This window comes from Catenulispora pinisilvae, assembly GCF_015356865.1.
Classification (GTDB): Bacteria; Actinomycetota; Actinomycetes; order Streptomycetales; family Catenulisporaceae; genus Catenulispora; species Catenulispora pinisilvae.
Genome location: NZ_JAAFZA010000017.1, coordinates 1 through 57,076, shown reverse-complemented (window position 1 = coordinate 57,076; position 57,076 = coordinate 1). Strand labels below are relative to the sequence as shown.

At 71.4% G+C, this 57,076-nt stretch carries 47 protein-coding genes (1 of these 47 cut by a window edge); 17 read left to right on the top strand and 30 right to left on the bottom strand.

Annotated features, from left to right (window positions below; translation table 11 throughout):
• The 5 genes from IZR01_RS07320 to IZR01_RS07300 all read left to right on the top strand — a co-directional run.
• Positions 1-129, top strand: partial view of an IclR family transcriptional regulator gene (locus tag IZR01_RS07320; protein WP_194899043.1) — the 3' end only. Its footprint begins 645 nt before the window's first position; the window shows 129 of its 774 coding nt (coding positions 646-774); its start codon lies off the left edge, out of view; the stop codon is at positions 127-129.
• 233 nt (positions 130-362) lie between these two features.
• Positions 363-1,361, top strand: coding sequence for a dihydroxyacetone kinase subunit DhaK (gene dhaK / locus IZR01_RS07315; protein WP_194899044.1), 999 nt, complete (start codon positions 363-365; stop codon positions 1,359-1,361).
• Positions 1,362-1,412: 51 nt separating this feature from the next.
• Positions 1,413-2,036: a dihydroxyacetone kinase subunit DhaL gene (gene dhaL / locus IZR01_RS07310; RefSeq protein ID WP_194899045.1), complete on the top strand. Its 624-nt coding sequence runs from the start codon at positions 1,413-1,415 to the stop codon at positions 2,034-2,036.
• The gene (locus tag IZR01_RS07305; protein ID WP_194923361.1) at positions 2,033-3,808 is read left to right on the top strand and encodes a putative PEP-binding protein; all 1,776 of its coding nucleotides are present in this window, start codon (positions 2,033-2,035) and stop codon (positions 3,806-3,808) included. The genes dhaL and IZR01_RS07305 overlap by 4 nt, the downstream gene beginning before the upstream one ends.
• A 33-nt stretch (positions 3,809-3,841) precedes the next feature.
• Positions 3,842-4,795: an aldo/keto reductase gene (locus IZR01_RS07300; protein ID WP_194923360.1), complete on the top strand. Its 954-nt coding sequence runs from the start codon at positions 3,842-3,844 to the stop codon at positions 4,793-4,795.
• A gap of 59 nt (positions 4,796-4,854) precedes the next feature.
• On the opposite strand, the gene IZR01_RS07295 is transcribed toward IZR01_RS07300, so the two are convergent.
• The 10 genes from IZR01_RS07295 to IZR01_RS07250 all read right to left on the bottom strand — a co-directional run bounded on the left by IZR01_RS07295 (position 4,855) and on the right by IZR01_RS07250 (position 17,590).
• Positions 4,855-8,292: an AfsR/SARP family transcriptional regulator gene (locus IZR01_RS07295; RefSeq protein ID WP_194923359.1), complete on the bottom strand. Its 3,438-nt coding sequence runs from the start codon at positions 8,290-8,292 to the stop codon at positions 4,855-4,857.
• Positions 8,293-8,400: 108 nt separating this feature from the next.
• Positions 8,401-9,138: a tetratricopeptide repeat protein gene (locus IZR01_RS07290; protein WP_194923358.1), complete on the bottom strand. Its 738-nt coding sequence runs from the start codon at positions 9,136-9,138 to the stop codon at positions 8,401-8,403.
• Between the two features lie 144 nt (positions 9,139-9,282).
• Positions 9,283-10,236, bottom strand: a complete 954-nt coding sequence (locus tag IZR01_RS07285) for a hypothetical protein (protein WP_194923357.1) — start codon at positions 10,234-10,236, stop codon at positions 9,283-9,285.
• 348 nt (positions 10,237-10,584) lie between these two features.
• On the bottom strand, positions 10,585-11,472 hold the full coding sequence (locus tag IZR01_RS07280) for a tetratricopeptide repeat protein (protein WP_228559006.1): 888 nt from the start codon (positions 11,470-11,472) through the stop codon (positions 10,585-10,587).
• A 163-nt stretch (positions 11,473-11,635) separates the two neighbouring features.
• Complete coding sequence (locus tag IZR01_RS07275; protein WP_194894568.1) at positions 11,636-12,610, bottom strand: GH25 family lysozyme; 975 nt, start codon at positions 12,608-12,610, stop codon at positions 11,636-11,638.
• Positions 12,611-12,623: 13 nt separating this feature from the next.
• Complete coding sequence (locus tag IZR01_RS07270) at positions 12,624-13,379, bottom strand: lysozyme (protein ID WP_194894567.1); 756 nt, start codon at positions 13,377-13,379, stop codon at positions 12,624-12,626.
• Positions 13,380-13,557: 178 nt separating this feature from the next.
• Complete coding sequence (locus tag IZR01_RS07265) at positions 13,558-14,901, bottom strand: BadF/BadG/BcrA/BcrD ATPase family protein (RefSeq protein WP_194923356.1); 1,344 nt, start codon at positions 14,899-14,901, stop codon at positions 13,558-13,560.
• A gap of 520 nt (positions 14,902-15,421) precedes the next feature.
• Positions 15,422-16,690, bottom strand: a complete 1,269-nt coding sequence (locus IZR01_RS07260; RefSeq protein WP_194923355.1) for an RNA polymerase sigma factor — start codon at positions 16,688-16,690, stop codon at positions 15,422-15,424.
• Positions 16,687-17,049 (bottom strand): YciI family protein, encoded by a 363-nt coding sequence (locus IZR01_RS07255; RefSeq protein WP_194894564.1) that lies wholly within the window; start codon positions 17,047-17,049, stop codon positions 16,687-16,689. The genes IZR01_RS07260 and IZR01_RS07255 overlap by 4 nt, the downstream gene beginning before the upstream one ends.
• A 40-nt stretch (positions 17,050-17,089) precedes the next feature.
• Complete coding sequence (locus IZR01_RS07250) at positions 17,090-17,590, bottom strand: MarR family winged helix-turn-helix transcriptional regulator (protein WP_194894563.1); 501 nt, start codon at positions 17,588-17,590, stop codon at positions 17,090-17,092.
• Positions 17,591-17,685: 95 nt separating this feature from the next.
• Here IZR01_RS07250 and IZR01_RS07245 point away from each other — a divergent pair, with 95 nt between their 5' ends.
• Entirely contained in the window at positions 17,686-18,549 is an 864-nt protein-coding gene (locus IZR01_RS07245; protein WP_194894562.1) for an NAD(P)H-binding protein, read from the top strand.
• A 100-nt stretch (positions 18,550-18,649) separates the two neighbouring features.
• Here the strand turns inward: IZR01_RS07245 and IZR01_RS07240 are convergent, their stop codons facing one another.
• The 7 genes from IZR01_RS07240 to IZR01_RS07210 form a co-directional block, all read right to left on the bottom strand.
• Positions 18,650-19,741, bottom strand: coding sequence for an N-acetylglucosamine kinase (locus IZR01_RS07240; protein WP_194894561.1), 1,092 nt, complete (start codon positions 19,739-19,741; stop codon positions 18,650-18,652).
• A 245-nt stretch (positions 19,742-19,986) separates the two neighbouring features.
• A complete protein-coding gene (locus IZR01_RS07235; RefSeq protein ID WP_194894560.1) occupies positions 19,987-22,098 on the bottom strand; it encodes an N-acetylmuramoyl-L-alanine amidase in 2,112 nt (703 codons plus the stop codon).
• A gap of 18 nt (positions 22,099-22,116) precedes the next feature.
• On the bottom strand, positions 22,117-23,283 hold the full coding sequence (locus IZR01_RS07230) for an ABC transporter ATP-binding protein (protein WP_228559010.1): 1,167 nt from the start codon (positions 23,281-23,283) through the stop codon (positions 22,117-22,119).
• A 14-nt stretch (positions 23,284-23,297) separates the two neighbouring features.
• The gene (locus IZR01_RS07225) at positions 23,298-24,269 is read right to left on the bottom strand and encodes an ABC transporter ATP-binding protein (RefSeq protein WP_438939632.1); all 972 of its coding nucleotides are present in this window, start codon (positions 24,267-24,269) and stop codon (positions 23,298-23,300) included.
• 50 nt (positions 24,270-24,319) lie between these two features.
• Positions 24,320-25,126 (bottom strand): ABC transporter permease, encoded by an 807-nt coding sequence (locus IZR01_RS07220; RefSeq protein ID WP_228559009.1) that lies wholly within the window; start codon positions 25,124-25,126, stop codon positions 24,320-24,322.
• A gap of 29 nt (positions 25,127-25,155) precedes the next feature.
• Complete coding sequence (locus IZR01_RS07215; RefSeq protein WP_194894557.1) at positions 25,156-26,220, bottom strand: ABC transporter permease; 1,065 nt, start codon at positions 26,218-26,220, stop codon at positions 25,156-25,158.
• A 3-nt stretch (positions 26,221-26,223) separates the two neighbouring features.
• Entirely contained in the window at positions 26,224-28,116 is a 1,893-nt protein-coding gene (locus IZR01_RS07210; protein ID WP_194923353.1) for an ABC transporter substrate-binding protein, read from the bottom strand.
• 182 nt (positions 28,117-28,298) lie between these two features.
• Here IZR01_RS07210 and IZR01_RS07205 point away from each other — a divergent pair, with 182 nt between their 5' ends.
• Positions 28,299-29,174 (top strand): DeoR/GlpR family DNA-binding transcription regulator, encoded by an 876-nt coding sequence (locus tag IZR01_RS07205; protein WP_194923352.1) that lies wholly within the window; start codon positions 28,299-28,301, stop codon positions 29,172-29,174.
• A 115-nt stretch (positions 29,175-29,289) separates the two neighbouring features.
• Here IZR01_RS07205 and IZR01_RS07200 read toward each other — a convergent pair whose 3' ends face one another.
• Entirely contained in the window at positions 29,290-30,717 is a 1,428-nt protein-coding gene (locus IZR01_RS07200; protein WP_194923351.1) for a C39 family peptidase, read from the bottom strand.
• 202 nt (positions 30,718-30,919) lie between these two features.
• On the opposite strand from IZR01_RS07200, the gene IZR01_RS07195 reads away from it, so the two are divergent.
• Positions 30,920-32,731, top strand: coding sequence for an N-acetylmuramoyl-L-alanine amidase (locus tag IZR01_RS07195; RefSeq protein ID WP_228554640.1), 1,812 nt, complete (start codon positions 30,920-30,922; stop codon positions 32,729-32,731).
• 154 nt (positions 32,732-32,885) lie between these two features.
• Here IZR01_RS07195 and IZR01_RS07190 read toward each other — a convergent pair whose 3' ends face one another.
• Both IZR01_RS07190 and IZR01_RS07185 read right to left on the bottom strand, forming a co-directional pair.
• Positions 32,886-33,317, bottom strand: a complete 432-nt coding sequence (locus IZR01_RS07190) for a DUF2178 domain-containing protein (protein ID WP_194894553.1) — start codon at positions 33,315-33,317, stop codon at positions 32,886-32,888.
• Positions 33,301-33,498: a helix-turn-helix transcriptional regulator gene (locus IZR01_RS07185; protein WP_194894552.1), complete on the bottom strand. Its 198-nt coding sequence runs from the start codon at positions 33,496-33,498 to the stop codon at positions 33,301-33,303. The genes IZR01_RS07190 and IZR01_RS07185 overlap by 17 nt, the downstream gene beginning before the upstream one ends.
• A 130-nt stretch (positions 33,499-33,628) precedes the next feature.
• On the opposite strand from IZR01_RS07185, the gene IZR01_RS53015 reads away from it, so the two are divergent.
• The gene (locus tag IZR01_RS53015; RefSeq protein ID WP_194894551.1) at positions 33,629-34,630 is read left to right on the top strand and encodes a helix-turn-helix transcriptional regulator; all 1,002 of its coding nucleotides are present in this window, start codon (positions 33,629-33,631) and stop codon (positions 34,628-34,630) included.
• 249 nt (positions 34,631-34,879) lie between these two features.
• Positions 34,880-35,623, top strand: a complete 744-nt coding sequence (locus IZR01_RS07175) for a G1 family glutamic endopeptidase (RefSeq protein WP_194923350.1) — start codon at positions 34,880-34,882, stop codon at positions 35,621-35,623.
• A gap of 253 nt (positions 35,624-35,876) precedes the next feature.
• Here IZR01_RS07175 and IZR01_RS07170 read toward each other — a convergent pair whose 3' ends face one another.
• A complete protein-coding gene (locus IZR01_RS07170; RefSeq protein ID WP_228554642.1) occupies positions 35,877-36,458 on the bottom strand; it encodes a TetR/AcrR family transcriptional regulator in 582 nt (193 codons plus the stop codon).
• Positions 36,459-36,537: 79 nt separating this feature from the next.
• Here IZR01_RS07170 and IZR01_RS07165 point away from each other — a divergent pair, with 79 nt between their 5' ends.
• The 4 genes from IZR01_RS07165 to IZR01_RS07150 all read left to right on the top strand — a co-directional run bounded on the left by IZR01_RS07165 (position 36,538) and on the right by IZR01_RS07150 (position 43,698).
• Positions 36,538-37,668, top strand: a complete 1,131-nt coding sequence (locus tag IZR01_RS07165; protein ID WP_194894548.1) for an FAD-dependent oxidoreductase — start codon at positions 36,538-36,540, stop codon at positions 37,666-37,668.
• A 69-nt stretch (positions 37,669-37,737) separates the two neighbouring features.
• Positions 37,738-39,357, top strand: coding sequence for a hypothetical protein (locus IZR01_RS07160; protein ID WP_194923349.1), 1,620 nt, complete (start codon positions 37,738-37,740; stop codon positions 39,355-39,357).
• A gap of 75 nt (positions 39,358-39,432) precedes the next feature.
• Positions 39,433-42,942, top strand: coding sequence for a methionine synthase (metH, locus tag IZR01_RS07155; RefSeq protein ID WP_194923348.1), 3,510 nt, complete (start codon positions 39,433-39,435; stop codon positions 42,940-42,942).
• A gap of 87 nt (positions 42,943-43,029) precedes the next feature.
• Complete coding sequence (locus IZR01_RS07150; RefSeq protein ID WP_194923347.1) at positions 43,030-43,698, top strand: hypothetical protein; 669 nt, start codon at positions 43,030-43,032, stop codon at positions 43,696-43,698.
• 60 nt (positions 43,699-43,758) lie between these two features.
• On the opposite strand, the gene IZR01_RS07145 is transcribed toward IZR01_RS07150, so the two are convergent.
• Entirely contained in the window at positions 43,759-44,970 is a 1,212-nt protein-coding gene (locus IZR01_RS07145) for an MFS transporter (protein WP_194923346.1), read from the bottom strand.
• Between the two features lie 149 nt (positions 44,971-45,119).
• On the opposite strand from IZR01_RS07145, the gene IZR01_RS07140 reads away from it, so the two are divergent.
• Positions 45,120-45,968 (top strand): SAM-dependent methyltransferase, encoded by an 849-nt coding sequence (locus tag IZR01_RS07140; RefSeq protein WP_194923345.1) that lies wholly within the window; start codon positions 45,120-45,122, stop codon positions 45,966-45,968.
• A 65-nt stretch (positions 45,969-46,033) separates the two neighbouring features.
• Here IZR01_RS07140 and IZR01_RS07135 read toward each other — a convergent pair whose 3' ends face one another.
• From IZR01_RS07135 to IZR01_RS07115, 5 genes are all read right to left on the bottom strand, one after another.
• The gene (locus IZR01_RS07135; RefSeq protein WP_194897754.1) at positions 46,034-47,155 is read right to left on the bottom strand and encodes an acyl-CoA dehydrogenase family protein; all 1,122 of its coding nucleotides are present in this window, start codon (positions 47,153-47,155) and stop codon (positions 46,034-46,036) included.
• Positions 47,156-47,252: 97 nt separating this feature from the next.
• Entirely contained in the window at positions 47,253-47,729 is a 477-nt protein-coding gene (locus tag IZR01_RS07130) for a hotdog family protein (RefSeq protein ID WP_194897755.1), read from the bottom strand.
• The gene (locus IZR01_RS07125; RefSeq protein WP_194897756.1) at positions 47,726-48,277 is read right to left on the bottom strand and encodes an FAS1-like dehydratase domain-containing protein; all 552 of its coding nucleotides are present in this window, start codon (positions 48,275-48,277) and stop codon (positions 47,726-47,728) included. The genes IZR01_RS07130 and IZR01_RS07125 overlap by 4 nt, the downstream gene beginning before the upstream one ends.
• Positions 48,274-49,488 carry a CaiB/BaiF CoA transferase family protein gene (locus IZR01_RS07120; RefSeq protein WP_228559005.1) on the bottom strand — a complete coding sequence of 405 codons (1,215 nt, stop codon included), beginning with the start codon at positions 49,486-49,488 and terminating at the stop codon, positions 48,274-48,276. Before IZR01_RS07120 ends, IZR01_RS07125 begins: the two co-directional genes overlap by 4 nt.
• A complete protein-coding gene (locus IZR01_RS07115) occupies positions 49,488-50,690 on the bottom strand; it encodes an acyl-CoA dehydrogenase family protein (RefSeq protein ID WP_194897757.1) in 1,203 nt (400 codons plus the stop codon). Before IZR01_RS07115 ends, IZR01_RS07120 begins: the two co-directional genes overlap by 1 nt.
• 69 nt (positions 50,691-50,759) lie before the next feature.
• Between IZR01_RS07115 and IZR01_RS07110 the strand changes: the two genes are divergently transcribed.
• On the top strand, positions 50,760-53,960 hold the full coding sequence (locus IZR01_RS07110) for an AfsR/SARP family transcriptional regulator (RefSeq protein ID WP_194923344.1): 3,201 nt from the start codon (positions 50,760-50,762) through the stop codon (positions 53,958-53,960).
• An 83-nt stretch (positions 53,961-54,043) separates the two neighbouring features.
• Here IZR01_RS07110 and IZR01_RS07105 read toward each other — a convergent pair whose 3' ends face one another.
• Entirely contained in the window at positions 54,044-55,033 is a 990-nt protein-coding gene (locus tag IZR01_RS07105) for an aldo/keto reductase (protein ID WP_194923343.1), read from the bottom strand.
• Between the two features lie 59 nt (positions 55,034-55,092).
• Here IZR01_RS07105 and IZR01_RS07100 point away from each other — a divergent pair, with 59 nt between their 5' ends.
• Positions 55,093-55,485 (top strand): MerR family transcriptional regulator, encoded by a 393-nt coding sequence (locus IZR01_RS07100; protein WP_194897760.1) that lies wholly within the window; start codon positions 55,093-55,095, stop codon positions 55,483-55,485.
• Between the two features lie 47 nt (positions 55,486-55,532).
• Here IZR01_RS07100 and IZR01_RS07095 read toward each other — a convergent pair whose 3' ends face one another.
• Both IZR01_RS07095 and IZR01_RS07090 read right to left on the bottom strand, forming a co-directional pair.
• Positions 55,533-56,729 (bottom strand): acetyl-CoA acetyltransferase, encoded by a 1,197-nt coding sequence (locus IZR01_RS07095; protein ID WP_194897761.1) that lies wholly within the window; start codon positions 56,727-56,729, stop codon positions 55,533-55,535.
• Positions 56,729-57,076, bottom strand: a 348-nt coding sequence (locus IZR01_RS07090; protein ID WP_228559004.1) for a Zn-ribbon domain-containing OB-fold protein, incomplete at its 5' end; no start/stop codon positions are given. The genes IZR01_RS07095 and IZR01_RS07090, both read right to left, overlap by 1 nt.

Sequence of the window (57,076 nt, the reverse complement as noted above, 5' to 3'; positions counted from 1 at the left end):
GGCCCGGTCGAGCGGGTCCTGGACGAAGCCACACGTCAGGACCACATCGTGGCGGTGCGTGAGGTGGCGCGGCAGATCTCGCGCGAGCTCGGTGCCGGCCGGGGCAGTGCCCGGGTCGCGCGGCCCTGATCCCTTGACACCGGCGGGCACCGGGGTTAGCTTCCGAACATCGTTCAGTGATGACGAACAGAAGTCAGCTGGGTAAATTCTTTACGGTGGCCGCTTCTGTCCCCCGCGAGGAGGCAAGGCGGTGGTTCACGCCGAATGAGCTTGGGATGATCGCCGGGTCCGCCTGCCCGCCCGTCTCGCCCGCTCGCTCCGCCCGTCCCGTCCGTCGCAGTGTCCTCCGAAGGAGTCCCGGCATGAAGAAGCTGATCAACTCTCCCGATACCGTCCTGGACGACGCGCTGGCCGGCGTCGCGGCGGCCCATCCCACGCTGAAAGTGGACCTCGAGGCGCGGATCATCACCCGGGCCGGCGGCCCCTCGGTCGGCAAGGTCGCCCTGATCTCCGGTGGCGGCTCCGGACACGAACCGCTGCACGGCGGCTTCGTCGGCCCCGGCATGCTGCACGCGGCGTGCCCGGGTGAGGTCTTCACCTCCCCGGTCCCGGACCAGATGCTGGCCGCCGCCCAGGCCGCGGACGGCGGGGCCGGAGTGGTGTTCGTGGTCAAGAACTACACCGGCGACGTGCTCAACTTCGAGATGGCGGCGGAGTTGGCCGGCGAGGACGGCATCGAGGTGGCCACCGTCCTGGTCGACGACGACGTCGCGGTCAAGGACTCCACCTGGACCGCCGGCCGCCGCGGCACCGGCGCGACGGTGTTCGTCGAGAAGATCGCCGGGGCGCTCGCCGAACAGGGCGCCGATCTGGCCTCGGTCGCCGAGATCGGCCGCCGGGTGAACGCCGCCTCGCGCAGCTTCGCCGTCGCGCTGAGCCCCTGCACCACGCCCGCGGCCGGCAAGCCCGGCTTCGAACTGGCCGAGGACGAGATGGAGGTCGGCGTTGGCATCCACGGCGAGCCCGGCCGCAGCCGCGAGAAGCTCGAACCGGCCGCCGCGATCGTCGCCCGGTCGCTGGACGCCATCTTCGCCGACCAGCCGCTGGCCGCCGGTGAGGAGACCATCGTGATGGTCAACGGCCTCGGCGGCACCCCGCTGATCGAGCTGTACGTCGCCTACGCCGACGTCGCGAAGTACTTCGCCGAACGCGGCGTGCGCATCGTCCGCAACCTGGTCGGCAACTACATCACCAGCCTGGAGATGGCGGGCGCATCGTTCACCGTGTGCAAAGCCGACGAACAGATGCTTGCCTTGTGGGACGCGCCGGTGAACACCCCGGCCCTGCGCTGGGGCGCGTAGGCGCGTACGCACCTGCTACCTCGCCAGACCTCGGACAGAAGGAGTCGACCGGTGGACATCCACCAGACCAGGACGTGGGTACGGTCCATAGCCGCGGCCATGGACCAGCACAAAGACCACCTGACCCAGCTGGACTCGGCCATCGGCGACGCCGACCACGGGGTGAACATGCAGCGCGGCTTCACCGCCGTGGTCGCGGCCCTGGACGGCTATGAGCCGGCCGGCGTCGGCGACGTGCTGGTCAAGACCGGGACCACGCTGATCTCCAAGGTCGGCGGCGCCGCCGGTCCGCTGTACGGCACCTTCTTCCGGGCCACCGGCAAGCAGCTGACCGGGCCGGTCGCGGACGCCGAGCAGCTGGCCGCGGCCTTGGACGCCGGACTCGCCGGGGTGCAGAAGCTCGGGGCGGCGGTGCCCGGCGACAAGACCATGGTCGACGCCCTGACCCCGGCGCTGGAGGCGTTCGGCGCCGCGGCGCGCGCCGGGGAGGACGAGGCGACCGCGGCTGAGAAGGCCGCCGAGGCCGCCGAGACCGGGGCGAAGGACACGATTCCTTTGCAGGCGCGCAAGGGCCGGGCGTCCTATCTCGGCTCCCGCAGTACCGGGCACCAGGACCCCGGCGCGACCTCCACCGCGTTGATCTTCCGGACCCTGGCCGAGGTGCTGAAGCCGTGACTCGACTGACGTATGTCGGCCAGTCGGCGTCTGGGGGCACGGCGCTGGGGGTGCTGCGCCATACCGAGGTGGTGCCGGCGGCCTTGGGGCAGCGGGGTTCGGGTGCTGCCGACGGCGTCGGCAGCAGCACGGGTGATTCGGGCGACGTCAGCGGCCTCGGCGGTGCCGGCGGCGCCGGCGGGGACCCGGTCGCGGAGGTCACCGACGCGTTCGACGCGGTGGCCGAGCAGCTGGCCGCGCTGGCCCGCACGCTGCGCGACTCCGGGCAGACCGACCTGGCCGACATCGTCGAGGTCGACGGCTACATCGCGCAGGATCAGGAGTTGCGGGGCGCGGCGCTGCGTCAGGTGCGGGCCGGGGAGCCGGCTGCGCGCGCCGTCGTCCAAGCCGTGGACGAATACGGCACCATGCTCGCCACCCTGGACGACCCGATGCTGGCCGAACGCGCCGCCGACGTGCGCCAGGTCGGCCGCCGCGTCCTGGCGCAGCTGGCCGGGGCCGGTGTCGGTGCCGATGCCGCGTCGGCAGCGCCGGACGGCCCGGTGGTGCTGGTCGCGCACGAGATCGGCGCCGCGGACCTGCTGGAGTACGGCGACCTGGTCGTCGCGGCCGTCTCGCTGGTCGGCGGGCCCAGCTCGCACGCCTCGATCATCGCCCGCTCGCTGGGGATCCCGCTGGTGCTGGGCGTCAGCCCGGCGGTGCTGAACCATCCGGACGGCACCGAGGTCCTCATCGAGGCCGAGGGCCCGTCCGTCGTCGTGGATCCCGAGCCGGGGGAGCGGCAGGCGGCGGTCGCGGTGATGGCGGCGGCGCGCCGGCGTCGCGAGATCCTGGCCGCCGAGCGCGGCCTGCCGTCGCGGACCCTTGACGGCCGCGCCGTCGCGCTGCGGGCCAACGTCGCCACGGCGATCGAGACCAAGGCCGCGAACAACGCCAACGCGGACGGCGTGGGCCTGCTGCGTACCGAACTGCCCTTCCTGGACACGCACAAGTGGCCGACGGCGGATCAGCACACTGCGGTTCTGACCCCGATCCTCAGCAAGCTGGCCGGGAAGCCGGTGACGGTGCGGACGCTGGACTTCGCCGACGACAAGTTCCCGCCGCTGCTCGCCGACCAGGCGGTGGACGGGCACCTGGGCCGGGGCCTGCCGTACATGCTCGCCGCGCCACAGGCTTTCGCGAATCAGTTCCGTGCGATCCTCACCGCCGGAGCCGCGTGCGATCTGCGCATCATGATTCCCATGGTGGCCACGGTCGATGAGCTGGCCTCGTGCGCGCGGATCCTGGCCGAGGTCGCGACGGAGCTGGCAGTCGCGGCGCCGCCGATCGGCGCGATGATCGAGCTGCCGGCGGCCGTCCAGATCGCCTCCGAGCTGGCCGGCCAGGCGGGGTTCTTCTCCATCGGCAGCAACGATCTGACCAGTCAGATCCTGCGCCTGGACCGGCGCGACCCGGCCGTGTCCCCGGCGCTGGCCGCGCATCCGCGGGTGTTGCAGGCGATCGCGCGTACCGTGACGGCGGCGCACGAGCGTGGGCTGAAGGTATCAGTGTGCGGAGACGCCGCTGCCCATCCGCTCGTCGTCCCGCTGCTGATCGGTCTGGGGTGTGACGTGTTGTCGGTGGCTCCTGCCGCGTTGGATGAGGTCAGGGTACGTATTCGACGGTTGGACGCGCGGGTGTGCGCCGAGGTGGCCGCCGAGGCGATGGGGTTCGAGACGTTGGAGAGCGTGCAGCGCGTCGTGCGGCAGCGTTGCTGGCCTGAGATGCCTTGAAGCCCGAACCGCTTACACACACAGGAGAAATCTATGGTGGCCTTCGGGCTGGGCTTGGCGGCCGTGGGACGTCCTGGATACATCAACCTGGGACGTGCCGAGGACCTGCCCGCCGACCGCACCGTCGAGGCGATGCGATCACGTGCGCACGCGGTGTTGGACGCGGCCTACGCGGCCGGAATCCGCTACTTCGACGCCGCTCGCTCCTATGGCCGGGCCGAGGAGTTCCTGGCCGGCTGGCTGCGTTCGCATCCTGATATCGACGACGTCGCCGTCGGCAGCAAGTGGGGCTACACCTACACGGCCGACTGGCGCACCGACGCGCCGGTGCACGAGGTCAAGGACCACAGCGTCGCGGTGTTCACGCGGCAGATCGGCGAGACCCGGGCACTGCTCGGCGATCGGCTGAATCTGTATCAGATCCACTCGGTCACCCCGGACAGCCCGGCGCTGACCGATCAGGGGCTGCACCGCCGGCTGGCCGCGTTGGCCGCTCAGGGAGTGCGGATCGGGCTGTCGACGAGCGGGCCGCGGCAGGCCGAGGCGATCCGGGCGGCGTTGCGGGTCACGGTGGGTGGGAGTCGGCTCTTCGAAGCGGTTCAGGCCACGTACAACGTGTTGGAGACCTCCGCTGCGCCGGCGTTGGCCGAGGCGCATGAGGCCGGTTGGACGGTTGTCGTGAAGGAGGCGCTGGCAAACGGGCGGCTTACTGATGCGCATCTTGCCGAGCAGCCCCAGGACGATTCGGTGTTGGCCGCGGTCGCGGTGAAGGCGTCGGCGACGGTGGACGCTGTGGCGCTGGCCGCGGTCGCGGCTCAGCCTTGGGCCGACGTCGTGTTGTCAGGGGCGGCCACTGTGGCGCAGTTGGAGAGCAACGTGGCTGCCTCGCGTCTGCACTTGGCGGCTGATCAGCTGGAGCAGCTTTCCGTGCTGGCTTTGCCTGCTTCGGAGTATTGGGCGCAGCGATCGCGGATGGCTTGGGCCTAGCTCGTTTTCGGAGCGGGAGTTTGCGGGCCGGGTTGCGGTCGAGCTGTGGGCTGTTGGCTTCAAAGCTCTCTACGGTCTTCGTCCCCTGACCCGTCAACTAGCCTGGCCAGTTCCGCAGCCGCGGTGGCAGCGTTCGGCGAGGAGATGCGTGCGTAGATGGCGACGGCTTCGCGCAGGTCTGCGATCGCCTCCTCGCGCTGGTCGGCGCGGATGGCGAGGTGGGCTCGGCCTTCCAGTGCGCGGGCGGTGAGGGGTGGGCTGCCGACGTCGGTCGCCAGTTTCCAGGCCTGGTCGAAGTGTTCGCGGGCCTGGTCTGAGTGGGCGGTGTCCAGGGCGAGCCGGCCTTGGGTGGCGTGCACGTCGGCCTCGCCGTGGCGGTCGCCGACGCCGCGGAACTCGGCGTTGGCGCGCTCCAGGTACTCGGCCGCCTGCTGGGTGCGGCCGGCGGCGTGGTGGGCGCGGCCCAGGTCGTGGCAGGCGTTGGCGATGCCCAGGTGGTTGCCGATCTGCTCCAAGGCGGTGAGGGCCTCGGTCAGCAGGGCGATGGCGGCCGGGGTGTCGCCCAGTGCCAGCCGGATGCGGCCGGTGTCCCACAGGCCGAGGGCGATGCCCAGGGGGACGCGTACTTCGCGGAAGAAGGCGAGCGCGCTTTCGGCGAGTTCGAGGGCGGCCTGGTATTCGCCGAGGGCGTAGCGGATCCGGCAGAGTTGGACCGCCACGTTGGCCGCGTTCCCCCGTTGGCCCAGCGACTGGAAGATCTCCAGGGCTTCGTGGGCGGACGCCATCGCGGCCGGGTAGTCGCCGATTTCGCGGTGGGTGTGGCTGAGGATCGCCAGGGCGACGCCGCGGTTCTTGGTGTCGCCCAGGGCCTCGAACTCGGCCAGGGCCGACCGCATCAGTTCCGTGGCTCCGGCGAAGTCGCCCGTACCGTGGCGGGTGCGGCCCAGCGAGAGCAGCGTGTAGGCGCGGCCGCGGGCGTCGTCGAGGTCCCGGTAGTGGCCCAGCGCCGTTTCGAAGAGCTCCGCGGCGGCCTTGAAGTCGCTCTGGTTGAATTTGATGCAGCCGAGCTCGTGGATGGCGTTGGCCTCGCCGAGCCGGTCGCCGGCCGCTCGGCACTGCGCCAGGATCCGGGTGTGGATCTCGGCGGCCGAGGCCAGATCGGTCAGGACCCGGCGGATGGACCCGAGGTGGAACAGCGCCTCGCGCGCGGCGAGGGCATCGCCGGCCTCCTCAGCGGCTTGGACAGCCTTCTCGTGCAGCAGCCCGGCATCCCGCCAGTTGCCTTCGGACTCCAGCAACGGAGCGAGCCCGGCCACGAGCCCGATCACGCGCTCCGGTTGGTGGGCGGCCGAGGCCTGTTCGACGGCGGCGAGCAGGTTCGCGCGCTCGGTACTCAGCCAGGCTTGCGCGGCGTCGCGGTTCAGCGGCGCCTGGTACGGAGCCACAGCGGCGGGCGGTGGGCCGGACGGTCCGCCGCTGCCGCTGCCGCTGCCGCTGCTGTTGCTCTGTGTCGGCAGCCAGGTCCGGGTATAGCGCGCGAGCAGTAGACCGGCGGTACCCGAGGCCCGCAGGTAGTAGTCGAAGAGGCGGTCGGTCGCGGCCAGGCGTTGCTCACCCGGCTCCCGCTCGCTGACGGTCCGGGCGAAGACCCGCACGAGATCGTGCATCTGGTACCGGTTCGGCGAGTGCTCGATCAGCAGGCTGTGATCCACGAGCGATTCCAGGACCCGCTCGGCCTCGCGCACCTCGGCGCCCAGCAGCGCCGCGGCGGCCGGGGCGTCCACCTCGGTGCCGGGTATCAGGCCGAGCCGCCGGAACAGGCGCTGTTCGGGGTCCGGCAGCCAGCTGTAGGAGGATTCGAACAGCGAGGTCAGGTCGCGGTCGTCGTCGTGCAGCCGGTCCAGCCGGCCGGCCTCGTCCCGCAGCGCGGCCACCAGGTCCGCCACGGTCCGCCGCCGCGAGACCCGCAGCCGGGCGGCGACCATCCGGATCGCCAGCGGCAGCCGCCCGCACAGCGCGATCAGCTCGGCCACGGCCGGATCGGCCGCCGACACCCGCTCGGCGCCGACCAGCCGCTGCAACAGGACCAGCGCCTCGGCCTCGGGCAGCACGTCCACCGTCAGCAGGTGCGCGTCCTCCAGCCCGCTGAGCCGCTTGCGGCTGGTGACCAGGACCAGGCAGTCGGCCGAGCCCGGCAGCAGCGGCCGCACCTGGGCGGTGCCGGCGGCGTTGTCCAGGACGATCAGCGTCTTGGTACCGGCCAGCCGGGCCCGGTAGAACGCGGCCCGGGAGGCCGGATCGGCCGGTACGGCCTGGGCCGGCACCCCCAGAGAGGTCAGCAGGTGGTGCAAGGCGTCCATGGGGTTCAGCGGTTCCAGACCGGCGGTGTTGCCGCGCAGGTCGACGAACAGCTGCCCGTCCGGAAAGCGGGGGCTGAGCAGATGCGCGGCGTGCATGGCGAGCGTGGACTTCCCCACGCCTCCCATGCCGTCCAGGGCGGTGATCACCACGGTGCCGTCGCCGCTGTCGGCCGCGGCGAACAGGGCTCGCAGCTCTGTGTCCCGGCCGGTGAAGACCCTGGTGTCGGCGGGCAGCTGGAACCGGAAACCGTCTGGGACCGCTGCCGGCGGGACGCCGGATGCCGCTGCGGCGTTGGCGTTGACGTTGGTGGGGGAGGAGGCGGAGGGGGCGGCGACAGCCCCGGCGGGCGCCGACAGGGCCGGGGCGGGCACCGGCGGGGCAGTCGGCTCAAGATCGGGGTCGTTGGCGATGATCCGGCGATGCAGCCCACTGATCCCGGCAGATGGCTGCACGGCCAGCTCGTCGGACAGCGTCCGCCGCAGCGCGTGGAAGACCTCCTGCGCCTCGGCCTGGCGGCCGGACCGGTAGAGGGCGAGCATCAGCTGGCTGTGCAGGGCCTCGCGCACCGGATTCCGGGCCGCCAGGGCGACCAGCTCCGGCACCACTTCCCGGTGCCGGCCCAACTGCAGGTCGGCGTCGATCCGGGCCTGCCAGGCCAGCATCTGTGACTCCTGGAGCTGCTGGACGTGCGCCTCGTTCCCGGCCTCGGCGGTCAGGTCGGCGTAGGGCTCGCCGCGCCACAGGGCCAGCGCGCCGCCCAGTTCGGCCGCCGCCGTCGCCCAGTCCCGGTCGGCCAGCGCCTGATGCCCGCGCCGGGTGCGGTCGGCGAAGTCCTGCTCGTCCAACTCCCCGTCGCGCACCTCGATGCGGTAGCCCGGATTCGCGGTCTGAATCCGCTCACCGGCCGCCGCGCCCAACTGCCGCCGCAGCCGCGCCACATGGTTGCGCAGCGACGCCTCGGCGGACGGCGGCGGCTTCTCGCCCCACACCGCGGCCGCCAGCCGATCGGCGGGCACCGTCCGATTCGCCCGGGCCAGCAGCATCGCCAGCACAGCGCGCGGTATCCCGGGCCCGAGCGGCACTTTCGCACCGTCCTCGTCGACGACGATCGTCGGTCCCAACACCCCGAACCACATCGCAGCCTCCACCCTGGCCCACTTCGTGTGCCTCCATCACACTACGACTTGTCGCGGGTGTTGATGGTTGTAGTCGGCCCGGCCTGGTCGGGAGTTGGAGCGTGTGCTCTAAATCTCTGGTGCTGGTTCCCCCGCCTCAGCCCGCCGCAGCCACTCGGTGCCCTCCTCGGCGCGCCGCCCGCCGACGCCGGCCTGCTCCATCTGCTCCAGGGCCGTCCGCAGGTCCCGGGCCGCGTCGGCGTGCCGGCCGGCGAGCAGATGGAGCTGGCCGATCGTCAGGGTGCCGCTGGCGATCGAGCGCGGGTCGCCCCACTCCTCGCGCAGGCGCTGCGAGGTGTGTAGATGCTTCAGTGCGGTGTCCGCGTCGTGCTCCTCGGCGAAGTAGTAGAAGCCCAGGTGTCGGTAGCATTCCGAGCGCACGTAAGCGTCGGCGTGCTGATCCGCCAGCTCCAGCGCCTCGCGGTAGTACGGCATCGCCGTCGCCCAGTCGCCGCGCAGCACCTGATGCACCAGCCCGATGCCGAACAGCGATTCGGCGACGCCGGCCTGGTCGCCGATCTCCCGCTGGGTCGCCAGCGCCTGCCGGAACAGCGCCTCCTCGGCGTCCGCGTTGGACGTGTCGCGGTTGTTCTCCAGCGCGCGGTAGTGCAGCACCATCGCGAGCTTGTCCAGCGCCAAGGCCTCGCTCCGGCGGTCGCCGTCGGCCGCGGCCCGCGCCCGGGCCGCCTCCAGCTTGGCCTGCGCGTCGTCGAAGTCGCCCTGGCTGAACGAGGCCGCCATCAGCGCCGCGGTGCCGTCCGCCAGCAGCTTTTCTGGTGTGTCACCTGTGTTATCCGTTGTCCCCATGGTCCGAAGACTATCGATGGAGACAAACGAGAACCGCCGACCGGCGATGCCGGTCGGCGGTTCTGGAGAGCGTCCATCGCACCGCATCAGCGCTCTGATGCGGATGCGAACGCGAGGCGGTGCCGCTGCGCCGCGTCGCCCGCCTCAGTGCTTGCGCGCGCCGGCGAGCTTGGCCTTGCGGGAGGCGAACATCGCCGTGCCGCCAGCGCCGAAGAACGCCAGCGCGACCAGGCTGACCTCGCCGACGTTGGCGCCGGTGTGGGCCAGGGTCGGGGTGCCGGGGCTGGTGGTCGTCGCCGGGGTGGACGGCGTGCTGGTCCCGGTGCTGCTGCTCGGCTTCGGCGCGGCCGGCGGGGCCGTGGAGACCAGCGTCGACGGGTGCGTGGTCGGCGGCGTGGTCGGGGGCGTCGTGGTGGTGCCAGTCGTCGGCGGCGGAGTGCTGCTGCCGCCAGTCGACGGCCCGCAGGTGCCGGCGGTGTCCGAGCCGTTCCAGGCGGTGAACGGGGTGGGCGGCGTCCAGACGTCGTGCGAGTGGTCCGGCAGCGCGTGCTGCTTGTCGTGACCGTCGTACTTGTCACTGCCGGGGTACAGGTCGATCTGGCCGTAGCACTTACCGCCGGCGGCGCCGGGCAGCTTCACCGTGAGGTGCGCGGTGGTCGAGGTCTTCGACGCCGTGCTCAGGGTCGTGGTCGCGAAGTCCACGAACGTCTGGAGGCCCGTGTCCTCCCAATTTTCGGCGTCGGTGTCGTACGAGGCCAGCGAGATCGGGACGCTGCCGGTGCAGCCCTCGGCGACCCGGCCCGGGTTGAGCTGCACCACATAACCGTAGGTCGGCTCGTCCGGGGTCCGGTAGAACCCCTTGGTCGAGTGCCAGCCGCCGACGGCGTTGCCGGCCTGGTCGGACACCGCGTACTGCACGTCGTCATCGCTGACCTTGCACAGGTGGTCGGGCTTGTGGTTCGTGGGAGCCGGCGGCTTCGGGTTCGACGGCTGGTGCGGGGTGTTGTCGCAGGCGTTCGCGGCACCCGCGGCCCAAGCCATCGACGCTGCCGCGCCGAGCGTGACGAGCGCTCCGCGGCCTATTCGGCTGGTGGTCATGCTGGCTCTTCTCTGTGCCGGCCCCGAGCCCTCGCGACCGGATCACTTAGGTTGTGTCTGGGATGTCAGCGGCATAGCTTCGCTCATGGACAGCGCTGGAGCTTATCCCACCCTGACCTGGGGCGGGAAGGCGGGTACAGGGTGACAAAAGACGTAGATTCGACACCTTAACGCGCCGGTGTGGGCGGCCTGCGACCGCTTGCCCGATATGCCGTGCCGGCTGTCGTGTCCGCGCGGAGAAGACTGCGTAGTCAAAATACGAATTCCGCTGTAGACGCGTGGATGCGTGGACGCCGATCCTCATATCAAAGCTTGAGGATTACCTCGCATTGTCGGTCCGCTTCCGCGTCACCGATCCGCCCCCGCCTTGGCGTGAATCGCGTGCCAAGCGCGCCCCGCGCCGGCCACCGCCCACGCCGTGAGGATCCCGATCGCCGTCTGCTCGTCCGGCGCCGCCAGCAACACGTCCCGCGCGCCCGCGAGGACCGTGGTGGCCGTCTCCAGCGAGCCGCGGCTGCAACACGTGCAGTGGAACGTCACGCTGTCCACCGGCTCCATCGCCAGCCCCTGTTCGTCGAAGGCGTCGGCCAGCGCCGTCATGTCCTCCGGTGCCGGGGCGGTCACCTGTGCGCGCCATGTCGGCGTCGGGGACGGCAGCCACAACGCCAGCTCGTCGAAGACCGGGAACGTGTGGTCGCCGACCCGGCGCTCGCCGGTGGCGGCCCCGTCGTGCACGACGATCTCGCCGAAGCGGCGCTCGCCGTAAGGCACGGACAGTATGCGGGCCCGCGTAGGGCAGATACGCCGCACCCACACCACCTCCGCGGCGCCGTCCGGGTCCAGCCGCACCAGCGCCGAGCCGAATCCGTCCTCGATCTCACCCTCGCCCGGGGTGAGCGGCACGCCGTACTTGGTCCACGCCTCGCGCGCCGTGCCCCAGTCGCCGACCATCGTCGCGGCGATCCCCAGGTTCCACCACGCGGCGTTGCCCTCCGCCTCGCCGGCCCGCAGCGCCGCCTGCCGGCCCAACTCGTAGGCCTTCGGCCAGTTCCGCAGCAGCTTGTGCGCCAGCGCCGCGTCGAACCAGAGCTCGGCGCTGATCGGGGTGTCCGGGAAGGCGGTCAGGAACTGCTCGTAGCAGGCCGCGACTACCGGCCAGTCCTGGGCCTCGGCGGCGTCCTCGCCCCGCTGTAACAACTCCATGGCTTCAGCGCCCGACAGCTGAACCCCGCTCATCTCTCTCCCCTGATCGTGCTCGCAGAAGAGAACAGACTAGCGATCGGGAACGGGGCGCCGAACCGGCCCGCCACCGACGCGGACACGCACCGAGACACGCACGGAGTCCCCGCCTCCAGGAGCGGAGACGGGGACTCGCTGTTTCAGCCGATACCGCGGACCCTCAGCCGTTCTTGGCCAGGACCTGTAGCTGGCTGTACGGACCGTTGAACACGTCCTGGTCGCCGGGCTCCGAACCGGAGTCCGCGTACTGCCAGAAGGTGTAGAAACCCCAGCCCGGGGGCAGCGTGCCGCCGCCGGAAGCCACGTAGTTCGCGATGAACAGCGGGTCGTAGTTCGCGAAGTTCGTGTCCTGGCTGGTGCAGGTGTTCCACCAGTCGGTGGTCGAGTAGATCACCGGGTAGACGCCCGTGCGCGCCGCGTACTCGTTCACGAAGTCCCAGATCCAGCTGCTCATCTGGCTTCCGCTGAGGCCATAGCACTCCGAGCCGTAGGGGTTGTACTCGATGTCGAGCATCCCGGGCAGGGTGAGACCGTCGGAAGACCAGCCGCCGCCGTTGTTGACGAAGTAGTCCGCCTGGGCGGCGCCGCCGGAGTCGCTGGGGTTGGCGAAGTGGTACGAACCCCGGATCAGCCCCTGGTCGTAGGGGCCGACGTACTGGTTGTAGAAGTCCGGGTTCGTGTAATACGTGCCCTCGGTCGCCTTCGTGTAGGAGAAGTCGATGTTGGGCGCGATACTGGCCCAGTCCAGGTTGCCCTGGTACGCGCTGACGTCGATGCCCGGGAGTTGCGGCACCGAGGCCAGGGGCGCCGGCCGTACGGCGGGCTGTGCGGCCGGTTCGTGGGCCTTGATAGTGGAACCCAGGTAGTCGAGCTGGGGGTGGGTCGCCACCGTCGGGTGCACCGGCGTGTCGTGCCGGGTGGTGTCGACCTTGACCAGCTGACCGGTGACGGTGCGCGCGTAGCCCGGGTGCGGGTTGGCGTGCGGGGCCGGGACGGCGGCCGGGGCGGCGCTCGGCTTGGTGGTGCCGCTGGCCGAGGCACTGCCGGCGGTGGCCGGCAGCAGCAGCGCGCCGGCCGTGGCGACCGCCAGGGCCAGCAGGGCCGCGCGGCGGGTTCCGTGGGTGGATGCGGACATCGTCGGCTCCTGCTTAGCCGTTGGCCAGTGCTTGGACGCGGCTGTAGTCGCCGTTGAAGACGTCCTGGTCCCCGGCCATGGAGCCGGAGTCGGCGTACTGCCAGATGGTGTAGAAGCCCCAGCCGGCCGGCAGCGTGCCCGCCGAGCCGTTGTAGTTGGCGATCCACAGCGGGTCGTTGTTGGCGAACGCGCCGGAGTTGCCGGTGCAGGTCTTCCACCAGTCGGTGGTGGTGTAGATGACCGCCCAGCGGCTGGTCTTGGCGTGGTACTCGTTGACGAACGAGGACACCCAGTTGACCATCGAGCCCTGGGTCAGGCCGTAGCACTCGGCGCCGTAGGGGTTGTACTCGATGTCCAGCGCGCCCGGCAGGGTCTTGCCGTCCTTGGACCAGCCGCCGCCGTGCGCGACGAAGTAGTCGGCCTGCGCGGCGCCGGTGGAGCCGTTCGGGATCGCGAAGGTGTACGCGCCCCGGATCAGGCCGGCGTTGTAGGCGCCGTTGTACTGCTGGGCGAAGTACGGGTTGGTGTAGTACGTGCCCTCGGTGGCCTTCGAGTACGAGAACTGCGCGCCGGCGGACTTGGTGGCCGCCCAGTCCACGTTGCCCTGGTGCGACGACACGTCGTCGCCATGGGGGTTGCCGGCCGCCTGCGCCATGCCCGGCACCAGCGCGGCGGCGCCGGCCAGGGTGCCGACCGCGAGCGCGGCCAGGGCGGTGCGCCGCTTGCGGGGGGTGCTGTGCCGCGGGCCGGACGACGAGATCTTGACCATTGAGCTCTCCTGTGGGTGAGACCTGATGGTGGAACCACGACGTGGACGGGGACGTGGACGCCCGAAGACGCCCCCCTCCGGGGTGCCGGTGCGGCGTCAGGGTGCTGTTTCGCAACGGTGTTCGCCGCCGCTCGGCATCAGCCAATGTAGCGGGAAAACAACAACAGTCAACGACTGTTTATGAGAATTCTGCGAACTGATGGTCGGCGCGGGTGAACGCCGCGTGTCCGGCGGCCGCCGCGGCGGCCCCCAGCACCTGCCGCGCGGCCAGCCAGGTCGCCCCGGCCGCGCCGTCCGCGGCCAGCCCGACCGGCGAGTCCGGCCAGCGCCGGCCGATCGCCGAGGTCACCGCCTGGAACACCGGCGAGCGGCTGACCAGCACCGAACCGCCCAGCACCACCGGCTCCCCGGCCACCGGCCCGACCCCGGCCAGGCTCTCCACCAGCACCTCCGCCGCCTCGGCGACGATCCGCGCCGCCGCCGGGTCGCCGAGCTCGTACGCCGCCATCACCAGCGGCGCGAGCCTGGACAGCGCCACCGTCGGCTGCGCCGTCACCGCCCGGACCAGCTCGGCGGCGCGCCGGCGGCCGCGCAGCGTGAAGCCCTCGCCGATGCTGGCCGGGACCGGGAGCCGGCCGGTGGCGGCCGGGCGAACGGGGGCTGACGGGTGTTGGACGGTTGGGGTTTGGGTGATTTGGGTTTCGGTGGGGACAGACGTCCGGTTTGGCGCGCGGTCGGGTGCGGCGCCGGGCGTGCTGCCAGACGTGCCGCCGGGGGCGCTGCGCCCGGAGGCGGTAGCGGCGCGCGGGTCGGCATCGGGTTCCACGGCTTGGCTCGGGGCCGTTTCGGGACCGGCGTCTGAACCGGGGTGCGAACCGGCGTCCGGCTTGGCCTTCGGATCAGTCCCCGGATCAGCCCCCGGACCGTTCTCGGCACCGTTCTCCGGGTGGTCCAGCAAGTGCGCGAGCACCGACTTGGCCAACTCGGCCATCGGCTCCCGGCCGTCGGCGGCGGCGATCGCGGCCCGGGCGGCCTGGCGTCCGATCCAGAAGCCGGAGCCCTCATCGCCCAGCAGCCAGCCGTAGCCGTCGCGGAAGCGGGCCGGCAGGCGGTCGTGCATGCGGGCGGCGACGGCGCCGGTGCCGGAGACCAGCAGCGTCCCGTCCGGGGCGGGGGTGCCGGCGGCGAAGGAGACGGTCACGTCCGAGAGCACCTGCACCGGACAGGTCAGCCCGACATCCGCCCAGGCCTGCTCCAGCACCCGCGGCGCGCGCGGATCGGCCATCAGGGTACTGACGCCGGCCAGCCCCACCACGCACGCGCCGACCCGCTCGCCGGGCACCGGGCCCAGCGCGGCCTTCAACGCCGCGACGATGTTCGCGATGGCGGCCCCGGCCCCCAACACGGTCGGATTCCCGCCGCCGGCCCGCCCGGTACCCAGCGTGCGCCCGTCGACGGTGGCCAGCACGGCACGCGAATGCGAACCCCCGACGTCGAGCCCCACCACGCACGGGTCCGCCATGGATGCCGCCACCTCCGACCTCGCCCCGCCCGGGCACCGGATGTGCCCCTGTGGCGTTGTGTGGGATCTTGCCAGAGTGCGCACCACAACTCAACGCCATCGCAGACCCTTGACGCCGCCCGCCCGATCTGGGACGCTCCCCGTTTGAGTGGCACTATGGCAGGTGGACAGGGGCGAACCCGGGACCCGGGCGGAACCGGCGCAGGACGGATCGGCGCTTCTGGGTTGATGTGGATTCTTGCCGCAGGTCCGGCCGGACCAGGCGCAACGACGGCAGGCGGGGCGGGCCGGGCAGCGCTGCGCGGATCGGCTGACCGCGGCGGCGAAATCAGCTCAACGCGTAGAGGATCGGCCCGCGCGCCCGACTCGCGCCGGATGCATTCGCAGCGCCGCCGAGCCGGGCTGCCGGCTGCCGGCTGCCGCCATGCTGGCGAAGCCGTTGAGGGAACAGCATCACCGACATGCTGGTCGACCTTGGCCTCGGAGGATGGCGAAGCCGAGGCGGCCGAGAGCCCGGTACCTATCCACCACTGAGTCCGGCGAGTCGTTCGGCCAGGAACACGCGCTCGGTGTCGTTCCCGGCCAGCTCCAGCGCCTGGCGGTAGGCGATCGAGGCTTCCTGCGGGCGGCCCAGCCGCTGTAGCAGGTCCGCCTTGATCGCCGGCAGGTACTGGTATCTCGCGAGGTGGCTGTCCTTCTCCAACTCTGCAACCTGTTCCAGCGCCTGCTCCGGCCCGGAGACCATCGACACCGCGACGGTGCGGTTCAACGCCACCACCGGTGAGGGCCACACTGACAGCAGTTCGTCGTACAGGGTCACGATCTGTGGCCAGTCCGTCTGGTCGTAGGACGGCGCCTCGGCGTAGAGCGAGGCGATGGCCGCCTGTAGGACATAGCGCCCCGGTCGCCCGCCGCGCAGTCCGTCCACGATCATGTCGTGCGCCTCGGCCATCGCCGAGCGGTCCCACAGCGAGCGATCCTGGTCCTCCAAGCGGAGCAGGCGACCGTCGGCGTCGATGCGGGTGGCGCGCCGGGCGTCGGTGACCAGCACCAGGGCGAGCAGCCCCCGCACCTCCCGCTCGTCGGGCATCAGCTCCCGTAGCGTCCGGGTCAGTCGCAGTGACTGGTCCACAAGGTCTGTACGCACCAGCGACGCGCCGGACGGCGCGGTGTGTCCGGCGGTGAACAGCACATGGATCACGCCGAGTACCGCGTGCAGTCGATCCGGCAGCTCAGCCGCTCCCGGCACCCGGAAGGGGATCCGCGCAGCGGAGATCTTCTTCTTCGCCCGGGTCATCCGGGCTGCCATCGTCGGCTCCGACACCAGGAACGCCCGTGCGATGTCGGCGGTCGTCACCCCGCACACCAGCCGCAGCGTGAGCGCCGACTGCGCCTCCCGCGCCAACGCCGGATGGCAGCACATGAAGATCAGTCGCAGCCGCTCGTCCGGCACTACGTCTTCCGGATCGAGGGCAGCCGGTTCGTCGAGGGCCACCTCGGCCTGGGTCCCCTCGGGCTCCACCAGCAGCGGGAGCTTCGAGCGGAACGTCTGGTCGCGCCGTAACGCGTCCATCGCGCGGCGCTTGGCCGCGGTGGTGAGCCAGGCCTGCGGGTTGTTGGGGATACCGTCGCGGGCCCAACTCGCCAGGGCTGCGGCATACGCCTCCTGCACGCACTCCTCGGCCAGGTCCAGGTCGCGCGCGACCCGCGCCGTCGCGGCGAGCACCAGGGCCCACCCGTGACGGTGCGCGTCCGCGACCGCCGTTTCGACCTCTGGCCGGGGCGTCATGCCGCGGCGGGTCGATCCGCGATGAAGCCGCCTTCGACGGGCCGCACCTCGACGCCGCCGCCCTGCTGGGTGGCGGGATTGGCCCGAGCGATCGCCAAAGCGGCATCCAGGTCGGGCGCCTCGATGATGGTGAAGCCGGCGATGACTTCCTTGGCGTCGACGAACGGGCCGTCCGTCACCACGTCGCCGCGGATCGACGTCGCGGTGTCGGCGGCGGGCTGCAACGCGAATGCCGCGACCAGGGCGCCGGACTCCACCATGTCCTCGAAGTGGCGGTCATGCGCCTCACGCGCCCCGGGAATGACCTCGCCGGCCTGAACGTGGGCCTTCGCGTAGATGAGGATCGCGTACTGAGCCATGGGGGCTGTCCTTCCAGGTGGTTGTCGTTGCCTGACACCCTTACGTCGAACGGTCGGCCTCGATTCGACGGCCCTCCTGGAAATCTCTTCGGCCGGTACCCCGCGACGTGTCGGTCGTCGGCCGCGCCAAGTCGCTCGCCGACCGCTGGATCTTGATCAGGGCGCTCATGAGCTGCTCGCGTTCGGCTTCGGTGAGACCCGCGGTGACCGTCTCCTCGATGAGCTGTCGCTCGGCCTCGATCGGGGCTTGAAGGGCGCGTCCGGCGTCGGTGAGCCAGAGCCCGACGAGCCGGTTGTCCCGGTCGTCGCGCCGCCGGGTGAGCAGTCCGGCGGCGGTCATGCGGTTGGCCGCCTTGACGATGGTGGGCGTCGTGACGTGCAGTGCGGCGGCGAGTTCGCCGGGCGTGCGGCCGTCTTGCTCCCAAAGCAGCGCGAGCACGAGGTCCTGCCCCGCGTGGAGCCCGTGGCGCCGCATCGCGGTCTCGACCACGCCCCGCAGCGCTTTCGAGGTCTTGCCGTGCAGGTCCAGGAACTCGGGCATGCCCGAATCCTAGCCGCGGCGAATCGATTGACGGCTAATCATTAACCGGCTAGCGTTCTCGATCGTTAGACGGCAAACGACCTGAGGGGGCCATCATGATCCTGATCACCGGAGCCACCGGGAATATCGGCCGCGAACTCGTCCGCGAACTCGACGAGAAGCACGCCGACTTCCGCATCCTCGTCCGCGACCTTGCCCGCTCCGCCGACCTCCCCGAACGTGCCGAACGCGCCGTCGGGGACCTGGGCGACCCGGCGACACTGGCCCCCGCGTTCCACCGAACCGACAAGCTGTTCCTGCTCACCCCGGGCATCGGCACCGAGCACACGGCCAACGCAGTCGCCGCTGCTGTCGCCGCCGGGGTGGAACACATCGTGCACCTGTCATCCTTCAACGTCCTGGGCGACCCCATGCCCGCCATGGGCCGCTGGCACCACCAGCGCGAACAGATCGTCCGAGACTCCGGCGTCCCCGCCACGTTCCTGCGACCCGGCGGCTTCATGTCCAACGCCTTCGACTGGGTCCCCACCCTCCGCGCGGGAGGCTACGTGATCGACCCGATCGGCCCCGGCCGCTACGCGTTGATCGACCCGGCGGACATCGCCGCCGTCGCAGCCCTCGTCCTCACCGAGGACGGCCACGACGGAAAGGACTACACCCCCACCGGCGACGAACTCATGACCGTCGCCGAGCAGGTCCGGATACTCGCCAAGGCGACCGGACTCGACATCGAGATCCGTGAAGCCGCCACACCCGCGCAAGCCGTGCAGGCGCGGTTCCCCCACGGGGCACCGCCGGCGCTCGCCGAGGCCATCACGGAAGGATTCACACTGATGCGTGCCGACACGGTCGGATTCCGCACCGACACCGTGGAGCGGTTGCTCGGGCGTCGGCCGAGGACCTTCGCGGACTGGTGCGCCCGCAATGCCGACACCTTCCAGCGACTCACGACCACCTGACGGCAGGGCACCTGAACCTGGACGGCACCGCCGTGCTCACCGACCGCTGCTCGCACCCCGGTCCGTCGCCTACTCCGCGCACCAGGCTCCGCCTCGTCGCCTACTCCGCGCAACCGACCCCGGCCCCCGCCGCCAGCCGGGCATGCACCCCGGCGTCGATCCCCGGCTCCATGACCCGCGCCGCGAGCCAGGCCGCGCCCACCGCGCCCGGCGCCGCGATCAGCGGCGTCCCGCCGTGGTGCTCGGCCAGCCGCCGCTGCACCTCGGCGCCGATCGGGCCGGGCGCCGTCAGCAGCGAGCCGGCCAGGACCAGCGGCTCCTCGGAGCTGTCGCCGGTGAGGGCGGTCGCGGTGGCCATCAGGAGACTGACCGCGCGGTCCACGATGCGCTGCGCCACCCGGTCCCCGACCGTCGCCGCCGCCGAGACCAGCGGGGCCAGTGCCGCCAGGGCGATCGGCGGGCCGTCGTAGACCGCGTCCCGCAGCGCCGCGATCTGCTCGCCGGTGGACTGCGGCACCACGTCGTCGGTCACCGTGGACAGGACCGCCTCGGCCAGCAGCGTCGGCTCACCGCGGCCGTCCAGGGCCGCGAACACCGCGCGCACCGCCTGGCGCCCGATCCAGAACCCGGATCCGTCGTCGCCGACCAGCCAGCCGTTGCCGTCGATGCGGGCGGTGACCTCCTCGCCCTCCACGCGGGCGGCTATCGAGCCGGCGCCGGCGATCAGGACCGAGCCGCTGGGGCGCGGGGTGCCGGCGGCGAAGGCGGTCACGGGGTCCGCGACCACCAGGACCGGGCAGGTCAGACCGGCGTCCACCCAGGTCTTGGCCAGGGCCTCGGCGCTGGGGCCGCGGGAGTAGCGCAGGATGCCGGCCGCGCCGACCACCACGCCGGCCACCGACGCCGGGGTGACCGTGCCCATCGCCTGCCGGACCGCGTCGCTCAGGTGCGCCACGACGTCCGGGATCGGCAGGGCCGTGGGGTTGGCCAGGGCCGAGCGCCCGCGCCCGATCACCTCGCCGCCGACCGTGGCGACCACCGCCTCCACCAGCGTCGACCCGGCCTCCACGCCCAGCACGACGCCGGTCCGCGCGGCCGGCCGGCGCAGGCCCGTCCCGGCGGCGGCGCGGTCGGGGCCCGCGGCCGGGACGGCCGGTGTCGGAGCCGAGGCGGCGGGGGAAGCGGACGGCATGGGTCCTCCTGGCGTGGCCTTCACGCCCAGGTGTTGGGCGCTGCCGGACTGGTCGGTGCCTGACACAGTCTGGCATGCGAACCCGGGCCTGAGAACGGTTCCGGCCAGGCCCGGGACCGGTTACGGCCAGGTCCGGGACCGGGACCGGTTACGGCCAGGTCCGGGACCGGGACCGGTTACGGCGGACAGCGAGCGGGCGGACCGCGCGTTCGCCGTCCGCCCGCTCGCCGATCTGCCGCGCGCCGTCAGGACGTGGAGGCCACCACGTTCACATCGGCCGCGTTCACGAACGCCATCCGGTGGTTGTAGGTGATCAGGTAGTACTGCGTCGCACCCTTGAAGTCGGTCTGGTCCATGAACGCCGACCCGTCGATGTTGTAGGCGTTGAACCAGTCGCTTTGCAGCGGCTTCCCGTCGGTGACGTAAGCCTGACCGGCGGCCAGCACGTACTTCGACGCGATCCGCTGCGAGCGCGGCACGCCGCCGTACCAGCTGGTGAACGCCGCCGGGTAGGCCGAGGCCTCCGGGAAGGACTCGACGTACACCGGCACCGTCGCCTTGCCCGGCTTCGGCGTCACCGTCAGCGCCTTCACCGGAGCCGCGCTGACCGGCCCCAAGTCGTTGTGGAACCACGCCTTCTGCCCGGCGTACCAGATCGCGATCCAGCCGCCCGGCGCCCGGTCGGCGACCACGAACTCCTGCCCGGCGCTGGCCTTGTCGCCCCAGTCGTCGGCCTGGATGGTGCCGGCCGAGCCGTCGGTGTGCAGGTACGGATCGGACAGCAGCGGCGCGCTGTCACTGGGAGCGGTGCGCAGGAACACGAAGCTTGTCGGCTGCTTCGGCATGTCCTTGTAGTAGCTGGCCGGGCAGGGCCCGTTCAGGTTCGGCCACTCGGCGCCGTGGTACGGCCCCGGGAACGGCGTCAGGTCCTGGATGTTCTGGCAGCCGGAGACCACCTGCTGGTTCAGCTGGAAGACCGGGTTGACGGCCACCACGTTCGACGACGGCGGGGCGTCGGCGTGGATCGGGGCGCCGACCAGGTCCATGAAGTGCGACCAGTTCCAGTACGGCCCCGGGTCCCAGTGCTGCGAGGCGATGCTGCCGTCGCTGCTGCCGGGGATGTTGTCGTGCCCGAGGATGTGCTGCCGGTCCAACGGGATGTCGTACTTCGCGGCCAGGTAGCGGACCAGCGCGGCGGTCGAGTGGTACATCGCCTCGCTGTACCAGGTGGCCCCGTCGATCGCGTAGCCCTCCTGCTCGATCCCGACCGAGTGCTGGTAGAACGACTCGTTGCCGCTGTCCCAGGCGATGTCCTCGGTCGGCAGCAGCTGGGTGACGTGGCCGTCCTCGGAGCGCACCTCGTAGTTCGCCGAGGCGAAGTACGACGGGTCGTGGAACAGCCACAGCGTTCCGTCGTTGGTCTCTTCGTTGTCGTGCAGCGTGATGTAGCGGATGTCGGTGGTGACCGGACGGTTCGCCGGGTCGTGGTCCCCGTAGTCCGACTTGTCGGTCGCGCTGAGCTGGTAGAAGCCGCTGGGGGAGTAGCTACAGTCCAGGTCCGCCGGGCACTCCGGGGCGCTGATCTGGGACGGGTCGTGGACCGGGTCGGCCGGCGGGACCACGCTGACCAGGCCGAGCCGCTTGGCGCCGTTCGGGTCGTCGAAGGCCCACGGCTGCGCGGGCAGCGACAGGGTCTGGCCGTCCTGGGTGGTGGCCGACTGGCCGGTGCGGATCGTGGTGAAGACGTCGTCGGTGAAGACCTGCGCGACCTTCGTCTCCGAGGCCTCGGCGTAGCGCGCGACGCCGACCGTCCAGCCCGACAGGTCCAGCGCCGGGGGCAGGACACTGTGGTTGTACTGCTTCTCATAGGACGCCAGCAGCGCGGCCCCGGCGCGGATGTTCTGGACGTCGTTGGTCTCGGCCGTGGCCAGGTCGACCCCGGCCAGCGCGGCGGCCTTCGCCGCGGTGTGCAGCGACGGCGCGGTCAGTAGATCCGGGCTGCGGAAGGTGCTGGTGAAACCGGCGCTGTTCAGCTCGGCCTGGGTCAGGTTCGTCAGGTTCATCGGGCCGTAGCCGGCCGAGAAGCTGGGCTTGCCGCCGTGCGCCTCCCACAACGACTCGTTGTAGGACACGGACAGCAGGACCGGCAGCGGCACGCCGAACTCGGCGGCCGCCGCGGCGAACGCGGCCTGCCGCCCGGCCGGGTCGGCGGGGCTGGACGGGCCCGCCTTGGGACCGGCCATCGGGCTGCCGGCCGCGGCAGCGCTGTGCGCGGCCGGCACGACCGCGGCGGCGGCCGCCACCAGAGCGGTGGCGACGACGGGAATCAGTGCTCTGCGCCTCGGGGGGCGTCTCATGGGGCTCCTTCGTCTTGTTCAGGATGGGGGAGCGGGAGCGTTCTTTGGTGCGATCGGTGCTTCAGGTGCGTTCGGTGCGCTTGGCGCGGCCAGGGCGACCAGGGCGGCCGCGTGGCAGGCAGCGTGCCGCCCGCCCGAGGGCAGCGGCTTGGGATCGACGGTCCGGCACTGCTCGGCCACGCCCAGCCGCTCGGCCTCACCGGAGGCCAGCAGCGGACAGCGCGGATGGAAGCGGCAGCCCGGCGGGATCGCGGCCGAGTCCGGCGTCTCCCCGGACAGGATCACCGGCTCCCGGTCGGACTCGGCGACCACCGAAAGCAGAGCCTTGGTATAAGGGTGCTGAGGATCGGTCAGGACCTCCTCGACGGTCCCGGTCTCCACGATCCGCCCCAGATACATCACCGCGACCCGGTCGGCGATGTTCCACGCCAGCCCCAAGTCGTGCGTGACGACCAGCGCCGACAACCCGGCCCCGGCGCGCAGATCCAGCATCAGCTTCAGGATCTCGCCGCGCACCGAGGCGTCCAGCGACGCCACCGGCTCGTCGGCGACCAGCACCTGCGGATCCAGCACCAACGCCCCGGCGATCACCACCCGCTGCCGCTGCCCGCCGGACAGCTCATGCGGATGCTGATCGATGAACCGCTCGGGCGGACGCAGCCCGGCGCGCGACAGGGCGTCGGCGACCTTGGCCTTCTCGTTGGGGAAGTCGCCGAGCGCGGACTTGCCGTGAATGCGCAAGCCTTCAGCCACGGCCTCGTAGACACTGCGGCGCGGATTCAACGCACCGGTCGGATCCTGCAACACCAACTGCACGCCGCGCCGATACGCCTTCAACGCCCGGGCCCGGTAGGACACCGGCTTGCCGTCCTGGAGCACCCGCCCGGCGGTCGGCACGACGAGCCCGGTCAGCGCGCGAGCCAGGGTGGACTTGCCGCAGCCCGATTCGCCGACCAGCGCGACGATCTCGCCCTGCGCGATGTCGAGGTCGACGCCGTCCACGGCGCGCGCCCGGCCGCGGCCGTGGCGGGATCGGAAGGTGACGTAGAGGTCTCGGACGGACAGGACTGGGGGATTGGGCTTGCCGGCCGGTTCGCTTGTCGCAGTCTCCGATTCAGCTTCTGCGGCCGGCTGCTCCGGCACCGCTTCTTCCCCTCCAAGTCGCGGCTCGCCGGTCGCTCCCATCTCCACCTCCGCGCTCACAACGCCTCCCGCAGAACGTCCATCCGCACACAAGCCGCTGTCCGCCCCGGACCCGCGGCCACCAACGGCGGCTCGGCCGTCAAGCACTCGTCCGCGGCGATCGGGCACCGCGGCGCGAACGTGCAGCCCGGCGGCAGCCGCGCCGGATCCGGCGGGTCCCCGGGCAGCCCGCGCGGCCCCCGACGCGAGGCGGCGTCCCCGATGCGCGGGAAGGCGCCGGCCAGCGCCCGGCCGTAGGGATGCCGGGCGTCGGCGAACACCTGGTCGGCCGGTCCCTCCTCGGCGATGCGGCCGGCGTACATCACCGCCAGCCGGTCGCAGTGCTCTGCCAGCACCGCCAGGTCGTGGCTGATCATCAGCAGGCTGATGCCGTGCTCGGTCACCAGCTCGCCGATCAGGCGCAGGATCTGGGCCTGGATCATCACGTCCAGCGCGGTGGTCGGCTCGTCGGCCACGATCAGGCGGGGCGAGCAGGCCAGGGCCATGGCGATCATCACGCGCTGCCGCTGCCCGCCGGAGAGCTCGTGCGGGTAGGCCGACGCCCGCGCGGCGACCAGGCCCACCTGGTCCAGCAAGGTGGCGACCCGGCGGTCGGCGGCGGCGCGCGAGACGCTCTTGTCGTGCAGCAGGATCGGCTCGGCGATCTGGTCGCCGACCCGGCGGACCGGGTTCAGCGAGTGCATCGCGCCCTGGAAGACGATCGAGGCCTCGGCCCAGCGCACGGCGCGCAGCCGGCCCCAGGTCATGGCCTGGACGTCTTCGCCGTTCAGCAGGATCTTCCCGGTGATCTTCGTCGATTTCGGCAGCAGCCGCAGCACCGCGGCGGCCAGCGTGGACTTGCCGCAGCCGGACTCCCCGGCCAGGCCCAGTCGGCCGCCGGCGGGCAGGGCGAGGTCGACGCCGCGCACCGCCGGGACCGGCCCGGCCGCCGTCTTGTAGGAGACGTGCAGGTCTTCCAACCTGAGCACATCGCCGCCCGACGCCTGGTTCTGGACCGCGTCGTCGTGCACTGTCTTTGTCACATCCGCTCCTGAAGCCGCGGGTTGAGCACCTGTTCCAGCGCCCGGCCGACGAGGGTGAAGGCCAGCGCCACCAGGACGATCGCGACGCCGGGGGGCATCAGGATCCACCACTCCCCGGCGCTGAACGCCCCGACGCTGCGGGCCAGCTGAAGGGTGGTGCCCCAGGACACCTTCGTCGGGTCGCTCAGGCCCAGGAACGCCAGCGTCGCCTCGGTCAGGATCGCCGCCGACACCGTCAGCGTGGCCTGGGCCAGCATCAGGGGCATGACGTTCGGCAGGATGTGCACCCGCATCACGTGCCAGTGCCCGCCGCCCAGCGCCTTGGCCCGCTCGATGTACGGCCGCGACTCCACCGACAGCGTCTGCGCCCGCACCACGCGCGCCGTGGTCGGCCAGGCCGTCACCCCGATCGCCACCACCACGGTCCCGACCCCGGGGGTCAGCACCGAGGCCAGCGCGGTGGCCAGCACCAGCACCGGCAGCACCAGGAACCAGTCGGTGACGCGCATCAGCACCGTGTCGGTCCAGCCGCCGAAGTGCCCGGCGACCACCCCGACCAGCGCCCCGATCCCGACCGCCAGCAGCGTGGCCAGCACGCCCACGGTCAGCGAGATCCGCGCGCCCCAGATCGTGACGTCCACCATCGACCGGCCGTAGGCGTCGGTGCCGAGCAGGAAATGGCCCGACGGGGCCCGCCGCGGCAGGCCCGGGGCGAAGGCCGCCGACAGGTCGTTGGCGGAGATGAACAGCGGGGCGGCCAGGGCCACCAGGGCGGTCAGCACCAGGAAGCCCAGGCCGACCATCCCGGCCCGCCGCCGGCGGAAGTCGGCGATCACGATGTGCGCACTCTCGGGTCGAGGATCGGGTAGAGCAGTTCGGCCAGCAGGTTCATCACGATCACCGCGGCCGAGAAGAAGATGAACAGCCCTTCCAGCAGCGGCTGGTCCGGCACGGTCAGCGCCTCGTAGAACAGCGACCCGAGCCCCGGCCAGGAGAAGATGGTCTCGGCCAGGATCGAGCCGGACACCGCGGTGCCCAGGTTCAGGAACACCAGCGTGACGGCCGGCAGCATCGAGTTCGGCACGGCGTGCTTGCGCCGCACGTCGTCCTCCCGCAGCCCCTTGGCCCGCGCCGTGGTGAGGTAGTCGGAGCCGACCTCCTCCAGCAGCGTGGCGCGCATCGTCAGCAGATACTGCGCGTACAGCACCGCGACCAGCGTGAGGCACGGCAGCACCAGGTGCCGGAAGTGGTCCCAGATCACCGGGAACAGCCCGTGCACGTTCGGCGAGCTCATCCCGCCGGTCGGGAACATCCCCGGGATCGGCCCGAAGCCGACGCTGAACACCATGATCATGATCAGTGCGAGCCAGAACGTCGGCATCGACCACAGCACCAGCGCGATGCCGGTGTTGGCGCGGTCCGAACGGCTGCCGTTCCGCCACGCCGAGCGCACGCCGATCCGCAGCCCCAGGAACGCCGAGATCAGCGTCGCGGTGCCGACCAGGTAGACCGTGGCCCAGACGTGGCTGCCGATCAGAGAGCTGACAGAGGTCTTGTACTGGTAGGACGTGCCCAGATCGCCCCGCACGATCCGGGACGTGTAGTCGCCGAACTGCGAGATCAGCGGCTTGTCGATGCCGAACTGGTGGCGCAGTGTGGCCAACTGGGCGTTGGTCATGGCCCGGCCCCGGGTCAGGGACCGCACCGGGTCGCCGGGCACGACGCGGAACAGGAAGAAGCCGGTGAACACCACGGCCAACATGCTCACAGCGGCCCCGACCAGGCGGCCGACGACGTAACGCAGGGGGATGACGGGCCCGCGCCGGGCCGCCGCGCCCCCTTGCGGGGCGGGCGGCACGGCGGCGGTGTCCGGCAGTGCGGAGGCGGTGATCGACACGTGCTACTCGCGTTCTTCGGCGCTCGCGGTGCGTCGCCGGCGCATCAGCACCAGGCCGCCGCCCAGGACCACCACGACCACGACCACGACGCCGACGATCAGTCCGGTGGAGCTCGACGAGGACTTCGACGAGGACCCCGAGGCGGCCGACGCGGCGGCGGGCTTGGCGGACCAGAAGGACCAGTAACCGTCCTGGCCCCAGTACACGCCCTTGGGCTGCGGCTGCTTGTCCCACGAGCCGATCACGTCGGACCGGTAGGCCTCCAGGACGTCCGGGTAGTACAGGACGTTGATATAGGCGTCGGTGTAGAGCACCTGCTCCATCTGCTTGACGTCACTGGCGCGCGTGGCCGGGTCGTACTCGGTGATCTGCTTGGCGTACAGCGCGTCGAAGTTCTTGTCGCACAGGAAGTCGTCGGTGGCGGCGGACTTGCCGGGGGCGCTGGGGCGGGTGGCGCAGGTCTGGATCGACAGCACGGCGTCCGGGTCCGGGTTCGCCGTCCAGCTGTCGAAGGCCAGGTCGAAGTTGCCGGCCACCTCGGTGTCGCCGAGCTTGCCCTGGTCCACCAGCGTGGTCGTGGTGGCGATGCCGACGGCCTTGAGGAATTCGGCGACGTAGGTCGCGTCCTGGGTGTCGTCGGGCCGGTTGGTCTCGCCCATCAGGCGCAGGTTCAGCGGCTTGCCGTCGGGCATCGTCCGCATCCCGTCCGAGCCCTTCTTGAACCCGGCGGCGTCCAGCATCTGGTTGGCCTTGGCCGGGTCGTAGGTGTAGGCCGATGACGGGTCCGGACTCCAGTGATAGGTGGAGAACACCGGCGGGATGTAGCCGCTGCCGGTCGTGCCGTAGCCGCCGAGGGTCTTGGTGACCAGGGTCTTGGTGTCGATCGCGTACATCAGCGCCTGGCGGAACTGCTGGTTCTGCAACGCCGGGCTGCCGTCGCCGAACGGCTGCCCGGTCGTGGTGGTGGCGCCGGGGTTGACCGCCAGCGCGTAGAAGCGCTTGCCGGGGGCGTCGTTGGTGACGATGTTGGACTGGCCCTTGAGCGACTCGTACTGCGCCGGGGTCAGGCCGTCGACGAAGTCGACCTCACCCTTCTTCAGGGCCTCCACCTCGGAGTCGGCGTCCTTGTAGAACTTGAAGACCAGGTGGTCGAAGGCCGGCTTGCCGCGCCAGTAGTTCGGGTTGGCGTCCAGCGTCAGGTACTGGTCCTTCTGGTAGCCGGTGAGGATGAACGGACCGTCGCCGACCACCGGGAACTGGGTGTCGTTGTTGAAGGTGCCGATGTCCTTCACGTGCCCGGCCCAGATGTGCTCCGGCACGATCGGCACGTCCAGCGCCAGCATCGTGGACTGCGGCTGCTTCAAGGTGATGACCAGCTGGTTCCCGGTCGCCGTCACCTTGGCGAAGTTGGCGACGAAGTTGCCGTTCGCGGTGGCCGCGTCGGGGTTGGTCATCATCAGGTTGTAGGTCCAGGCCGCGTCGGCCGCGGTCACCGGCTGCCCGTCGGACCACTTCATCCCGTCGCGGATGGTGTAGGTCCAGGTCAGCTTGTCGGCCGAGGTGGTCCAGGAGGTCGCCAGCGCGCCGATCGGATGGTCGTCGGTCGGGTCGTAGTTCGTGAGGAAGTCGTACATCAGCCGGTGGATCTGGGTCGGCAGCGCGCGCTGGGCCAGGAACGGCGACAGCGAGTCGATGGTGCTGGTGACCCCGACGGTCAGGGTCTTGCCGCTGCTGGAGACCGCGGTCGGATCCGCCTGGGAGTAAGCGCTCTGGCTATGTGCGCCGCGCGCCTGCGCCGGTCCGGACGCGGCGGCGGCCGGAGCGCTCAGCACCGCCGCCCCGGCCAGGGCCGCCGCCAGGGCGAAAGCACGTCGTCGGGGGTTTGGGAAAGGCATGGCATCCTCACAGCGAATTGGTGCAGCCCTGCGGTGTTAAGAGGGCGGAGAGTTGAGATTCCGCGTAAGTCGTGCGCCGAGTGTGGCAATTCCTTGAGGAGTCGTCAAGAGTCCACGTATTGTTCGGCCAAGAAACCACATATTCTGCTGATGGCCAGGGACGTCGGCCTTCCCTCTGGAGCGTGCCCCACTACGCTGGGGGCAGCGTGCGTCCGCACGCTGCCCGCCCCGGCCAGTGGAGTCCCGAGGAGATGAAGGAAGAACTGCTCGACGCGGTCCTCCCCGAGGAGCGCCGCCTGCGCATCGCCGCGCAGCTGCGCCGCGACACCCGAGTGCGGGTCGAGGACCTGGCCGCCCGTTACGGCGTCTCCGGCGAGACCATCCGCCGCGACCTGCAGGTTCTGGAGGAGCGCGGCATCCTGCGCCGGGTCTACGGCGGAGCCGTCGCGCAGGAGACCCGGGGCTGGGAACCCGGCGCCGACGAGCGGGCCATCGCCCGGCTGGACCCCAAGCGGGCCATCGCCGCCGCGGTCGCCGCGCTGGTCGAACCGGGGGAGACGCTGGTCTTCGACCTGGGCACCACGGTTGCCGAGACGGCCCGCGCGCTGCCCGCCACGTTCAGCGGCCGGGCTCTGTGCGTCGCGCTGCCGACCGCCGCCGAGCTGGCCGGCCGGGAGGGCGTCGAGGTGCACCTGGCCGGCGGTCAGGTGCGGCGCGACGACCTGTCCTGCGTCGGCCCGGGCTCGGAGAAGTTCTTCGAGCGCTTCTTCGCCGACCGGGCCTTCATCGCGGCCTCCGGCGTGCACCTCAAGGCCGGGGTGACCAGCGACCGGCTGGAGGAGATCCCGGTCCGGCAGGCGATCTTGGCCCAGGCCCAGGCCGTCTACGTGCTCGCCGACGGCGCCAAGCTCGGCCGGGTCGCGGTCGGCCGGGTGTGCCCGCTGTCCGCGGTCACCGCGATCGTCACCGACTCCGGGGCCGACCCCGAGGCGGTGCGCGCGCTGGAACAGAGCGGGACCCGGGTGATCGTCGCGCCGACCGGCTCCGAGCTCGACTGAGCTCTGAGCCTGATCCCTCTGTGCCTGATCGCTCTGAGCCTGATGGGGGTGCGAAGCTCAACGGGCTTGGGAACCCGACCGGCACTGAGACTTTGAGGAAGCGGGCGGGCCCGGCTCACCAGGTCGGGTTGTTCGGATCCGCGACCGGCGGCAGCGCCAGGTCGTGCGGCTTGTAGACGTAGGCCACGCCGCCGGAGCCGGAGCCGGTGGTGCCGTCCGGGCGGGTCCAGTATGTCCGCAGCCAGATGTTCTCCAGCTGGCCGCGCTGGTAGACGTGCCGTACCGCGGCGTCCGAGGGCGAGAACGGGTCGTCGACGATGAAGTCCCCGGTCGCGGTGAACCCGGCGACCACCATCAGGTGTCCGGCGGTGCCGTAGCCGGAACCGGTCAGCTCGCCGTTGTCGAAGGCCACTGAGATGGCCACCGGGATCCCGGCCTTGACCAGCGTCTCCAGGTCGTCGACCGAGGACAGCTGGACGATCTCGGCGTCCAGCCCGTAGTGCGCGGCGTAGGCGGCGTTGAAGGGCCAGTTGCCGGTGCCCTGGTAGGCGTAGTCATAGGTCGAGCGGGCCGCGTAGTCCACGCTCGGGTCGGCGTAGGACGGATCCACCCACGCCAGGTCCGCCGCGCTCGGCCCGTCGCCCCAGTACTCGGTGATCATCTCGCTGGACGTCGGGCTGCACCACGCGTCCCCGCCCCCGCCGTACTGGTTGTACTGCCCGACGTGGATCTGCTGCGAGTATCGCGGAACCGCCAGCTCGGTGCCCTCGGCGCCGCCGAGCGGGCTCGGCGTGACGCCGGTGCGGGCCGGCACGGCCGAGGCGAACGCGCCGAGCTGCCACAGCCGCGGCGAGGCAGTGCCGGCCGGCAGCCGGTACAGCGTGGCCCGCAGCTGGTAGGCCTGCACCGAGTGCCCGGCCGCGGCGTTGAAGGTGTCGGTGTCGACCTGGCCGTAGACCCCGGCCGAAGGGCTGGTCGAGGTGCGGTCGATGTCCGTGTCGCCGGAAGCCCAGTCGCCCATGTCCAGCCAGCCGGTCTGGTGCCCGTCCTCCATCGTCGCGTTCAGCTCGACTCGCAGCCAGGTGCCGGCCGGGGTCTGCGCGTCCCAGGACGAGACCAGCTCGGTGGCGCCGAATCCCGGCGTGTAGGTCGGCGAGGTCCAGGTGCTGAAGGCGTAGGTTTTGGTGGTGTGAAGGTAAGGGTCCTTATAGCGCATAGTCCCGACGGTGCTGGAGATGGCGATGCCGGCCCGGTCGCCGGCCAGGGCTGTGACCCCGGCCGCGGTGCCGGCCTGGAAGTCGGCCTGGGTGGTCCACTTGTGGAAGTTGACGCGCTCGCCGTCGGTCGTCGCGGCCCCCGCGGCCCCTGCGGCGCCGGCCCCGGCGGTGGTCCGGGCGGTCGTCGGAGCCGGGCGGGCACTGTGCGCCGCGGCCGCCCCGGTCCCGGTGCCCGCGACGCCGGTCGTGGTCAGCACTGCCGCGCAGGTCAGGGCCCTCGCGGCGCGCAGTGCGCGCCGGGTGCGAGGTGTGTGGGCGCTGCGCATGACTGCCTCCGGGTGATCCTCGGCGGTGCTGGGGCCCTCCCCGAACCGGGAGTGTGGCAGTCACCCCAGCACCCGTCAAGAATCATCTTGGTTTCTTGTTGATTTTGCGTGACAAACCGCGGTGCCGGCCGCACCATGTCCGAGGAGTCGATCCGGACTCTGATACCCCCACCCCACGAAGTCTGGACGGTGTTAGCGACAGATGATGAGACGGGATACGAGCCGGGCCCGTGGTGCCCGCCGGCGCGTGGCGGCGCTGGCGCTGGCCGCCGCCGCGCTGCTCACGTTCGGCCTGAGCGGCGCTCCGGCCCGGGCCGGGACGGCCGGCGGCGGCGGTGTCAACGCGGCCTTCGCCGATGCGGCGCACACCTACGGGGTACCACAGCAGGTGCTGGAATCGGTCTGCTACCTGGAGGGCCGGCTGAGCGCGCACAGCGGTCAGCCCAGCATCGACAACGGCTACGGCTGCATGAACCTGGTGAAGAACGACAAGACCGACACCCTGGACCAGGCCGCCAAGCTGACCGGGCTCAGTGTCAGCGCCCTGCAACACGACACGGCCGCCAACATCCGCGGCGGCGCGGCGGTGCTGCGCGCCGCGGCGCTGACCCTGGCGCCGAAGCTCCCGGCGACGCTGGCCGGCTGGTACGGGCCGATCGCCGCCTACAGCCACGCCTCCTCGCGTTCGGTGGCCGGCATGTACGCCGACGCCGCGTTCCAGTTGATCCAGACCGGCTTCAGCGGCACGGCCGACGACGGTTCCCAGGTGACCCTGGCGCCGCAGGCGGTCCTGCCGGACAAGTCCAAGCTGGACTCCGTGCCGCTGGCGCCGGCGGCGCTGCCGGCCGGCTGCACGCAGGACAGCAACGTCGACTACCCGTCGGCCGTGGACTGCGTGGTGCCCACGACCTATGACTGCAACACAGTCAGCGGCGCGTGCACCTATCAGAGCTCGAACCGGCCCTCGAGCTTCGCCCTGTACGACGTGACCATCCACGACATCGAGGGCACCGCCGCCGACGCGATCAGCACGTTCCAGGACATCAACAGCGGCGTCAGCGTGCACTACGTCGTCGACAGCGACGGCACGGTCTACCAGACGCTCAGAGAGAAGGACATCGCCTACCACGCGGGCAACTTCTGGTACAACGAGCACGCCGTGGGCATCGAGCACGCGGGCATCGACGCCACCGGCTACCAGTGGTACAACGCCACCGAGTACCTGGCCTCGGCCAAGCTGACGGCGTACCTGCTGAACAAGTACAACATCCCGCTGGACCACGCCCACATCAACTCGCACGGCACCACCCCCTCGCCGACGCTGGGCACCTCGCCGAACCACGTCGACCCGGGCAAGTACTGGCTGTGGGACTACTACTTCGGGCTGATCCACTCCCTGGGCGTCGCCTACCCGACCGGGAACACCCCGGCGGCCGGCCTGTTCCGGGTCGACCCGAGCAGCGACCAGGCACCGGACGGCCCGAACGGGACCGAGACGACGGCCAACAACAGTTTCTTCACCCTCTACACCGGTCCCAGTACCAAGGACGCGGTGATCCCCGGCGCGCCGGGCACCGATCCGACGGACGAGACCACGAACGTCGAGACCCAGATGCCGTACTACTCCCTGGCCTCCCAGCCGGACCAGGCCGGGACCGGGATGACCATGTACGAGATCTGGTACGGCGAGAACGACCAGCTCGGCAACTCCACGCCGAGCTACAGCGCGGACGCGAAGAAGGCGTGGCTGGCGGTACCGGCCGGTTCGGCGGTGCCCGTGCACTCCTACGTGGTGAGCCTGAAGCCCAGCACCGCCGGGGCGACGATCGGCGTCTACGGCCGGCCGACCACCGACGCCTCCGACATCATCGGCACCGCCCCGACCGGCTCGCTGTGGGCCGCGCCGAAGTCGGTGTTCGAGGACGGGACGAAGAACCTGTGGTTCGGGATCGACTACAACCACCGCGAGGCCTGGGTGCCCAGCTCCGAGGTGACGGTCATCGATTGGTACTGAGGCCTGCCGGCTGAAGATCTATTGGTGCTGAGGATCCACCGGATCTGTTGGCCCACCGGTTCTGAAGATCTACCGGTACTGACCAATCACGGTGCCGTGGCGTGGAATGTTGGGTTCCGCGCCACGGCACCGCGCTGTGTACCGGCCCGTGCTCTCAGCCGCGCCGGGTCAGGATGATCGTGGACAGGATGTAGACCCCGCCCAGCACCGCGCACAGGTTGGCCCACGTGTCCTGCCCGCGGCCCTGGATCATGGAGACGATGTAACCTCCGACCAGCACCAGGGCCAGCACGTGCAGCGTCACCGAGGCCGCGCGCTGCTCGATCGACCGGCCCCGCTCGTCGCTGCTCTTGCCGCGCAGCAGCGACAGCGCCTCCGAGCGCCGGGAGCCGAAGACCAGGATCGCCGCGTAGCCGAGCATGACGGCCAGCCCGCCGACCGCCATCCCGACCTTGTGGTGGCCCAGGTAGATCGCAAGGAACACCCCGCCCATGACGATCGCGGTCACCGGCACGATCCACGGCCCCCGCCGGCCGCCGCGCCTGCGCGCGGTCTCCTCCGCTTCCGCGTCAGCATCCGTCGACATGGAACATCCCCTCCACTGTTGTGCCGAAATACCGGGCGATGCGGATCGCCAGGGGGAGCGAGGGGGCGTAGCGCGACTGCTCGATCGCGTTCACCGTCTGCCGCGACACCCCGAGGGCCTGCCCCAGGTCCTGCTGCGACAGACCCTTGGCTTGCCGCAGTGCCCGCATGTCGTTCCGCATAAGTGGAAAGTACGCTTTACATCGGGCGACTGTCAAACATCCTTTACATCGGCCAACGCGCCGGATAGTAGTGCACTCACGCAGTGACCCGTCCTTTACGCTTCGCTCTCACCGGACTACGGTGACCAACGTGTCAGGCCGTGGACTACGCCCACCGGACCCGGCTACTACCGCGCACCGTGCATACCGGCTCCTGGCCGCCGGCCGCCCGGCCCAGGCCGATCCGGTGGCGGCCGTCGCCTCGGGTCTGGACGTCTCCGAAGACGAGGCGCGCGCCGGCGTGGAATGGCTCGGCGAGCGCAGCCTGCTGACCCCCGACGACGGCGCGGTGGCGCTCCCCGAGCACGCGGTGCTGGACGTCCTGGCGCAGGCGCGCGGCGGCCTGGGCCGGATGGCCGAGGAGGTCGAGCGCTGGCGCGGCGCCGTCGCCGACCTGGCGGACCTGGTCTCCGGAGCGCCCCCGAGCTTCGAGTCCGAGCGGGTGGAGGTCCTGCGCTTCACCGACCGCGCCCAACTCCGGCACTGGCTGGACGACCGCGCACCGCTCAACCGCCAGGAGGCGGTCGCGATGCATCCCGCGCTGGCCCCGAACGACGTGCTGCGCGAGAGCCTGAAGGTGGACCTGGAACTGCTGCGGCGCGGGGTGGGCTTCCGCATGTTGGTGTCGCGCACCGCCGCGCGCCGGGCCGGCGCGGGGGCGTATCTCAGCGCGTTGGAACGCACCGGCGGCCAGGTGCGCGTCGCCGACGCCATCCCGCTCCAGATGCTGGTGCTCGACGGCTCGGTGGTGGTCACCCCGGGTGCGGACGCCGAGGAGCCGTGCGACGTGGTGATCCGCAGCGCGGTGGTCGGGCGCTGTCTGCTGGCGGCGTTCGAGCACCTGTGGGTCGGCGCGGAGAAGTACGCGACCTTCGTCGGCGCGGGCGGCGATCAGGGCGAGGAGCTGACGGCCGTGCACGTCAGGCTGCTGCGGGCGCTGGCGACCGGCGCGAAGGACGAGGCTATAGCGCGCCAGCTCGGGTGCTCGGAGCGGACGCTGCGCCGCCTGGTCGCGCAGACGCTGGAGACGCTGGGGGTGCGCAGCCGGTTCGCGGCGGGGGCCAGGGCCGCTCAGTTGGGGTTGCTGGACTGAAGCGCCGCACCGGTCCGCCGCCGATTCAGCCGATGGCAACGAACATCCCAAACGATGGCAAAACCAGCACTCCAGCCGCCTCCCGCCGCCCCCGGCCGGCCCGCTCAACAGCCCGGACACCTCTCGCCGCACCTAGGCCGCGACCGGCCATGTCCGCCATCGGCCCATGTCCACACGTTCCCAACCGGCCGTTCGGTTCCGAGACTGACCAATCAGTCCCCGTCCATTCATCGGAACTGGAGATACCCCATGCACACCTCCCTCGCCCCCCACCTCCGTGGCCTGCGCCGCACCCGACTCGCCGCCGTCGCGGTCGCGTGCGGGGCGCTGGTCGTCGGCAGCGGCGCCGCCACCCCGGCCGCCGCCGCGCACCACAGCCCGATATCGTTCGGCCACCACCGGAACGTGAAGAACTTCCAGGACAGCAACTGGGGCGGCTACGTCGCCACCGGCAACTTCACCAGCATCTCCGGCTCCTGGACCGAGCCGCAGGTCACCTGCAACACCAGCAACGACCTGTACGCGCCGTGGGTCGGCATCGACGGCTACGGCTCGGAGAGCGTGGAGCAGACCGGCGTGCAGACCGACTGCTCCTCGGGCAGCCCGGTCTACTCGGCCTGGTACGAGATGTACCCGGCGCAGCCGGTCTACTGGAACGACCCGGTCTCGGCCGGCGACTCCTTCACCGGCAGCGTGGCCGACAGCGGCGGCGGCAACTACACCATCACCCTGACCGACAACACCGCCGGCTGGACCGAGACCACCCAGCAGCAGTACAACGGCCAGGACGCCAGCGCCGAGGCGGTCATCGAGTCGCCGACGTCGAGCTACCCGTCGTTCTCCCAGCAGGACTTCAGCAACGTGACCGTCGACGGCCAGGTCTTCGACTCGACCAACCCGCAGGCCCTGACCAGCGGCGGCTACGGCCCCACCGCGCTGAGCAACGGCTCGTTCTCGATGGAGCCCGGGGCCGGTTTCAAGGCCCGGAAGTAGTCCGTGAGTAGCCCGGAAGCAGGCTGCCTCCAGAAGTAGGATGCGGTTCTGCAAGACGGTGCCGGCGGTTTGGCTGGAACGGTCGGGAATGGGCCGTAACCAGTTGCTCTGAAGCCGGTGACCGAAGGGAAAGACAGACGGACCGACCGGTCGTCGACAGCCACCGGTCCGCCTCCGACGCCCGCCACGATCTCTCGTGGCGGGCGTTGTCTGTCATGCCCGCGGGCCTATACGCGGGCCTAAGTGGGTTCCCTCATTCGGCGATTCCGGCCACCATCGCCCGCGCCAAGGCGACACACGTCGCCGCGTCGACCTCTCCGGGCTGCCGGGAGACCAGCGTGAACAGCGCCCCGCCGAACAGCGTGGCCAGGGTCTGCACGTCCTCGCGCGAGGTCTTCAACCCCAGCGCCTGGTGCTGCTCGTAGCTGTAGTCGACCGCGGCCCGGTTGATCGCGTCCAACGTCTCCTGGAGCGCGGGCCGCCGCGTGGCCTCCAGTGTGAGCTCGTACACCGCCAGATAGCGCTCCCGGTGCAGCTTCGCCGACATCTCCAGCGACATCGCCAGCAGCCCGATCAGCCCTTCCCGGTCCACCGGCCCGACGACCAGGCCGTGGGCGGCGGCCATGTCCTCCTCGTGCAGCTCCAGCACCCGTTCGGCGGCCGCGCCCAGCAGCGCGTCCCGGCTGCCGAAGTAGTTCGCGGCGGTCCCGGGCGGCAGTTCGGCGGCGGCGTCGACCGCGCGGTGGCTGAAGCCGTGCAGGCCGGAGGCGGCCAGGACGCGCAGCGCGCCGTCGGCGAGGGCGCGGCGGCGGGCGAGGTTCGGGGGCGGGGCCATCACCCGGTGGATGATACCGGAGCCGTGATAGTACTATGGCTGTGGTGGTATCAATCGGTGGTACCGAGGAGGGGTCATCATGCAGGTGGCGATAATCGGGGCGGGGATCGGCGGACTGGCCGTGGCGCGGGCGCTGATCGCGGACGGACACCAGGTGGCGTGCTACGAACGCGCCGAAGCGCTGCGCACGTCCGGTGCGGCGCTCACGCTCTGGAGCAACGGCACGGCGGTGCTCAACGCGCTCGGCGTCCCCTACGCCGACCTCGGCGCGCCGATCGACATCCTGGCCACGGTGCGCGGCACGGACGGCCGCACCCTGATGGACATAGACGTCGCCCACGCGGCCGACCGGTACGGCTTCCCGCACCGCTCCTCACCCCGGCGCGAGATCATCCGGCGGCTGGCCCACGGCCTGCCGCCGGGCACCGTGCACTTCGACAAGCGCGCGGTCGGCGTGAGCCAGACCCCGGACCAGGCCGAGGTCGGCTTCGACGACGGCACCTCGGTCACCGCCGAGCTGGTGATCGCCGCCGACGGCTCGCGCTCGGTACTGCGCGAGACGGTGTTCGGTGACCCGACGCGCCCGGCAAGCTTCGCCACCTGGCAGGGCCTGACCCCGGTCGACATCGAGACCGCCCGCTCCACCCGCGGCCTGATGGTCGTCGGCCGCGAGGGCATGTGCGGGCTGCTGCCGGCCGGCGACGGCCTGGTCATGTGGTGGTTCGACCGGCCCTGGAACCAGGATGACCCGCAGCCGGTCTCGGCGCTGGCCATGCTCAAGGAGCGCTTCGGCCACTGGGCCTCGCCGGTGGCCCAGACGCTGGCCGCCGCCGACGACTCGCAGATCGAGTTCTTCGCCCACCGGCGCCAGAAGGTGGGCCGCGGCTGGAGCCGGGGCCGCGTGGTGCTGCTCGGCGACGCCGCGCACACCATGCCGCCGACCGTGGCCCAGGGCGCCAACCAGGCGCTGGAGGACGCCTGGGCGCTGGCCCGCGGGCTGCGGGTGAAGCCCGGCGACCTGGCCGCCGGGCTGGCCGAGTACGAGCGCACGCGGCTCAAGGGCGCCCGGCTGACCCAGCGGATCGCCGGCTCGGAGCTGACGGACAAGTACCAGCCGGCCGTGATGCCGCTCATCCCGGACATCCTGGTGACCCGGTTCCACACCCGCTGGCTGAAGATGGTCAGCACCATCTTGACCGTGGGGGCGTAGCGCTTGGCGTAGCGCTTACTGGGACGGGGCGGCTGTTCCACCCGGCTCACGGCAGGGCAGGATGCCCGGGTGGGAGATGCGACGTCTGCACCGGCGCCGACGGCGCACAGCGAGTGCCCGTCGGTCTGGCCGACCAAGAGTGAGCGGCTGGCGGCTGAGGCCCCGGACGCGGTGCCCGGCCCCGCCGCGGTGCTCCGCCTGCTCGGCTCGGCCCGGCGGGCCGACGTCGCGGCCGCCCTCGACGCCCTCAGCCCCGACCAACTCGCCGAAGCCGTCACGACCGTCGCGTTGCCGCTGGCCCCGGCGGTCGTCGCCCACATCTCCGGACACGGCCCCGCACAGGCGCACCGGATACTGGCGCGCCGCCTGGTCGAGCAACCGGAGTTCGTCCCGCGCCGCCCCCTCACCCTCGACGCCTACCTCCGGGCCCTGACCGAGGTCGAGGACGCCGACCACTGGAACGACTTCCTGCCCCGCCTGCGTTCCGCCGCGCTCGAAGCGCTCTGCGGCGGCACACTGAGCGCCGAGCACCTGGTCGAGCACACCCGGCCGGCGGCCCTCACCTTGGCGCTCGCCGTCTGCACGCCCGCCGACCGGCTGCGGCCCTGGGTCCGCCGCGCCACCGGGGACATCAGAGTCCTGCTCGCGCGGCGCCTGACCGAGGAACTGGGCGAGGACTACGAAAGCTGGGCTGCCGTGATCGCCCTCGGCGGCACTTTTCGGGGCACGTTCGCCGAACTCCTCCACGGTGATGACGCCACCCCGCGGGTGTGGCGCTTCATCCGCGAGACCCGATCCGAGCACGCCGCGCAGAACGTCCTGCTGGCCCTGGCCCCGCGCGGCATCGCAGCCCGCTACCTCGCCGATCTCGACGTACCGCCGGCCGTCCGCGGCCCGGGGACACCCGAGGGCCAGTGGGAGTTGATGCTCTCCGGCGGCCCGCTCTGCCGTCCGCTGATCGAGCACGTCATCACCGGCGGCACTGACGAACAGGTGTTGTGGCTGGTCAAGAACAAGCTGTGCCCGGACTCGATGCTGGAGCGGGTGCTGCCCGGCCACGCCGCCGACATCTTCGGCCTCCCGCTCACCTCGCCACACGTCGCCGGGCGGGCCTTCCGCTCCATGGATCGCGAGGGGCAGAACCGCGTGCGCTTGGCGTGGTGGGTGCGCGGCGCTACCCAGGACCAGCTCATGGACCTCGCCTGGGCGCTGACCGACGCCCCGGGTCCGCTGCACGAACTGGTCCTCGCGCTCTTCCCCGACCCCGTCGAGCCGCCGATGCTGACCTGTATGTATGCCGCCCTCGCCGAGGCGGCCGGACCGGAGCCGGTCTGGGCGCTGGAACTGCGCCGCGTCGGAACCCTGGAGCAGGCGATGCCCGAGGTCCGCGCCTCCATGGCGGCCTGCTCCGCCGACCCGCTGATCGAGGCCGCCCGGCAGGCGCCGCGCCGGCACTGGATCGACACTCTGGACGACGACGGGTTCGGCTGCCAGCTGCTGCGCACCGAGGCCGAGCTCGATCGCGTCGGCCACCTGCCGCTCGAAGCGCTGGTCGCCGAGCAGCTCGACGGGTGTCCGGACCGCTGGCGCGCGGTGGCGCGGCGACTCGCCGCCGGGGCCGGTCCGGTCGAATCGGTGATAGCCGAGGTGGCCGAGGTGGCGGCCCTCCACTTCGTGGACACTCCATGATCCGACGCGCTCCGCGGACTAGAATCAGCTCCAATTGGTCACGCTAGAGCAGCCGCTCACCCCGGAGGAACCGTCATGGCCTCGACCGCCGTACTTTCCGCGCACGCCGGAAACGCCCGGATCGCCGCACTTCGCGAAGCCCTCCGGAGGCGGGTGGTGGTGGCCGACGGGGCCATGGGCACCATGTTGCAGGCGCAGAATCCGACGCTCGACGACTTCCAGGGCCACGAGGGCTGCAACGAGATCCTGAACGTCTCCCGCCCCGACATCGTCCGCTCGGTGCACGAGGAGTACTTCCGGGCCGGCGTGGACTGCGTGGAGACCAACACCTTCGGCGCCAACCACACCAACCTCGGCGACTACGACATCGCCGACCGCATCTTCGAGCTCTCCGAGGCCGGGGCGCGGCTGGCGCGCGAGGTCGCCGACGGCTTCGCCACCCCGGACCGGCCGCGCTGGGTGATCGGCTCCATCGGCCCCGGCACGAAGCTGCCCTCTCTGGGGCAGATCGCCTACACCACGCTGCGCGACGCCTACCAGGCCGAGGCCGCCGGGCTGATCGCCGGCGGCGCGGACGCCCTGCTGGTGGAGACCAGCCAGGACCTGTTGCAGATCAAGGCCGCGGTGCACGGCTGCAAGGCGGCGGCGCGCGCGGCCGGCGTCGACATCCCGGTCTGGGCCCAGGCCTCGTTCGAGACCACCGGCACGATGCTGCTGGGCACCGAGGTCGGCGCGGCGCTGACCGCCCTGGAGTCGCTGGGCATCGAGCGGATCGGGCTGAACTGCTCCACCGGCCCGGCCGAGATGAGCGAGCACATCCGCTACCTGGGCAAGCACGCGCAGATCGGCTTGTCCTGTATGCCGAACGCCGGTCTTCCCGTGCTCACCTCCGACGGCGCGCACTACCCGCTGAGCCCGGAGGAGCTCGCGGACTGGCACGAGCGGTTCGTCGACCAGTACGGCGTCTCGCTGATCGGCGGCTGCTGCGGCACCACGCCGGAGCACCTGCGTCAGCTGGCCGAGCGGCTGGGCGGGCGTGAGGTGCCGGCCCGGGACGCGCGGCGCGAGCCCGGCGCTTCGTCGCTGTACCAGCACGTTCCCTTCCGGCAGGACATCAGCTACCTGGCGATCGGCGAGCGGGCCAACACCAACGGGTCCAAGGCGTTCCGCGAGGCGCTGCTGGCGGAGAACTGGGACGCCTGCGTGGAGATCGCGCGCAACCAGATCCGCGACGGCGCGCACATGCTCGACCTGTGCGTCGACTACGTCGGGCGGGACGGCGTCGAGGACATGAGGCAGGTCGCCAGCCGGTTCGCCACCGCCTCCACGCTGCCGATCGTGCTGGACTCCACCGAGCCGCAGGTGTTGCAGGCCGGGTTGGAGACACTGGGCGGCCGCGCGGTCATCAACTCGGTGAACTACGAGGACGGGGACGGCCCCACGTCGCGGTTCGCGCGCATCATGGAACTGGTCTCCGGGCACGGCGCCGGCGTCATCGCCCTGACCATCGACGAGCAGGGCCAGGCCCGCACCGCCGAGCACAAGGTGGCGATCGCCGAGCGGCTGATCGAGGACATCACCGGCAACTGGGGCGTGCCGGAGGACTCGATCCTCGTGGACTGTCTCACCTTCACGATCTGTACCGGGCAGGAGGAGTCGCGGCGCGACGGCCTGGAGACCATCGAGGGGATCCGGGAGCTGAAGCGGCGGCACCCGGACGTGCAGACCACGCTGGGCCTGTCGAACATCTCCTTCGGCCTGAACCCGGCCGCGCGCCAGGTGCTGAACTCGGTGTTCCTGCACGAGTGCGTCGAGGCCGGCCTGGACTCGGCGATCGTGCACGCCTCCAAGATCCTGCCGATCGCCCGCATTCCGGAGGACCAGCGCAAGGTCGCCCTGGACCTGGTCTACGACCGCCGCGCCGAGGACTACGACCCGCTGACCCGGCTGCTGGAGCTGTTCGAGGGCGTGGACGCCGCCTCGCAGAAGGCCTCGCGCGCCGACGAGCTGGCCGCGCTGCCGCTCAACGACCGGCTCAAGCGGCGCATCATCGACGGCGAGCGCAAGGGCCTGGAGGCCGACCTGGACACCGCGCTGGCCGAGCGGCCCGCGCTGGAGATCGTCAACGAGGTGCTGCTGGACGGCATGAAGACGGTCGGCGAGCTGTTCGGCTCCGGCGAGATGCAGCTGCCCTTCGTGTTGCAGAGCGCTGAGACGATGAAGACGGCCGTGGCGCACCTGGAGCCGCACATGGAGAAGTCGGACTCGACCGGCAAGGGCACGATCGTGCTGGCCACGGTGAAGGGCGACGTCCACGACATCGGCAAGAACCTGGTCGACATCATCTTGTCGAACAACGGCTACAACGTGGTCAACCTCGGCATCAAGCAGCCGCTCCAGACCATCCTGGACGCCGCCGAGGAGCACACCGCCGACGCCATCGGGATGTCCGGGCTGCTGGTGAAGTCCACGGTGGTGATGAAGGAGAACCTGGAGGAGATGAACACCCGCGGCGTCGCCGGCCGCTGGCCGGTACTGCTCGGCGGCGCCGCGCTGACCCGCGCCTTCGTCGAGCAGGACCTCGCCGAACTCTACGACGGCGAGGTCCGCTACGCCCGCGACGCCTTCGAGGGCCTGAACCTGATGGACGCGGTCGCGGCGGTCAAGGCCGGCGTCCCCGGCGCCGCGCTCCCGGCCCTGCGCCCCCGCCGCGTGAAGGCCACCGGCCCGCTCCGCGAGCTCCCCGCCGAACCGATCCCCGCCCGCTCCGACGTCGCCGTCGACAACCCGATCCCCACCCCGCCGTTCTGGGGCGACCGCATGGTCAAGGGGATCCGCCTGGCCGAGTACGCCCCCTACATCGACGAGCGCGCACTGTTCCTCGGCCAGTGGGGCCTGAAGCCGGGCCGCGGCGCCGGCGGCAAGACCTACGAGGAACTGGTCGAGACCGAAGGCCGCCCCCGCCTGCGCATGTGGCTGGAGCGCCTCCAGACCGACAACCTCCTTGAGGCGGCAGTCGTCTACGGCTATTTCCCGGCCGTCAGCAAGGGCGACAGCCTCCTGATCCTCGACGAAAGCGGCGAACAGCGCACCAGCTTCACCTTCCCCCGCCAACGCCGCGACCGGCACCTGTGCCTGTCCGACTTCTGGCGCCCCCAGGACACCGGCGAACTGGACGTGGCCCCCTTCCAACTGGTGACCGTCGGTGCCCGCATCGCCGAAGCCACCGCGGAACTGTTCGCCGCCAACTCCTACCGCGAGTACATGGAACTGCACGGCCTGTCCGTCCAACTCGCCGAGGCCCTGGCCGAGTACTGGCACGCCCGCGTGCGGGACGAACTGGGCTACGCCGCCGAGGACCCGGAGTCCACGGAGGGGCTGTTCAAGGTGGAGTACCGCGGATGCCGCTACTCGTTCGGGTATCCGGCGTGCCCGGATCTGGAGGACCGGACGAAGATCGTGGAGCTGCTGAAGCCGGAGCGGATCAACGTGCTGCTTTCCGAGGAGTACCAGCTGCATCCGGAGCAGTCGACGGATGCCATCGTCGCGCACCATCCGGAGGCTTCGTACTTCAACGCGGGGTGAGGGCCGGCCGCAACACGTTTCTCGGCGCTCTCTCATGCCACGCGCGGCCCGTTCGGCCTGGGGATGGTCCCGGCTACCATGCTGTGAGTGAGCGAATCAAAGCCCTCACAAACGGGGGAAGCGAAGACCAAGCCGAAGAAGACTGAGTCGAAGAAGACCGAGTCGAAATGGACCGTTGACCACATCGGCGCGGTCCTGGGGTTGCTGGCGCTGGTGACCGGGGCGTCGAGCGTGGCCTCGATCGTCGGTGTCCTCACGGGCTACACCAAGTCGGAAGCCGCGATACAGGCCAGAGCGCAGCAGCAGGTCGCCGCCCAAACCGCCTACGAGGCCAAGCTCAGGCGCATCGACTACATCGACAACGCCGCGCAGGCTTGCGTGCCGTGGGTGAGTGAGGACTCCACGGACTCCTTCGCCCAAACGACAGCCGACCGAGCAACCCTCGCGAAGCAGATGTATGCGGTGGGCGTGGACCGAGCGAGGATGCTGAGTGCATGGGCGAGCACGGGGCAGGCGTCCTACCTTTCCGCGACGGACATAACAGCCGTCAACGCGGCCATCGCCCAGGGCGTCGTCGCGACCGGGCTGTGGAACGACCTCGCCACTCACGAGACCGACCCGGCCGGCGACGCGGGCTTCCAGGCTGCCGTAGCCCTTTACGACGCGGCCAACCAGCTGTTTGAACGAGATGTGCTGGAGGCCCTCCCGGATTTCCCCAGCTTCCGCTGCGCCCACGACTGGTCCCACAAGCTCTGATGCGGTGATCGGAACTGCCCGCGCGCACTACTTGAACGGAAAGGATCTCTTAGCCGGCCCTCACCCCTCCGTAGCCAACACCTCAGCCTCCGCGACCCGCACCGGCTCCGCGCCGTGCAGCGCCGCCGGCGCGTTCCGGCCCAGCAGGCCGCCGCCGAGGGCGACCATGCCGGCCAGCACCGCGACCGCGCAGAAGGCCACGCGCAGCGAGGTCAGGTCGGCGACGCCGCCGATGATGCCGGGGGCCGCCATGCCGGCGCCGTAGGCGATGGTCGCGACGCCGGCGACGCCCATGGTCGGGTTGGGGCCGGCGTGGCCCGCGGCGGCGAAGGCCAGGGGGACCACCACCGAGACGCCGATGCCGATCAGCATGAAGCCGGCGACGGCCGGCAGGGGGCTGCGGGCCAGGATCACCAGGACGCCGCCGAGTGCTCCGAGCACCCCGCAGGCGCGGACCGTGGTGGCGGCGCCGAGGCGGCCCACCACCGCGTCGCCCGACAGGCGGCCGGCGGCCATGGTGAAGGCGAACATGCCGGTGGTGAAGGCGGCCTCGGCCTCGTCGCCGTGCAGGACGCGGTGCATGTAGACCGAGGACCAGTCCTGGGACGCCACCTCGGCGTAGATGCCGCAGAAGCCGACCAGGCCGATCAGCAGGATCACGCCGCGCGGGATCACGAACAGCGGGACGTCCTCCTTCCTCTCCTCGGCCAGGCCCACGTCGGCCGCGGTGGTGTGGAAAGAGTGCGTTCCCCACGTCACCGCGACCGCGAGTACCGCCGCCGCGATGACGAAGTGCACGCGGGCGTCGACGTGCTGGTGTGCGGCCAGTGAACCGGCCATCGCGGCGACCAGCACGCCGGTGCTCCAGGTCCCGTGCAGGCCGGACATGATCGAGCGGCCGAGGCGCTTCTCGACGAGGATCCCCTGCGCGTTCATCGCCATGTCGGAGGTGCCGCCGAGGGCGCCCATCACGGTGGTGCACGCCGCCAGGGTCAGCAGGCTCGGCATCCACGCCGCGGCCACCAGCACCGCCACGTTCGCGCAGATCAGCGTCCGGGCCACTGCTCCCGTCCCGAACCGCGCCACCGCGCGGCCGGCGAAGGGCATCGTGGTGATGGCCCCGATGGAGGTCATCAACAACGCGATGCCGAGTTTTCCCGCAGACAGTTGCAGGTGATCCGACAACCACGGCAGCCGCGAGGCGAACGTCCCGGAAGCGGCGCCGTGCGTGGCGAACACCGTCGCGACGGAGCGTCGTTCCTTCTCCCACATGCGCTGTCCCCGCCCCTGACCCGATCCGCCCCTTACCAGTAAAGATCCTATCCTCCAGCGCAATGGTGTTTACCTCAGAGGGAGTTTCGTTAAGCTGGGCCCTTCGAGCGCTGACAACCAACCCGGGGCGCGGCCCACCAGGAGGGTGCATGGCCGACAACGAAGGACTGGGCCCGCTGCCGCCGCTGTTCGACGCCGTCCGGCCGGGGCGTCCGGTCCCGCTCGACACCGACACCCCGCACGTCGCGCGGGTCTACGACTTCCTGCTCGGCGGCAAGGACCACTTCCGCGCCGACCGCGCCGCCGCCGAGCTGCTGCTGCGCGCCAACCCCTACCTGCGGGACACCTGCCGCGAACAGCGCGACTTCCTGCGCCGCGCGGTCAGGCACCTGGCGGCCCAGGGCGTGCGGCAGTTCGTCGACATCGGCACCGGCCTGCCCACACTGCCGACGACGCACCAGATCGCCCGCGCCGTGGCCCCCGAGGTCCGCGTCGCCTACGTCGACCTCGACCCGATCGTGCTGTCCCACGCCCGGGTGCTGCTGGCCGACGGCGGCTCCGGCACCGCCTTCGTCGAGGGCGACCTGCGCGAACCCGAGGCCCTGCTGCGCGATCCGGCGCTCAGCGAACTGATCGACTTCGAACAGCCGGTGGCCATGGTGGTCACCGGCTTGCTGCACTACCTCCTCGACCACGAACAGCCCGCGAAGCACCTCCGCACCCTGATGGACGCCTGCCCGCCGGACAGCTACCTGATCGCGACGCACGGCGCCTCAGACCTGGTGGTGGAACTGGCCCGGGCCACCGCCGCCGCGTTCCGGCAGTCGGCGATCCCGTGCCAGGCCCGGGACCGGGACGAGGTGCTGGAACTGCTGGGGGACCTGGAGCCGGTGGAGCCGGGACTGGTGCCGATGGTGGAGTGGCGGGCCGAGCGGGCGGTGTCGAAGACGATCCGGGCACGGCAGATCTCTTACGGGGTGGTGGCGCGCAAGAGTTAGCGGCTGGGCCGGGCCGGGCCGGGCGGGCAGGCTTGCTAAGTTGTGCCGCCAGCTGGCGCGCCACCTCAAGCCGCGTCCAGCACCTCCACCGCGATCAGCTCCTCCAGATACCGCGCGTCCCACCAAGCCATCTGCCACTGCTTGGCGCGCCGGAAGTACAGCTGCGTGTCGAACTCGACCGTGAACCCGTTGCCGCCGAAGATCTGCTGCGCGGTGGCCGTCACGTCGCGGAAGGTGTCCCCGGCGAACAGCTTCGCCATCGGCGCCAGCTTCGCCGTGGAGCGCCCGGCGTCGCGGGCCCAGGCCGCCTCCCAGACCAGGGTCTCGGCCCCGTCGATCGCGGTCACCGCGTCGGAGAGGTAGTGCGCGATGGCCTGGAAGGCGCCGAGCGGCTTGTCGAACTGGTGCCGGGTCAGCGCGTAGTCGACCGTGAACTCCAGCGTCCGGCGGGCCGCGCCGCAGGTCTGGGCCGCCGTCAGCACGATCGCGTCGTGCATGACCGCGTCCCACACGCTCCAGCCGCCGCGGATGACCGAGTCCTGAGCTACGGACACGTCCTGGAAGTCGATGCGGTATTGGGTATCGGACGCCACCGTCAGCTGCTGCGTCAGCCGCACGCCCTCGGCCGCCGGGTCCACCAGCAGGAAGACGATGTCCCCCGAGCCCTCCTCCCGGGCCAGGACCAGCACCCGCTCCGCGCTCAGCGCATAAGGGACATGCCTCTTCACACCGCTGAGCCGGTATCCGCCGTCCCCGGCCGGAACCGCCTGCGCTTGCACGCCCTTCGGCCCGCAACTCCGCTCCGGCTCCAGCCACGCGACGGTGAACACCGCGGCCCCGGACGCGATCCGCGGCAGCCACCGCTCCCGCTGCTCGGCACTGCCGGCCGCGGCGATCACCTGACCGGCCAGTACCGTGCTCGCGAAGTGCGGCGACGGCACCAGCGCGCGCCCGAGCTCCGCATAAACCAGCGCCGCGTCCAGCAGCGTCATGTCCGTGCCGCCGTGCTCCTCCGGAAGCCGCATCCCGTGCAGCCCGAGCTGCGCGGCCTGCTTCCAGAAGTCCTCCGGATAGCGCTCGGGGTCGTTCTCCAGAGCGCGCACGGTGTCCAGCGGCACGTGCTTGGCACACAGGTCCCGCACCGTGTCCCGCAGCAGGATCTGCTCTTCGCTGAAGTCGAGGTCCATCTGTCCGGGCCTTCTCTCACTCGCTCGGTCGCGCCTAGTCGCGCCTAGTTGCTCTTAGCCGCTCTTAGCCGCACTCAGTCGCACTCAGTCGCACTCACTACGGACGCCAGCGCTCGCCGCGCCGCGCCCACGGGTTGTCGTCGGGGGAGACCGGCACGGCGACGCGCGCCGAGCAACCGGTCTTGGACTCCCGCCCCACCGCCAGGTCGAGCTCCACCTCGGCCCAGCCGCAGCCGGCCTGGTCCACCGCCACGGCCGTGACCGTGCCGGTGATCACCATCTCGTCGCCGGGGAAGACCGAGTCCCTCATCCGGAAGCGCATGCGTCCGGGGCGGCCGTGCGGGCCGGTCCAGTCGGTGAGGTAGCGCTCGAACCAGGCGGCCTGGTTCGGGGTGTTCAGGAAGATGTCCCGCACGCCGTTGCGGGTGACGGCGAACTCGTGGTCGTGGTGCATCGGGCGCCAGTCGCGGGTGGCGAGCGCGCCGAGCACGACGGTGGTCGCGGACACCGGGTAGCGCAGCACCGGCAGCGCGTCCCCGGCGGCGATCTGGTCCAGAGTCAGCTGCGGCTTCATGCGGCCGCCTCCGATGACTCCCGGTTGTAGCCGAACCCGGTGTAGGACTCGACGCCGCACAGTTCCCCGCGCACGTTGCGGTACTCCACGTCGATGGTCCAGAACCGGCCCCGGCCCAGCTTGGTCCGCTTGACCGGGCTGACCGAGCGCAGCCGCTGGCAGGTGGTCAGGACGTCCCCGGGCCGGACCGGCTCGTGGAACACCGTGGTGAACTCCGCGATGATCGCCTCCGGCAGGTTCAGCCGCTTCTTGAGGTCGAAGTGCACCTGGAGCGGCAGCTTGGGCTCGTCCTGGCCGGGGGCCCAGTGGTGCGGACGGAACCACGTCGAGAGCATCGACGGCGGCGCGATCGGCCCGCCGGTGATCTCGGCCGCCGCGCTCGCGTCCCAGTAGAGCGGGTTGCCGTTCTCGACCGACGCGCACGCGGTCCAGACGTAGCCGCGCTCCACGGGGAAGTCGGCGGTCTCCTCGTGGGTGGTCTGGTCGATGAGGGCTGTCACGTCGTCGGGGAGATCGTCGGGGCGATCGGCTCGGAGATCCTCGCTCACGCTACGGTGCCTTCTTCCAGCAGTTCCTTGATCTCGGCTTCGGTGAATCCGGCTTCCAGCAGAAGTTGGCGGCTGTGGGTGCCGGACGGGAGTCGGTAGGGGAGTTCGGAGAGTTCGGGGCGGGTCATGCCGGCCAGGAGCGGCGCGGTCTGGCGCAGGCCGCCGTGCTCCGGGTGGACCGCTTCCACGAACGCGCCCCGCGCCCGGTATTGGGCGTCTTCACAGAGTTCTGCGACGGTCAGGACGGGGGCGACGCAGGTGTCTGATCCAGACAGGATCCCGACCCACGCGTCACGATCCTTCGACGCTAGCGCGGCGGCGATGTCGGCGCGGATCTGGTCCTGGACCGCGTCGTCGGTCTGGTGCGCGGCCCACTTCTCCAGGCCGAGCAGACGGCAGAAGTTCGCCCAGAACTTGGGCTCGATGGCCGCGACCGCCAGCCAGCGGCCGTCACCGGCTTGGTAGGTGTGGTAGCAGGCGTAGCGGCCGGACGTCATCGAGTGCTGATAACCGGGTTCGCTGCCGGTGGCGAGGTATTCGTCCACTGCCAGGGACATCAGGGACAAGACGCCGTCGGCCACGGAGACGTCCAGATACGCGCCTTCGCCCTTCACCAGCGCGGCGAGGATGGCGATCACCGCGTGCATGCCCCCGCCCGCGCTGTCGGCGAGCGTCGCCCCGGGCAGTGCCGGGTTGCCACGCACGCCGGGCTCGCCGACGGCCAGGTAGCCGCTGACGGCGAGGTAGTCCAGGTCGTGCCCGGCCCACTGGGAGTAGGGGCCGGACTGGCCGAAGCCGGTGGTGGAGCAGTAGACGATCTTCGGGTTGTGGGCCCGCACGGCGTCGAAGCCGATGCCGAGCCGGCCGGTCACGCCGGGGCGGAAGGACTCGATCACGACGTCGGCGCGCTCGGCCATGCGCAGGAAGGTTTCGCGGCCGTGGTCGGACTTCAGGTCCAGGAGGATGCGGCGTATGCCGCGATGGCCGCTGTAGGCGTGGAAGACCGGGGTGATCTGCACTGCGCCGCGCGAAGGGACCGCGCCGACATTGACTATCTCGGCGCCGTAGTCGGCCAGCCAACGACCGGCGCGCGCCGCCGGCCCCACGCTGGCGAGATTCAGGACTCGAACGCCCTCCAGCATCGACGTGGTCGCGCCAGTGGCACCGGCCACTTCGTTCGCGCCGCCGGTGGTGTCGCCCTCGCGAGCCATCAGAAGTTCTTCGGCAGGCCCAGGCGCCGCCGCGCGATGATGTTCTTCTGCACCTCCGACGTGCCGCCGCCGATCGTGTCGAGCACCGTGTACCGGTACGTCGACTCCGCGCGGCCGCCCATCGGCGCCTCCTCGGTGCCGACCCGCAGTTGGGAGCCGGGGGCGGCCAGGTCCATCGCGGTGTCCGCGACGCGCTTGGACAGCTCGGTCGCGTAGAGCTTGTACTCGCTGGCCTCGGTGGTCGGCGGCGGTCCCGGTTTCGTGGAGGCCGCGACCACGCGCAGCCCCAGCAGCCGGGCCACCTCCGCCTCGGTGGCCAGGCGTGCGACGCGGCGGCGGGTGACCGGGTCGGCGCGGACCGGCTCGTCGTCGACCGTGGCGCCGCGCAGCCAGTCCACCAGCAGCTCGAAGCGGGCGGCGATGGGGGAGTAGGTGAACATCGTGAAGCGTTCCAGGTCCAGCGCCTCGGAGATGTACTGGAAGCCCTTGTTCAGCTCGCCGACCCGGTGGTCGTCGGGGACGAAGACGTCGTCGAAGAACACCGAGTTGGTGCGTTCCTCACCCATCGTCCAGATGCCCTGGACGGTGATGCCGGGGTGGTCCAGCGGCACCAGGAACAGGGTGATGCCGAAGTGCTTGCGGGCCTCGGGGTCGGTGCGGGCGCCGACCCAGTACCACTCGGCGAAGTGCGCGGAGGTGGTCCAGGTCTTCTGGCCGTTCAGGATCCAGCCCTGGACGCCGTCGCGGGTGGTGCGCTCGGCCTTCAGCTTCATCGACGCGGCGTCGGAGCCGGCGTCCGGTTCGCTGTAGCCGACGGCGAACTCCACCTCGTTGCGCAGGATCTTCGGCAGGAACTTCTGCCGCAGGAACGGCGAGCCGTGGGCCAGGATCGTCTTGCCGATGATGCCCACGCCCTTGCCGATCTGCGGGGCGCCGCGCCGGGCCAGGGCCTCGTTCAGCAGGTACTCGTAGACGCCGTCGCCTTCGGCCCCGCCCCACTCCTTGGGCCAGGTGATGCCCAGCCAGCCCCGCTCGCTCATCTTCTTCATGAACGCCCGGCGCGGCGGGGTGTCGACGATCTGCGCCATGTTCTCCCGGGTGACGTCGAAGACGCTGGTGTCACCGGGGACCTGTTCGGTGTCGAGGAAGGTTTCGACATCGGCGGCGAAGGCCCGCTGCTCGGGCGTGAAGTCGAAGTCCATAGTGCGGTGAACATATATCTGACGGCGTGTCAGATCAATACTCGCCGGCGGCGCGCGTAAGCTGCCCGGGTGGCAGACAGCGCGTGGCGGTTCAGCGTCCTCGGCCCGGTCCGCGGCTGGGGACCGCACGGCGAGCTGGATCTGGGCTCACCCCAGCAGCGCGAGCTGCTGGCCCTGCTGGTGCTGCGGCCCGGCCGGGCGGCCATGGCCGAGGAGCTGATCGACGCCCTGTGGGGCTACGACGCCGCCCCGAAAGGCGCGCTGAGCACCATCCGCACCTACGCCTCGCGCCTGCGCCGGGTGATGGCCGTGGCCGACGACCACGCCGACCCGATCAGCTCGGTGGCCGGCGGCTACGCCCTGAGCGTCGACCCGTCCGCGGTGGACGCGCTGGCCTTCGAAGCCGGGCACACCGCGGCGGCCGGGTTGCGCGCCGCCGGCGACCTGGCCGGCGCCGCCCGCCGGCTCCACGAGGCGCTGGAGTTGTGGCAGGGCGAACCGCTGGCCGGGCTGACCGGACCCTTCGCGACCGCCCAGCGCTCCCAGTGGTGGGAACGCCGCCTGGCCGCGCTGGAGGCCCGGATCGCGCTGGATCTGGAGGTCGGCCGGCACGCGGCGGTCACCGCCGAGCTGGCCGCCCTGGCCGCCGAGTTCCCACTCCGGGAACGTTTCCGAGAGTTGCAGATGCTCGCGCTGAGCCGGAGCGGACGCAAGGCCGAAGCGCTGGCCGTCTACGACCAGACCCGCCGCACGCTCGCCGAGGAACTGGGCGTGGATCCGGGGCCGGATCTTCAGCTGCTGCACCGGCAGGTGATGGCCGGGTTCGACGGCTCCGATCCCGGCAGCGGCGCTTCGGGCGGCGTCCGGGGCGGCACCCGGGGCGAAGCCCACACCGTAGGCGCGGCCGAGCCCGAGACTTCGACCTCCGCCGCGCCGTCCCACCCCGACCCTTCGCAGGCCCCTGCCACCGTCGCGGCTCCCGCGCAACTCCCCGCCGACGTCGCCGACTTCACCGGCCGCGCCGCCTGGTCCCGCCGGCTCCTGGAGCTGATCCAGCCCGGCGACGCGATGCCCCTGGCCGTGTTGTCCGGCATCGGCGGCACGGGCAAGTCGGCGCTCGCGGTCCACACCGCGCACCTGGCCGCCGCCAAGTTCCCCGACGGCCAGCTGTTCGCGGCGCTGCGCGGCACGGACCGCGAACCGGCCGATCCCGGCAGCGTCCTCGGCGGCTTCCTCAGGGCTCTGGGAACCGATCCAGGCGCCGTGCCGAACACCACGCAGGAGCGCACGGCCCTGTTCCGCAGCACTCTGGCCGGACGGCGCGTGCTGATCGTGCTCGACGACGTCCGCGACGCCGCGCAGATCCGCCCCCTGCTGCCCGGCACGCCCGGCTGCGCGGTCCTGGCCACCAGCCGCTCCCGGCTCACCGGCGTGCCCGGCGCGCGCATGCTGGAACTCGGCGCCTTCCACCCCGACGAAGCTCTCGCGCTGTTCAGGGCCGTGGCCGGAGCGGAGCGGGTGGACGGGGAGGAGGCGGCGGTGCGGCGGGCCGTGGCCGTGTGCGGGCATCTGCCGCTGGCCGTGCGGATCCTGGCCTCGCGGCTGGCCGCCCGGCCGCACTGGACCGCCGAGACGCTGGCCGCCCGGCTCTGTGACGAGGCCCGGCGGCTGGACGAGCTGCGGGCCGGGGATCTGGCCGTGGAGGCCACTTTCCGGCTCGGTTACGAGCAACTGCACGGGGAACAGGCGCGGGCCTTCCGGCTGCTGGCCGTGCCCGACGGCCCCGACATCGGCGTCGAGGCGGTCGCGGCCCTGCTGGACCGGACCGACCTGGAGGCCGAGGACCTCGTCGAGGAACTGGTCGACCTGTGCCTGGTCGAGTCGCCGAGCCCGGGCCGCTACCGGCTGCACGCGCTGCTGCGCATGTTCGCGCGGCGGCTGGGGGCCGAGATCGACGGCCCGGACGTGCCGCACACAGCGCTGGACCGCTTAATCCGGCACTACCTGAGGGCCGCCGCCGCGGCGGCGACCGTGGCGAACCACTGCGCGGCCAACCTCGTCGGGCTGATAGCGGAGCCGGCGCCCTCGGACGCCCCCGGCGATGCCGGGGCGTGCCTGGATTGGGCTGAGCGGGAACGGGGAGCCGCTTGTGCGGCGGCCACCCAGGCCTTGCTGAGCCGGCAGGGCGGCACGGCGGGCGACGATGGCCCCGTCCCGGCCTACCGTGCGACGGCCTCGACCGACGACATCGATGTCGTCGACGCCGGTGCCGATCTCCTCTACTGGCTGGGCATCCTGTGCCAGTCCGGCCCCGGCGACCAGGATCTGGCCCGGCTGGCGGCCGTGGTCATCGACGAGGCCGACCGGGACGACAACCGCCGCGCGGAGGTCGTCGCCCGGTTCGAACTCGCACACTCGCTGTCGCAATCCTGGTTCCTGGCCGAGGCGCACATCCAGGCCGCGGCCGCGGTCTCGGCGGCCCGCGACCTGCCCGAGCCCGGCTACCTCCTGGAAGCGCTGTCGGTGCTGGCCGCGAACCACTGGCGCGCCGGGCGCGACGAGGAATCCATGCGGGCCTCGGCCGAGGCGCTGCACCTGTTGGAACAGACCGACGCCGGCTGGGAGCAGTTGTCCGAGGCGCAACTGAACCTGTCCCAGAGCCTGTGCCGCCTGCAACGGGCCGAGGAGGCGCGGGAGCTGGCCGAGCGCGGCCTGGCGCTGCGGCGCGCGTTCGGTGACGCCAGCTCCCTGGCCTATGGCCTGCACGCCTCCGGAATGGTGCTCCGCGAGGCCGGCTTCCCCGACCGCGCCGCCGCCTGCCATCGCGAGTCCTCCGACATCCACCGCAGCATCGGCCAGCAGCGCCGCCTGGGCTGGTCGCGCCTGCGCCTGGCCGAAGCCCTCGCCGACCAGGGCGTGTACCACGAGGCGCTGGAGGCGGCCGGGCAGGCGGTGGAGATCCTGACCGAGCTCGGCGACCGGCCGGGCCGGGGTCTGGCCCTGGCGCTGGCCGGCCGGATCCGCGAGCAGCGCGGGGACGCCGCCGGGGCGCGTGCGGCCTGGCAGGACGCTTACGCCGTGTTCGAGGGGACGTCCTCGCCGGTCACGGTCGAGCTCCGCAAGCTGCTCGGCCTCGACGCCGGACCGGGCGGCGTGCTTGCCGACGGCGGCGCCCCGGCCGAGCCCGAGCCGGCCGAAGGCCGCGGCGAGCAGTGGCCGGCGTGGATGCCGCGGCATCCGGTGCCGCCACGGGAGTCGGCGGTTGATTAGGCCTCGGCGGGCGCTTCGGTGACCGCTTTGCGTGACCGCTTTCCGCAACCGATTTCCGCAACCGATTTCCGTGACCGCCTCCGCTAGACGCCAGCCTCGGCAGGCGTCTCGGCGACCGCCTCAGCCAGTGCGGTGACCACCGCACGCGGCACGTCGACCGCCCCGAGCACGTCGTCGAGCTGCGCCACCGAGCTCACCCCGACGACCGGCACGATCGCCGGGTCGCCGGACAGCAGCCAGGCCAGCGCCAGCTGCGTGCGCGTCACCCCGGCCCCGTCGGCGATCCGCCACATGATCTCCAGCCGCCGTTGGTTCTCCGGGCTCTGATACTCCCGGGACAGCGGACGGTCCGCGCGGACCAGCGAGCCCTCCAGCAGCGTCGCGTACGCCATCATCGACAGCTCGCCGCCGCGCACCATGGCCAACAACTCGTCGTCGGCGGGCTCCTGCGGCGAGGTGAAGCTCGCCCCCGGCACCGCCCGCAGGTAGGCGTGCCGCTGCTGGACCGCCGTGTAGCCGGGGACGCCTTGCGCCTCGGCGGCGGCGCGCGCCCGCTTCACGTGCGGCGTCGGGTGGTTCGAGACCCCGACGACTGCCGCCTTGCCCGCCGCGATCAGCTCCCCGAACGCGCCGGCGGTCTCGGCGAACGTCACGGACTTGTCCTCGATGTGCGCGAACAGCACCTCGACGTGGTCGGTCCCGAGCCGGGCCAGGCTGCCCTCCGCCGCCGTCCGGATCGCCGGGGCCGACAGCCCTTCGGCGTCGCGCGGCCAGGGCGCCGAGTACGCCGGGTCGGGCTGCGCGCCGACCTTGGTCGCGATCACCATCTCCGCGCGGCAGCCCCGGGCCGCCAGCCACCTGCCGAGCAGGTCCTCGCTCTCGTGGCCGGTGGCGCCGTCGACCCAGAACGCGTAGCAGTCCGCGGTGTCCAGGAAGGTGCCGCCGGCCTCGCGGAAGCGGTCCAGGATCGCGAACGAGGTCGGTTCGTCGATCCTCGTGCCCATCATCATGGCGCCGAGGGCCAGCGTGCTGACCCGGGGACCGGCCGCGCCGCCGAATGTCGTGTACTCCATGGCGCCCCATCGTGGGATCTGGAGCGCGCTCCAGGTCAAGCCCTCCTACGATGGGCGTCATGACGGAGACCTACTCCCCGGCGCAGACCGTCGAAATGTCCGGGTTCTCGCTCGACACCCTCCGCTACTACGAGCGGATCGGCCTGATCGAGCCGGTGCGGCGCGCCGCCGGCGGCCACCGCCGCTATTCCGACGACGACCTCGGCTGGCTGGACATGCTGCGCTGCCTGCGCGGCACCGGGATGCCGATCGCGCAGATGCACACCTTCGCCGAGCTGGTGCGGGACGGCGACGACACCATCGCCGACCGGCTGGCGCTGCTGGAGGAGCACGACGCCAACGTCGAGACGGAGATGGCGCGGCTGATCGAGTTGCAGCGGAAGGTGCGGGAGAAGATCGCGTACTACCGGGGAGCTTTGGACGAGCAGCCGGTGGAGTGTGTGCGCGATTAGCGCGGCCGTCTCCCAGGGTGTCGGTCTTCAGCGTGACTGCCGGGGTTTCAGCCTTGTCGCGTACCGAGAATCGACACGAAACCGACCATTTCGCCGGGATATCCGCCGAGATTGTGCGTCAACGCCAGCTCCCGCCGGCCGAACGTACTGATCCGCCGCTCTTCCGGTGCCTCGCCGCGCAACTGGAGCCACGCCTCGTAGATCATGCGCAGGCCGGACGCGCCGACCGGGTGCCCGAAGGACTTCAGTCCGCCGTCGGGGTTGACCGGCAGGTCGCCGTCGAGGTCGAAGGCCCCGGCCAGGACGTCCTGCCAGGCCTTGCCGCGTTCGCAGAAGCCCAGGTCCTCCATCAGGACCAGTTCGGTGGGCGTGAAGCAGTCGTGGACCTCGGCCATCGCCAGCTCGCGGCGCGGGTCGGTGAGGCCCGCCTGCCGGTAGGCGTCCTCGGCGGCGGCGACGATCTCGGGGAAGGTGGTGTAGTCATAGCCCGGGTCGCCCAGCGGCAGGCCGTTGCCCGCGACCAGTGACAGGGCTTTGATGTAGAGCGGCTTGTCGGTGTAGCGGTGGGCGTCCTCGGCCCGGACCACGATCGCCGCGGCGGCGCCGTCGGCCACCCCCGCGCAGTCGAAGACCGACAGCTCGCCGGCCACCCGCGGCATCGCCAGCAGCTTCTCGACCGGCCATTCCTTGCGGAACTGGGCTTTGGGGTTGCGGGCGCCGTTGGCGTGGTTCTTGGAGGCGATGCGGGCCAGGACTTCGCGCATCTCCTGCGGCGGGACGCCGTACTTGGCCCCGTAGGCCGGGACCACCATCGAGAACATGGCGGCGGCGGTGACGGTGCGCGCGGTGCCGTCGCCGGGGATGGGGAACGCGTTCAGGCCCTGGTAGCCGGAGTCCTTCACCTTCTCCACGCCGACGGCCATCGCCACGTCGTAGGCGCCGGAGGCGACGGCGTAGGCGGCCTGGCGCAGGGCTTCGGAGCCGGTGGCGCAGTAGTTCTCGACGCGGGTCACCGGCTTGCCGGCCAGCTCCAGCGGACGGGCCAGGGTGATGCCGCTCATGCCGGACTGCGCCGTGCCGAGCCAGTAGGCGTCGATCTCCTCCTTGGCGAGCCCGGCCCCGGCGAAGGCCTCGCCGGTCGCGGAGAGCAGGAGCTCGTCGGCGCCGCTGTCCCAGTGCTCGGCGAAGCGGGTGCAGCCCATGGCGACGATCGCGACGCGGTCTTTGATGCCGTGCGAGGCCATCAGCGGTTCTCCTGTTCGGGCTGTTCAGGTTGCCGGGGCTGCCTGGTCTGCCGAGGCTGCCGAGGCTGCCGAGGCTGTTCGGGGCGGCGGACCGGGCGCGCTTTCCAGAAGTAGTTGTGGATGCCGTCGGCGGTGCTGAGGCGACGGAAGGTGGCCTCCACGCGCAGCCCGATCGCGACCTCCTCGGCGTCCACGTCGGTGAGCTCGATCGGGAGCCGGCCGCCGGCGTCGAAGTCGACGACCGCGAAGACGACCGGCGGGCTGGGGGAGTAGGCGAGGCGGTCGACGGTGAAGGTGACGATGGTGCCTTCGGAGGCGGCGGTCGGGTGGGGGGTGGAGTCGAAGCG

What these genes read in the sequence shown, in the direction of transcription:
- dhaK (WP_194899044.1), top strand. Translation starts at nt 363, where the DNA reads ATGAAGAAGCTGATCAACTCTCCCGATACCGTCCTGGACGACGCGCTG.
- IZR01_RS07300 (WP_194923360.1), top strand. Translation starts at nt 3,842, where the DNA reads ATGGTGGCCTTCGGGCTGGGCTTGGCGGCCGTGGGACGTCCTGGATAC.
- IZR01_RS07295 (WP_194923359.1), bottom strand. Translation starts at nt 8,292, where the DNA reads ATGTGGTTCGGGGTGTTGGGACCGACGATCGTCGTCGACGAGGACGGT.
- IZR01_RS07290 (WP_194923358.1), bottom strand. Translation starts at nt 9,138, where the DNA reads ATGGGGACAACGGATAACACAGGTGACACACCAGAAAAGCTGCTGGCG.
- IZR01_RS07285 (WP_194923357.1), bottom strand. Translation starts at nt 10,236, where the DNA reads ATGACCACCAGCCGAATAGGCCGCGGAGCGCTCGTCACGCTCGGCGCG.
- IZR01_RS07280 (WP_228559006.1), bottom strand. Translation starts at nt 11,472, where the DNA reads ATGAGCGGGGTTCAGCTGTCGGGCGCTGAAGCCATGGAGTTGTTACAG.
- IZR01_RS07275 (WP_194894568.1), bottom strand. Translation starts at nt 12,610, where the DNA reads ATGTCCGCATCCACCCACGGAACCCGCCGCGCGGCCCTGCTGGCCCTG.
- IZR01_RS07270 (WP_194894567.1), bottom strand. Translation starts at nt 13,379, where the DNA reads ATGGTCAAGATCTCGTCGTCCGGCCCGCGGCACAGCACCCCCCGCAAG.
- IZR01_RS07265 (WP_194923356.1), bottom strand. Translation starts at nt 14,901, where the DNA reads ATGGCGGACCCGTGCGTGGTGGGGCTCGACGTCGGGGGTTCGCATTCG.
- IZR01_RS07260 (WP_194923355.1), bottom strand. Translation starts at nt 16,690, where the DNA reads ATGACGCCCCGGCCAGAGGTCGAAACGGCGGTCGCGGACGCGCACCGT.
- IZR01_RS07255 (WP_194894564.1), bottom strand. Translation starts at nt 17,049, where the DNA reads ATGGCTCAGTACGCGATCCTCATCTACGCGAAGGCCCACGTTCAGGCC.
- IZR01_RS07250 (WP_194894563.1), bottom strand. Translation starts at nt 17,590, where the DNA reads ATGCCCGAGTTCCTGGACCTGCACGGCAAGACCTCGAAAGCGCTGCGG.
- IZR01_RS07245 (WP_194894562.1), top strand. Translation starts at nt 17,686, where the DNA reads ATGATCCTGATCACCGGAGCCACCGGGAATATCGGCCGCGAACTCGTC.
- IZR01_RS07240 (WP_194894561.1), bottom strand. Translation starts at nt 19,741, where the DNA reads ATGCCGTCCGCTTCCCCCGCCGCCTCGGCTCCGACACCGGCCGTCCCG.
- IZR01_RS07235 (WP_194894560.1), bottom strand. Translation starts at nt 22,098, where the DNA reads ATGAGACGCCCCCCGAGGCGCAGAGCACTGATTCCCGTCGTCGCCACC.
- IZR01_RS07230 (WP_228559010.1), bottom strand. Translation starts at nt 23,283, where the DNA reads ATGGGAGCGACCGGCGAGCCGCGACTTGGAGGGGAAGAAGCGGTGCCG.
- IZR01_RS07220 (WP_228559009.1), bottom strand. Translation starts at nt 25,126, where the DNA reads ATGGTCGGCCTGGGCTTCCTGGTGCTGACCGCCCTGGTGGCCCTGGCC.
- IZR01_RS07210 (WP_194923353.1), bottom strand. Translation starts at nt 28,116, where the DNA reads ATGCCTTTCCCAAACCCCCGACGACGTGCTTTCGCCCTGGCGGCGGCC.
- IZR01_RS07200 (WP_194923351.1), bottom strand. Translation starts at nt 30,717, where the DNA reads ATGCGCAGCGCCCACACACCTCGCACCCGGCGCGCACTGCGCGCCGCG.
- IZR01_RS07195 (WP_228554640.1), top strand. Translation starts at nt 30,920, where the DNA reads ATGATGAGACGGGATACGAGCCGGGCCCGTGGTGCCCGCCGGCGCGTG.
- IZR01_RS07190 (WP_194894553.1), bottom strand. Translation starts at nt 33,317, where the DNA reads ATGTCGACGGATGCTGACGCGGAAGCGGAGGAGACCGCGCGCAGGCGC.
- IZR01_RS07185 (WP_194894552.1), bottom strand. Translation starts at nt 33,498, where the DNA reads ATGCGGAACGACATGCGGGCACTGCGGCAAGCCAAGGGTCTGTCGCAG.
- IZR01_RS07175 (WP_194923350.1), top strand. Translation starts at nt 34,880, where the DNA reads ATGCACACCTCCCTCGCCCCCCACCTCCGTGGCCTGCGCCGCACCCGA.
- IZR01_RS07170 (WP_228554642.1), bottom strand. Translation starts at nt 36,458, where the DNA reads ATGGCCCCGCCCCCGAACCTCGCCCGCCGCCGCGCCCTCGCCGACGGC.
- IZR01_RS07165 (WP_194894548.1), top strand. Translation starts at nt 36,538, where the DNA reads ATGCAGGTGGCGATAATCGGGGCGGGGATCGGCGGACTGGCCGTGGCG.
- metH (WP_194923348.1), top strand. Translation starts at nt 39,433, where the DNA reads ATGGCCTCGACCGCCGTACTTTCCGCGCACGCCGGAAACGCCCGGATC.
- IZR01_RS07145 (WP_194923346.1), bottom strand. Translation starts at nt 44,970, where the DNA reads ATGTGGGAGAAGGAACGACGCTCCGTCGCGACGGTGTTCGCCACGCAC.
- IZR01_RS07140 (WP_194923345.1), top strand. Translation starts at nt 45,120, where the DNA reads ATGGCCGACAACGAAGGACTGGGCCCGCTGCCGCCGCTGTTCGACGCC.
- IZR01_RS07135 (WP_194897754.1), bottom strand. Translation starts at nt 47,155, where the DNA reads ATGGACCTCGACTTCAGCGAAGAGCAGATCCTGCTGCGGGACACGGTG.
- IZR01_RS07130 (WP_194897755.1), bottom strand. Translation starts at nt 47,729, where the DNA reads ATGAAGCCGCAGCTGACTCTGGACCAGATCGCCGCCGGGGACGCGCTG.
- IZR01_RS07120 (WP_228559005.1), bottom strand. Translation starts at nt 49,488, where the DNA reads ATGGCTCGCGAGGGCGACACCACCGGCGGCGCGAACGAAGTGGCCGGT.
- IZR01_RS07115 (WP_194897757.1), bottom strand. Translation starts at nt 50,690, where the DNA reads ATGGACTTCGACTTCACGCCCGAGCAGCGGGCCTTCGCCGCCGATGTC.
- IZR01_RS07105 (WP_194923343.1), bottom strand. Translation starts at nt 55,033, where the DNA reads ATGGAGTACACGACATTCGGCGGCGCGGCCGGTCCCCGGGTCAGCACG.
- IZR01_RS07100 (WP_194897760.1), top strand. Translation starts at nt 55,093, where the DNA reads ATGACGGAGACCTACTCCCCGGCGCAGACCGTCGAAATGTCCGGGTTC.
- IZR01_RS07095 (WP_194897761.1), bottom strand. Translation starts at nt 56,729, where the DNA reads ATGGCCTCGCACGGCATCAAAGACCGCGTCGCGATCGTCGCCATGGGC.